This window comes from Acidobacteriota bacterium, assembly GCA_016195325.1.
Classification (GTDB): Bacteria; Acidobacteriota; Polarisedimenticolia; order JACPZX01; family JACPZX01; genus JACPZX01.
This window is the reverse complement of record JACPZX010000041.1, coordinates 1-53,730: the sequence shown is the minus strand read 5'-3', so window position 1 is coordinate 53,730 and position 53,730 is coordinate 1. Positions and strand designations below refer to the sequence as shown.

Here is a 53,730-nt window from a genome sequence, read left to right as displayed (position 1 = left end):
TAGTCGTCCGAATAGACGAGGATCTTCGTCGGCAGGCCGGAGAAGACGGCGGACGACGATGGGGACGGGGCCATTGGGCCCGATGAGGCGTTCCCGCCTCCCCCCGGAATACCGGGCAGCGTCGTGGAGCTCTCGAGGATGGGGGGTGGCGCGAACCCGCGCCCCGCTCCCGGCACCGCCACGAAACGAGTCTCGATCTCGAACGTCAGGTCGCTCCCGCCGCTGTTCTCGATCGTTACCGTCCGCGTGCTGCTCTGCCCCGTGAACAGCGACTCGCTCAGCGACGCCGGCATCACCGCCACATCCGGCGGCACGAGCCCTTCGCCCGTCATGTGCACGCTCAGCACCGGCTCGTCCGGGTCGTTGCTCTCGATCGTCAAACTCCCTTCGATCGGCTCCGCGATGCCAGGCGTGAAGGTCACCCCGACTTCAGCGCGCTCTCCCGGCGCAAGCGTCAGGCTCCCGGCGTCCGGCACGAACGCCGCATCGCTCGAGGTGATGCCTCCCACGCTCAGCACATCCGTACCCGTGTTGCTCACGGTGATCGCGAGCCGCCGACTCAACCCTACGAACATCGCCCCGAACTCCAGCCGATCGGCCGGAGTCGCGTACTTCAACCTCACCGTGTGCTGGTTCGGCGAGCAGAAATCGTCTACGTTCGGACTGTTCTGCACCGCCACGTGCACGACCCCATCCGAAATCAGCGTCGCGAGGCTCGCCGCTCCGATCGGAAACGTCCCCCGGGCCGGCACGCAGTCCGAGCCGACGGCGCCCACCGTGCCCAGGGTCAACCCCTCCGCCGTCGCCGTGGCAGACTCCGAGGCGTCGCCGTAGTCCCCTTCCGCCACCAGCTCCAGCGTTCCGCCACCGGCCGGCGGCGCCGTCACCACCAGCGCGTGCTGCGTCAACGCTCCGCTGCCCGAGTACGTCCGCACCGACTCGACGCTCACCTCCTGCCCCGACACGGCGATGTCCGGCGCCCCCGTCACGTGCAGGTGCGCGGGGACCGCCACCTCAGGCTCGTCCGGGTCGTTGCTCGCGACCACCACCTCCGCGTCGTAGTCCCCGCCGTAGAGCCGCGCCGCGTCGAACGTCACCACCACGTCCGCGCTCCCGCCCACAGGCACCACTCCCGTCCTCGGCGCGGCCGACAGCCACGCCATCGCAAGCGAATGGCTGAACGGGATCATGTTCGTCAGGATCTTGCCGCCCGCCCAACCGAGATCGAACCCGATCTCGAACGTCTGCCCGCCCGTCACCACCGTCCCGAGCCCCAGCCGGTACACCACGAGGTTCACGTCTCCCGTGCTCGTTGCCGCGATGCGCGTGGCGGCGGCCGGGATGCTCGTGAAGGAGGCGTGGCTGGCGTAGTCGCCCGTGAACGGATTCGGCACGCCGGCCATCAACGGATGGGTCGGATCCAGAACCTGATTCGTGCCGAAGAGAGCCTGACGGATCCGCATGCCCCCGGGCAACGTCACCAGCGAGGCGTCGCCGTCGGACCAACCCCACCCGGCCGCGTGAAACTCCAGCACCCCGCCGCCCCTCACGAATGCGTCGATCTGGTTCGAGGCCGAGGCGATCCGCGTGTAGTACGACGTCGGCTGATCGCTCGGGACGAGCACGATCCGGTACCTCGACAGATCCGTCGACCCCAGCGACGCGGAGGGGATCACGTCGAAGACGATTCCGTTCGCCGCCAGGATCGTCTCGTTCGCGTGGCTCCCCCACGGAAGGACGTCCTGGACGATGAGCACCGTGGCTCCCGCAACCGACGCCATCGATGATGCCTGGGCCTGGTACCCCTGCGGCGCCGTGTCGGAGCGGAGCGCACCGGCTCCCGCCGCCAGCGGAGGAGGCGCGACGTAAGCCGGAGCCACGCCGGCCACGCCTCGAAACGCCATCTCAAACGTCAGGTCGCTCCCTCCGCTGTTCCGGATCGTCACGACGTGCGTGCTCGTCTGCCCCGTGAACAGCGACTCGCTCAGCGACGCCGGCGTCACGGAGACGTCCGGCGGCACGAGCCCCTCGCCCGTCATGTGCACGCTCAGCACCGGCTCGTCCGGGTCGTTGCTCTCCAGGACCAGCTCGGTGTCGATCTCCTCCGGACGGTCCGGCTGGAACGTCACGCCCACGACCCGCTTCGCTCCCGGCGCCAGCACAAAGGATGTCGCATCGGCCGTGTACGCCGCGTCGCCCGCGGCCACCCGGCTCACCGTCAGCACGTCCGTCCCCTCGTTGCTGACCGTCAGGTTCAGCTTCCGGCTCGCCCCCACGAAGAGCGCCCCGAAGTCGAGCCGCCCCGACACCGCGATGTCCGGCGCCCCCGTCACGTGCAGGTGCGCGGGGACCACCACCTCAGGCTCGTCCGGGTCGTTGCTCTCGACCACCACCTCCGCGTCGTAGTCCCCGCCGTTGAGCCCCGCCGCGTCGAACGCCACCGTCACGTCCACGCTCCCGCCCGCGGGGACGACCCCCGTCTTCGGTGAGGCCGAGAGCCAGGTCGTGAAGTCGGAGCTCCAGATTGCGGCGTTGTGGAGGATGAGGGGGATGTCCCCCGACCAGCGGCCGGGGCTGCCGACGAAAATGTTGACCGCGACCAGGTTCTTCCCCTTCGTGGCGACGAAGGGCTGCCCGATGCTCCAACTCGCGACGAGGCTCGCACCGGGGGCGACGTTCGCGCTCCCGAGCAGATCGCCGGTCGCTTGAGTGACGCCGGCCATGATCGGGTGCGCGGCGTCGAAGGCTCCCAGCGGCGACGATCCGATCGGGCCTCCAAGTCCGATCAGCGGGTTGTAGCCGCCGCTTGAGAATCTCCCTCCGAGCTGCCACCCCGGGATGAACGAGGCCAGGGTGAGGACCACCCCCCCTCCCGCGTCCGCGTAGTCGGCGAGCACGTTGCCGGTGCCGACGGGGTCGCCGAAGGCGGAGTTGGCGACGACGATCACCGAGTGGTAGTTCGAGAGACTCGCCAGTGTCGGCGTCGCGTTCCTCCCGTCGAAGACGTCCACGGCCGCGACATCCGCGAAGCTCGCGAGCAGGGGACGGATCTCCGTCACGTCCGCGCCGCTCTGGAGCAGGAGGATCTTGAGACGGCCGGTCGCCGCAGCTCCGATCCCGCCCTGGGCGGCGGCCCCCGTACCGCTCGCCGGCGGAGACGAGGTGTCCCACGGGACGGTGCTCGCCGCCGAGGCGCTCGCCGTCGGGGATCCTCCCCCGCCGGGCGCCGGGGGGTTGGAGGGGGCGCGCGCCGACGTGTCGAAGAGCAGCTCTCCCGCACCGGAGTTCGAGATCGTGATCGTGCCGGTGACCGTCCCACCCGTGAAGAGGGATTCGGTGAGCGAGCCCGGAGCGACGGCCACGTCGGGAGGGCCGAAGGTCCGCGCGCTCGCGACGTTCGAGATCGGCGAGGCGTTGCCCCACTCATCGAGCGCCTTGACGGCGAAGTAATAGGTGGTGTCGAAATCGAGGCCGTCCACCGTCATCGCCTGGGGAGAGCCGGCGGGAGCGGGGACGGGCGCCGGTGTCGCCTGCCGTGCGACGTCGAAGCTCGAGGAGTCGATCGGTGACGTGGAGTAGCGGACGTCGTAGCGGCTGGCTGTTCCGACAAGCCCGTCGTCTCCCGTGGCCGTCCATCGAAGCTCCACGGAGTGGTTCGTCACCGTGGCCGTCGCCACGTCGGCGATCGCCGCGGGCGGCACGGAGTCCGGCGTCGCGATCGCCATGAAGGCGTTCAGGCGTCCGCCGCTCACCGTGCGCCCCGCGAGTGCGGAGATGCGGTCCGCGGAGTCCATCAGGAGGCGTTTCACCTCCACGGCTCCGATCGCGGGGGAGAGAGCTCGAATCAGCGCCGCCGCTCCGGAAACGTGCGGCGTCGCCATGGAGGTTCCGCTCAGCTGCCCATAGCTGTTCCCGGGGAACGTGCTCAGGATGTTGACGCCAGGCGCCCCGATGTCCACGCTCGTCACGCCGTAGTTCGAGAAGCTGGCGAGGCGATCCGAGGCATCCGTCGCCGCCACGGCGATGATGTTCGGCGAGTCGTAGCTGGACGGGTAATGGGGAATGAGATCGTTGTTGGTTCCGTCGTTGCCGGCGGCCGCGACGAAGACGACTTCGGCCGCGGCCGCGCCCCTGATGGCGTCGAGGAGTGCTTGCGAGAAGCCGCCGCCGCCCCAGGAGTTGCTCATGACGTCGACGCCCAGCGCGACGCCGTAGTCGATGGCGGCGATGGCGCCGGCCGTCGTGCCCGAGCCGCTGCCGTCGAGGAACTTCAGGGGCACGAGCGAGACGCGCCAGTTCACGCCCACGACGCCGACGCCGTTGTTCCCCAGGGCCCCGATCGTCCCCGAGACGTGCGTCCCGTGGCCGTTGTCGTCCATGGGATTGGCATCGCCGTTCACGAAATCCCAGCCATGGACGTCGTCGACGAACCCGTTGTGATCGTCGTCGATCCCGTTCCCCGGAATCTCTCCCGGGTTGGTCCAGATGTTGGCCGCCAGATCCGGGTGGTTGAAGTCGATACCGGTGTCGATCACGGCGACCCGCACGCTGCGGCTGCCGGTCGAGACGTCCCAGGCCTGCTCGGCGCGGATGTCGGCGCCGGGCGTCCCGCCCGTCTGCCCCGTGTTGTGGAGGCCGTACATCTGCGGGTAGAGGGGGTCATTCGGGGCGGTGCTGATGCTCAGGACGTAGTTGGGCTCGGCGTACTCGACGAATGGATGGGACCGAAGCCGGGCGAGCGCCTGGTCGGTCGTGAGCCCCTTCCCCAGCTTCCAGTGCTCCGCGCCGCTGCGGAACCGCCCGCGGGTCACACCGCCCACTTGATTGCGAACGTGATCGCGGTCCGCCGCCTTCACGTTCCTGTGGAACTTCACGAGGATCTCGTCCGGCGCGTAGCCCGGACCGGCCCCCTGGCCGCCCCCCGCCGCAAGCACGGAGAGGTCGGCGTCCCGCACTCCGATGCCGGAGGAGAGAGCGATCAGGAGGAAGGCGAGGAAGGCGCGACGAACGAGGTTTGAATGTCGGGCGAGAGGTCCCCGGCCCATGGATGGCTCCCCCAGGCCCCCGGCGGCGGGCGCTCTCCGTCTGGAGTCGGCGATCTCAAACGTTGGCGTGCGCTTGTCGATGATCGGTCGCGGGCTCGATATTGCGTGGAGATTACCGCGAGTTGGGAGAGACAGCAAGAGAAATTACCGGGAGACATCTCCTTCTCCGACGCGGGAGAGGGTCGGCGCCGCGAGCGGCGCATTCGCCGGGCCCCCCTCGGCCCTCGCAACGGGCCTGCGTGCGAGCTTGCTCTTCAGCGCGTGGGCCGTCTTCGCCATGCTGTAGCGGCTCATGAGGTAGTTCGAGACGAGGTGGTGCACGAGCCCCGTGCGGCTCGAGGCGGGGGCCGCGTCGTAGCGCCGCACGATCCCGCGGAGGGAGTACGACTCCTTGAGGAACGTCAGGTAGCCGTCCTGCAGCTCGTCCTCTGTCATCCGCTTCGGGCGGATCAGCACGTGGCCTCCGTCAAATAGGGGCCAGTTGTAGTCCATCGAGACGTCGGAGTCCTCGGGGCACGCGGTGCACGGAAGAAGATCGCCCGCGGCGACCGCGTCGTCGAAGGTGCCCGTCCCCGGGTAGGGCTGGATGATGTTGGCGGTGATGTAGTCGACGCCGTGGCGCCTCACGAACTCGAGCGTGCGATCGAAGACGGTGGCGTCGTCCTCGTCGAGGCCGAAGACGAACGCCCCCATCACCTTGATCCCCGCGTCGTGCACGCGCCTCAGCCGCTCGGTCATGGACGCGGCCTCGTTCGACCACTTGTCGAGGGCCCCGAGGCTCCCCTGGTTGATCGATTCGATCCCGAGGAAGAGCTCCCGGCATCCCGCGTCGTAGGCCATCTTGAGCAGATGCGGCTTGTCGGCCATGTCGATCGTGAGCTGCGCCGACCACGTGCGCCCGAGGGGCCGGATCGCCTCGAAGAGGTGCTCGAGGGCGCCGGCGGCGTTGTAGAGGTTGTCGTCCCAGAAGAAGAAGCGCTTCGTGGACCCCGGGCCGAGGTTGCGCACGAGGGTCTCACCCCGGGAACCGCGAAGACCCGGCAGCCGCGTGGCCAGCTTCAGGAAAGCGTTGAAGGCCCCCGGCGGCGCCTCTGAGATCGTGTCGCGCGTGAAGCGTCCGTTCTGCCGGTTCAGCTCGTCGACCACGTCCTCGGCGTCGCGATTGCGAACGAGGGGGCCGTTCACGATCTTCACGGCGCAAAAGTGGCAGTCGAGCTTGCACCCCCGCGCGAAGGTCGCCGAACCGAGAAGCTGCTGCGGCGCGGGGTCGAGCCCCTGCCAGATGTCCATGTCGATGCGCAGCGTCCCGCGATCGCGGATGCGCTGGAAGCCGGCGTTGTAGACGGGCTTCAGATCGCGACCCGCGTGCAGGTCCGCCAGGATCTCGGCGACGGCCCACTCCCCTTCACCCACCACGGTCGCGTCCACGTGCCCGTGGCGCGTCCCCTCGTCGGGGACCGCCGAGGCGTGCGAGCCCCCGAAGAGGATCGCCACCTTGCGCCCCGCCTCCTCGAAGGCCCGCCGAGCCTCGCGCGCCCGGCGGTACGCCTCGCGCGCCGAGTTGCTGTAGGCCGTGATCATCACGACGTCCATGTCGCCGCGCGAGAGATCGGCCTTGCGGCTCAGGATCGTCTCGAACGGCGTCGGCCCTTCGATCTTGTCGTGCTGCACGACGACGCGGCAATCCGCGGGGAGCAGCCCGTTCTGCCGGAGAAAGCCCACGATGTACGGAAAGCCGATGCCGGGGCTTCGGAGGAACGGCCCCGTCAGGCGCTCGAGGCGGCCGAGAAGGCCATTCCGCGCCGGCGGCGCATCGACGACGTAGGAATCACGCGGGGTGACGCAGATCAGATTTCCAATCGAAGGCATCGGGGCATCCTCCGAGGCAGGTGGCGTGGGCGGGGACGCCGCTTCGGAGAGCCCGGTGCGGAAGCGGTGCGGACGACGCGCGGGCGGCGCACGGCGCCACCATACCGCCGCGGCGCGGGAAAAGCGATTGAAGATTCGGTCGCCGCCGCCTATCCGTTCCGCTGCGCCGCGCGCGCCAGGACCCCCGCGACCCCTCGGGCGAACTCGGGCGCGGAGAAGTGCGACTCGGCCCGCGCCCGCGCCGCGCTTCCCATGGCCGCGCGGGCCTCGGGCGAGATCGAGAGCGCGCGCCTCAGCGTCGCCGCGAGGGCTCCCGCGTCGCGCGGGGGCGCGAGCCATCCTTCCGGCGTCTCTCCCCTCGCGCCGGCCGCGCCCTGGATCTCGAGCGGCCCTCCCTCGGCCGCGGCGATGACGGGAACGCCGCACGCCATGCTCTCCAGGATCACGCGTCCGAAGGGCTCGGGGCGGAGCGAGTAGTGAAGGGAGAGATCGAATTCGGGGTACGCAAGCTCCACGTTCGGCTGGAAGGGAAGCAGGAAGGCCGGGCCGGGAACGACGTCGGCTTCGACTTCGAACCGGGACAGGGCGGCGATGAGCGGACCGTCGCGGGGCGAGAGCACGCGCAGCTCGATGCCGTTCTCTCGGGCAAGGGCCGCGAAGTCGATCAGCACGCGCTCCGTCCCGCCGAGCTGAGCGGAGGCGGTGATTGCGGTGACTCTCAGCGGGGAAGCCCCCGGGCTCACAGCAGACTCCGATAGAGGTCCGCCGTCCGCCGCGCGGTTGCGGCCCACCGGAATCGTCGCGCGTGCTCCCGGCCGCGGGCGATCACCTGCTCGCGCCACGCGGGCTCCGCGGCCACGCGGCGCAGCGCGGTCACGCACAGATTCACATCCTGATCGCCGACGACGACCGCGGCCTCCCCCGCGGCCTCGACCAGGCCCCCGAGACCGGACGTGACGACCGGCAGACCGCAGGCCATCGCCTCCAGGACGGGGAAGCCAAACCCTTCGTAGTGGGACGGAAAGAGGAGGACGTCCGCCGCGCGGTAGGCCGCGCGCAGATCCGACTCGCTGGCCGCCCCGAGAGCCCTAACCCGATCCGCGATTCCCCGCGCCTCGACATCGGCCTGCTGGTCCCGCGTGAGCGCATCCCCCACCCGGAGCAGCCACGCGTCCAACCCCGCGGCCCGCAACCCGTGGACCGCCGCGATCACCCCCGGCAGATTCTTCCGCGGGGCGACGTTCCCGACGTGCAGCACCGTGAACGCGCCCGAAGGGAGACCGAGCCGGCGCCGGATCGACTCCCGCGGCTCCGCTGGCGCAGCGAAGAAATCATCGTCCACGCCGAAGGGGATGACGTGGATCCGCTCGTCGTGGCCCAGCCATTCGGCGAGCCCTCCCCGGAGCCACTCGGTGGCCACGATCCAGGCGTCCGCGCCGCGCAATCCCGACAGCACCCGGCCCAGCAAGCGATCGCGAATGCGCTCGCGCATCCCGGTGTCGCCGCGCTCGACCGTCATCACGGGAAAGAGGTCGTGCACGGTGACGACCCGCGGCCCGCGCTTCACCGAGTGCACGATGTGCGCGTAGGAATGGTCGAGCACGTGCACCAGATCCGCGCGCTCCGCTCCGACCTTTCGTGGGTAGGTGAGATACCGGGCGCCGTAGCGCCCGACCTGACCGAGGGCCGGCAGCGCGCCGCGCGGGAATTGGGGGGGGCCGGACCGGCCGGCGCCGTCCTCGGGAGGGAACCCCGGGATCGCCGTCGAGAGCGCGATCTCGAGGTCCGGCGCCTCGCGCGTCAGATGTTCCGCCACCCGCGCCGCGTAGCGATCCATCGAGGGCCACCGCTCGGCGGCAAGGTCGGGGACGAGGAGGATTCTGCGCACTGGCGGCGGATTCTATCACCCCTCCCGCGCCGGGCGATTCATCCGCGGGCCGCCTGGCGCCTCCTCCCGGTCGGGAGGCGGGAGGGCGCTCGATTCGCTCCAGTTTCGCTCCCGGGGGCCCTACATATATATAGGCGCCGCCCCGGCGCGGTCATCTCTTGAGACGGTAGCCGGCCTTCCGGGCGGTGAGGATGTGCCGCGGGTTGGCCGGATCCTCCTCCAGCTTGCGCCGCAGCTCGGCGACGTGGGTGTCGACCGTGCGCGACACGACGTCGGCGGAGTATCCCCACACCTCGTGCAGGAGATCCAGGCGCGAGACGACGGCCTCGTCGTGGCGCAGCAGGGCGAGGAGGAGATCGAGCTCCTTCGGCGCGAGATCGACGGCCTTGCCCGAGCGCGTGACGGTGCGGTGCGAGGGGTTGACCTCGACGTCGCCGAAGCGTCGCACGCCGTCGTCGCCGCCGGCTCCGGCCCGCCGCAGCAGCGCCTCGACCCGCGCGAGGAGCTCGAGGAGGCCGAAGGGCTTCGTCACGTAGTCGTCGGCGCCCAGGCGGAGCCCTCGCACCTTGTCCGCCTCCTCGCCCCGGGCCGTCAGGATCAGGATCGGCGTCGTGTCCCGCGCCTCGCGCATCGAGCGCAGCAGGCGGAAGCCGTCCATGCCGGGGAGCATCAGGTCGAGGATGACGAGATCGGGGCGCCACGTCCGCGCCCGCTCCCGGCCCGATCGGCCGTCCCTCTCGACGGCGATCTCGTACCCTTCCACCTCGAGGTTGTTCCGGAGGCCGAAGGCGAGGTCGTCGTTGTCCTCGATGACGAGGATGCGCTTCATGCGGGCAGCTCGACGACGAAACGCGCGCCGCCACCGCTCGCCGGCTCGACCCACGCGCGCCCGCCGTGGAGGGCCACGAGATCGCGGACGACTGTCAGGCCGATCCCCGTTCCCGCCACCGCGCGATCGCGATCGCGCGCGAGCCGCTCGAAGCGATTCCAGATCCTTCCGCGATCCGCCTCGGGCACGCCCGGCCCCTCGTCCTCCACCCACACCCGCACGCCCGCGCCCCCCCTCTCGGCGCCCACCACGACCCGCTGGCCTGTGGGTCCGTACTTCACCGCGTTGTCGAGGAGGTTGATGAGGACCTGGCGCATCGCGTCGTCGTCGAGGCTCGCCACGGCGGCGTCGTCGAGGCGCGTCTCGACCTGCACGCCCCGCCCGCGCGCGAGCGGCAGGAACGACGACACGATCTCCCGCACCAGCGGGGCGACGGCGCGCGGGCGCGGCGCGAGGTGGATGTCCCCGCGCTCGCCGCGCGAGAAGCGGAGGACGTTCTCGACGAGGTCGCCGAGGCGCCGCGCCTCCTGATCGATGATCTCGAGCGAGCGCCGGCGCTCGGCGTCGGTCCGAGCGCGATCGAGGAGAAGCGTCTCGGCGAACATCCGGATCTGCGTCAGCGGCGTCCGGAGCTCGTGCGAGACGCGCGCGATGAACTCCGCCCGCGCGGCCGCGAGCGCCCGCTCGCGCGCCATCAGGAATATGGCGGCGACGACGAGCCCCGCCGCCACTCCCTGGAGCGCGAGGAGGAGGGGCACCTGTGATTCGGGGAGCCCGCCGATGACGAGGCGCGGCGCGGCCGCCGGATCGATCGAGACGACGGCGACGGCGCCTTCGAGGACGCCGCCGTAGGCGTCGCCGAAAGGAACCCTGGCTCGAAGGATTCCACCCCTCCCCTGGCCCGACCGGAAGAGATCACCTCCCTCCCCGTCGACCACGCCGACGTCGAGGAGATCGTTCGTCAGATGACCGTCCCCGAGCGAGGCCGGCAGCAGCGGGCCGCGCGTCACGGCGCGATCGATGAAGCCGCGCAGCGCTCCTTGTTCGAGCTCGAACCCCACGAGCGCCGGTCCCGCCGAGGCGATGACGAACGCGCGGGGGCGGCCGCCGATCTTCGCGCGCGCCGCGGTGAACGACCGCGCGAGATCGGGCTTCGCGGCGGCGACGGCGGGAAGGCTCGCGCGGATCCACGCGAGGGTCTCCGCATCGAGAGGCGCGCCGCTCACCGCGAGCGCATTCCGCGCCGCATCGAGGACGAAGAGCGAGGGGGCGAGCGTGAGCGCGCGGCGCAGCGCCTCGTCGTCGGGGGCGGCGAGGGCGGACGGCTCGGGGAGAGCACCTCCCGCCGGCGCGGCGGCGACGCGGCGGAGGGCGGTGATGATCGGATAGCAGCCGTTGTAGCCGATTTCGTTCGCGGCCCGCCGCACCAGCTCGTGCGCCGCGAGCGAGGCGTAGTCAGTGAGGACCCCTTCCGCGACGCGGCGGTGGGAACGCGAGGCCCCGTAGGCGAGGCGCGCGAGGACGGCGACGAGGAGGAGGCCCAGGACGAGAAAGGAGGTGATGAAGACGGAACCCCATCCCGATTCGAGCCGCCGCCGGAAGATCGTCATGGGACGGGGATTGTAGCAGCGGCCGGCGCGGCGGCCGGCCGTTCCTGACCGTTTCCTGACAAACCCCGCACCCGACGGCGACCCGGCGGGCCTCCCCCGTGGCTACGCTCCGGCATTCACTCTCACAGGAGGCATGCGATGCGAATCATGGGACGCAGGCTGGAGGCACGAGCGCTGGTTCTCGTGGCGGCGGCGCTTCTCGGTGCCGGCTCCGCGAGCGCGCAGATCCCGGACAAGTTCAAGAACCTGCAGGTGCTGCCGAGGGACATCTCGAAAGCGGATCTCATCGAGTCGATGAAGCAGCTCACCAACGCCCTGGGCGTCCGGTGCACTTACTGCCACGTCGGCGAGGAGAAGGCCGGCGCGCCGCCGTTCCAGGATTTCAAGTTCGACTCCGACGACAGGGCGCCGAAGGTGACGGCCCGCGCCATGATGAAGATGACGGCGGACGTGAACTCGAAGTACCTCGCGGAGATCAAGACCGGACGCGACAGGAAGGTGCAGGTCACGTGCATGACGTGCCACCACGCCGTCGCGATCCCGCAGACGATCGGGGACATCGTGCTGGACCTCGTCGCCGAGAAAGGCGTCGCCACCGCCGAGGCGAAGTATCGCGAGCTGCGCAAGCAATACGAGGGGAGGGCCGCCTACGACTTCGGCGAGTTCGCGCTCCACGACGTCATCCGGGTTCTCGCCAACAAGGGGCAGGTCGACGACGCGATCGTCCTCGAGAAGATGAACGTCGAGCTCCACCCCGACTCGTCGCGCGCCTTCTTCACCCTCGGCGAGCTGTACGCCGGCAAGGACGACAAGGCCGCGGCGGCCGACGCGTACCGGAAGGCGCTCGCGATCAGCCCCGACATGGAGCAGGCGAAGAAGCGCCTCGCGGAGGTGACGAACGCGGGGAGCTGATCAGTCCGGCAGCCATCCGGTCCCCAGGACCGGCCGGCCGGCGAGGGCCACGTAGAATCCGAACCCGGCGAGAGCGGCGACCCAGAGCACGGAGAGGATCGTCCCCGACGCGTACCACGCGGAGAGATCGGTGGTTTGGAGCGTTCCCGCAAGTGTGGTGTAGACCGCGAAGAGGACCGTCGTGGAGAGCAACCCGAGCCGCGTCAGCGAGAGCAGCAGGGTGCCTACGAATACCAGCGTGCCGATGGCATCGAACCAGTACTCTGCGGCGGGCAGGGTCAGGAGAGTGAAGGCGGCGAGAACGACCGCGCCCGCGATCCACGTCCGCCTGAGCACGATCGAGAGAAGCAGGAGCAGAATCAGCAGCAGCATCGGCGGCACGATCGAGTGGACCTGGCGGTCCAGGAACTCGCCGAAGAGGAAGCGTGTTCCCGCGAGTGCGTGCAGGCGAATCGAGGCCGGCCGGCTCGGCGCCAGGCCGAGCCACGCGGGAAACTGTAGGCCGACCTGATCCCAAAGCCGCAGCCCGATGCCGATCAGGCAGCCGAAGAGGACGTCCCTTCCGACGAGCGGATCGCGGAAGCGTCCGGCCAGGCCCCTCGTCCACGAGACGATCGCGTCGGGCCAGCGCCTCCGGACGAACGGCTCCAGCGCGAGGTAGAGGGTGAAAATCATCAGCCCCTCGAAGAGCGTCTGCGCAAGCGTCGAGAGGAGGGCGCCGACCAGGTCCCCGAACTCACCGGCATGCTTGGCGTAGAGCAGCCAGGCGAGCATGTGCAGCGGGACGAAGACCCCCGCGATCCGGACGGCGCCGCGGAGATCGCTCCGCCCGAGCCGGACGTTCCGGCGCGCGAGCAGGAATCCTCCGGTGAGGACGCTCAGGAGGAGCAACCCCCCAGCGAACTGGGCGACGCGCTTGCCCGTCGTCGTCTCGTCCAGGGCCGATTCCGCCGGCTTCTCCCACGGGCCGATCACGCGGAAGAAGACGGGAACGCCCCGGTACGATGCCGCCTCCACGCGAACACCGAGCTCGGGTCTCTTCGCCGCGACCGATTCCCACGCGAGGCGCGCGTCGGTGTGGAACGGCGGGTTCCAGCCAGGCGGAACGCGGCGAAGATCCGCGATACCCAGTCCCGCCGCCGCGAACAACGGGCTGAAGTCCGCGTCGCCCGGTGGCGCGCCGCCGGGCTCGGCGCGCTCCGGCGGAACGATCTCCATCCGTATGAGACGCCCCGACGTGTCGGTCCAGACGGTCGCGATCCCGGGCGAGCCCGGCGGAGGATCCTCCAGGGACATTCGATTCGAGATGGGGTTCAGCGGCAGGAGAGGCTTCGGACCCTGACGGTAATAAAAGATGATGGGTGCGAGCGCCCCCTGTCCGAGCGCCTTCCAGCGATTCGGGTCCGTCGACTTCTCCAGGTGGTCCAGATACGTCTTGTTCTCGCTCAGTCCCCAGATGAAATCACCCGCGGGCTCCGGATGGCCCGTCCGGCCGAGCAGGGCTCGCGCCTCGGCGGCGAGAACCTGGGGCTCCTTGGGAAGAGACGTATAGCTCGTGATTCCCCCCGCGCCTCCGAAGAGGACGATGAGGGCGAGGCCGGCGATCGCGCCGACGATCGAGATCAGCCCCGCTCGGGCGCTGAGCCCTCCGGTCACGACGGAGGCCGCGACCATCTCGGGGGACGGCGTCTCCCCCGCCGCGAGCGCCGCGGCGAGGGGATCGCCCCCCGGAAGCGCGGCCGCGACCGCCAGCGCCGAAGAGGGTCGCTCGGCCGGATGCCGCGCGAGGCATGCGAGGATGACCCGCTCGACGGAGCGATCGAGTCCATGGACGAAGCTCGAGGGCGAGGTGACGCCCGATTCCTGCTGTCGCATCAGCTCGGGCAGCGACTCGGCGCGGAAGGCGGGCTTCCCGGTGAAGAGCTCGAACAGCACGAGCCCGAGCGCGTAGATGTCGCTCGCGACCGAGACTTCCTTTCCGGCAACCTGCTCGGGCGCCATGTACCCGGGCGTGCCGGACCGCAGATCGGCGCCGATGACCTCGCCGGCCAGAGCCGCCAGACCGAAATCGGTGATCCGCACCCGTCCCTCGCCGTCCAGCATGACGTTGGCCGGCTTCAGGTCGCGGTGCAGCACTCCCTTGTCGTGGGCCGCGGCCAGCCCCGCACACATCTGACGCGCGATCTGGAGCGCCTTGTCCTCAGGGAGGCGCCCGATGCGTCGGAGGAGCGAGCGCAGATCCTCTCCGTCGACGTACTCCATCGAGATGAAGTGCTGCCCGTCGGCCTCGGCGATGTCGTAGACGCGGCAGACGTTCGGGTGGGAGACCTGCCGCGCGATCTTCACCTCGTGGTGGAAGCGCGCGAGCATGGAGGAGCCCCGCTCGAGATCAGCGGGGAGAAACTTGAGCGCGACCGGTTGGCCCAGCTTCATGTCGTCGGCGCGGAAGACCTCGCCCATGCCGCCGCGTCCCAGACGGCCGACGATCCGGTACCGATCGAGGAGCATCGTCCCGGGCGGAAACCGTCCGTCGGAGGTCGGCGAGCCGGACGACGCGGACGACTTCCTGTGGATCAGGGTCGGCCCGCTCGAGGCGGTGGGATCGCCGCCGAGGGGCGCCCCGCACTCCGGACAGAACGGGCTCGATGAGGACAGCTCGGCCGCGCACGCGGGGCATCGGCTCATCGAGATCGGGGGTCCTCCGTGATCGGGGGTCGCAGAACCTGCCGCGCGCCGCCGCGGGAGCGTTCATGATAACGCACATCCCCGCGCGGACGGCCTCCGTCCTTCGATGCCGAGACTGTTCGAGCGCCTCACGTTCAACCGCGGACCGGCCACACATGCTTCGTGTCGTACTTTGGGAAATTGTCCATGAAACCCTCGTCGAAGCGCGCGTACCACGCACTGCCCTCGCCGCCGGCAGCGCTCGTGGACGACCAGTAGCCGGCGGGGATATCCACTCCGGCGAACGGATGGCCCGCGGGGAGTGACGGGTTGTACTGGCTGTAGTCGAAGAGGCTCTGCAGCTCCTTGATGTTCGGCAATCGCCAGGTTCCGGCGACCGAGCCGTCCGTCAGGCCACAGGCCCCGCTCGCCAGCGTATTCGAGCTGGTCAGGGCGGTGGCCCAGGTCTCCTGGCCGAAGCAATCCGCGTTCTTCAGCCAGACCAATCCGGTCAGATTGTCCTTCACCGTGCCGTTCCCATTGTCCGTGAACCGAGGAGAGGCTGAGGCACCGATCTGAAACGCGCCGTCCTGACCCGTGCCGGCACAGCTGACGGGGTTTCCGAATGTGTCCCAGCATCCGGTCTGGCCGGTCCGGGCGACACTGGCTCGAGCGCCCAGCCTGTCGTAGATCTGCTGGAGCGTGACCATGGTCGGAGCCGGTGGTCCCGGGGGATCCAGGGTGCCGGCGAGGGCCGCCCCGAACACGACGAGGCCGGTCGCCATGGAGAACAAACGGTTCGTGGTCGTTGGTTTCATAATCCGCACTCCTCTCTCTCTGCTGCCCTGTCAGGGGCAGCCATTCCCCGACGCGTTGATTCCAGCATCGCGAGATCCGACCTGGGATCCGTCGTTGTAGGTTCCGGCTCCTCCACAGCTCGCGCCGCGCACGAGGTACCAGGTGCCGTCGCCGAGAGCGGGCGTCCCGCTAAGGGTGACGGACGTCCCGGTCGTGTGGGCGACGCAGGCCTGGGTCGCCGCCTGGAAATTGCCGTGCGCGCTCCGCAGCGCGGAGAGGCGGCCCTGGACGATGTCGTACGAGGTCGCTCCGGGCAGCGCGGCCCACGAGAAGGATGCGGCGCCGCCGGCGGCGCTGGTCGCGGTCACTCCGGGCGCTCCCAACGGGGCGGCCCGGCGCCAGCCGGTCGTCACCCGGTACGCCACCGGACTGGACGACGAGAAGGTGATCCACCCCGCGTTCTCAGACCAGGCTCGCCCGCTGAAGTTCCCGTTCACGGGATCGATCGTCACCCCCGCCCCCGCAGGCGCGAAGTTGATCCAGCCGGCGTTCTCCGACCACGCGTACCCCGCGAGCGTTCCGCACCCGTCGTTCGTCACGCCGTAGCTTCCCGCGGCGCACGAGCGGTTCGCGCACGACAGGCTGATCCAACCCGCGTTCTCCGACCATGCCCAGCCGGTCAGGCCCGAGTCCGAGACCTGAACTCCCGGCCCCCCGGCCCCCCCAGGGCGGGCGTTGATCCAGCCCAGATTCTCGGACCAGGCGAATTTCGATCCGGCGTTGCCGGGGTCGATGTTCTCGGCGAAGGCGGCGCCTCCTCCGAGGAGGATCGCGGCGGCCAGTGCCAGGAGCCGTGTCTTCGGGCATTTCATGGGTCCCCCCGCATCGTTGGGTCCGAGACCAGCTCCGGTTCGGGCCTCTACATGGGAGGATCGGATTCGCGGAGGGAAAAGCGACACGCGGGATCAGGAAGGAGACGACTCGTACCTCGCGACCAGCGTCGCCGCCACGAGATCGCCGGTGACGTTGAGGGCGGTGGCGAAGGTGTCGGGGATGACGTCGAGCGCGATGAGAATGCCGATCCCCTCGATCGGCAGGCCGATGGCGGAAAAGAGCGGCGCGAGGATGATGAAGCCGCCCCGCGGGACCCCCGGCGCCGCCGCGGCGAGGAAGACGCAGGCGAAGCCGACCAGCGAGAGCTCGCGCGGGCCGAGCGGAATCCCGTAGAACCAGCCGACGAACATCGCGCCCACCGTCCACGTCACCGGCCCCGCGTACTTGAACGTCGAGACCGCGAGCGGCAGCACGAACCCCGAGATCCGCTTCGACAGCCCGAGGCCCCGCTCCGCGCTCTCGACGAGAGCCGGCAGCGAGGCGACCGAAGAGCTCGACGTGAAGGCGATGAGCTGCGCCGGGAGGGCCGCGCGCGCGAAGCGCCGCACCGGGATCCCCGAGACGAGGGCGACGACGGGATACGTCAGGAGGATCGCGAGGACGCTGAGGAAAGAGTACGCGATGATGTAGAAGCCGATCGCCCCCGCCAGACCGGCTCCCGCGCGGGCGGCGAGGGGGAGCATCAGCGCGAAGATGCCGATCGGCGCCGCGAGGATCACCCAGCGCACCAGGGTCAGCATCACCTCGCTCACCGACCGGGAGAGCGCGACGATCGTCGCGCGCGATGTCGCGGAGCTGCGGGTCGCGGCGAGCGCGAAGAGTAGAGTGAAGAGAACGAGCGGCAGCATCGCGCCCGAGGCGGCCGCCGCGATCGGGTTCGCGGGAACGAGCGACACGAGCCACTCTCCGGGAGACTGCGCCGGACCGCCCGTGACGAGCTTCGCCGCCTCCGCGGCTCCGGCCGGAAGGGGGGGCAGCTTCGGTCCGCGCTCCGGCATGAAGCCGAAGACCGCGACGGTCAGCGGGATCGCGACGAGCGCGTGCGCGGCGAGCATCGCGACGAAGACTGCGAGAGTCCGGCTCCCGAGCCGCCCGATCGCCGCCACGTCCGTCGCCGACGCGACGCCGGTCACGAGGAGCGACACGACGAGCGGGATCACCGTCATCCGAATGGCGTTGACCCAGAGGGCGCCGATCGGCGAGACGGCGTCGGCCGCGCGGAGGAGCGGCTCGGATCCGCTGACGGCGATCGCCGTCCCGCCCGCGACCGCGGCGCCGAGGGCGGCGAGGACGCGCGTGCTCTCCTTCATCGCGTCACCGCCTACATCATCAGATCGCCGCCGTTGATGTCGAACGACGCGCCGGTGATGTAGCCGGCCGCCTCCGAGGCGACGAAGCAGACCAGATCCGCGACTTCGAGGGAGGTGCCGAGCCTCGGCACCGGGTACGACCCCGCGAGGCGCGCAAGCACTTCGGCGCTCGCCGTCTCGCGCGTCAGCTCGGTGTCGATCATGCCGGGGCAGATGGCGTTCACGGTGACGCCGAACTTCCCCAGCTCCTTCGCGGCGGCCCGCGTGAGGCCGAGGAGGCCGGTCTTCGACGCGGTGTAGTGCGCGCCCCCCAGGGTGCTCACCATCCGGCCCGCCGACGACGAGATGTTGACGACGCGCCCGTACTTCTGCGCCTTCATCGCGGGGAGCGCGGCGCGCATGAGGAGGAACGGCGCCGTCATGTTGGTCTCGAGGGCGGCTCGCCACTCGTCGAGGCCGAGCTGCTCGAACCGTGTCGATCGCGCGTGGGCGGCGTTGTTGACGAGGATGTCCACGCGCCCGAACCGTTCGAGCGTCGCGCGGACGATTCTTTCGGGGACGCCCTCGGCGGTGATGTCCCCCGGCACCGCGAGGGCGCGCGCGCCGATCGCGCTCGCGACCTCGGCGGCGCGGGCCTCATCGCGCGCGTTGACGGCGACGGAGGCGCCGCGCTCGTGCAGGCGGGCCGCCGCCGCGCGGCCGAGGCCGCGCGACGCGCCGGTGACGATCGCGACGCGGCCCGTGAAGTCCATTCCGCATCTTAGGCGCGGCCCATCCCATTCCGTCAACCACTTTTCCTGTCGTCTTCTCCGCACCGATTCCGATCTCCATGGGTAGAGACCGGAATCGCCGCCCCGCGACGTCGGGGCGGTCGAGAGACTTTCAAGGGAGGATGGACCCATGAGACAGGAGAGGATGCTCTTCGTCGCGGTGATGATGCTCGTCGCCGGCATGGCGGTGCCGGTGCGGGCCGCCGACGGCGATCTCGACCCGTCGTTCAGCTTCGACGGCAAGGTGACCACCGACTTCAGCGGGTTCGGCGACGCCGTGACCGCCGTCGTCATCGACGCCCACGGAAGGATCGTGGCGGCGGGAGTCTCGTCCGACGGCGTGCAAAGAGACTTCGCCGTCGCGCGCTACAACGAGGACGGCACCCTGGACACCAGCTTCGGCACGAACGGCCTGGTGACCGTCCAGTTCGACGGGAAAAACGCGAGCGCCAATGCCGTCGCCGTCGACGGTCAGGGACGGATTGTCGTGGCGGGAGTTTCCTACATCGGCACGCACCAGGACATTGCGGTGGCCCGCCTCAATGATGACGGCACCCTGGACACCGTCTTCAACGGGACAGGGACGGTGACCACCGCATTCGGCATCTCGTCGTTTGCGAGCGGGGTCGCGATCGACGCCGGGGGGAAGATCATCGTCGCGGGAGGGAGCGCGAACATCCCTGCGGCCAGAATGGCGCTGGTCCGGTACAACGAGGACGGCACGCTGGACGACACGTTCGACGGAGACAGCCAGGGGGACGGCAAAGTGACGTTCGACTTCGCCGGGATTAGCGCCTTTGGGTTTGCCGTCGCCCTCGACTCCGGTGGAAGAATCGTCGTGGCGGGAACTTCGAACGGCCTGATCGCGGTCGCGCGGTGCCACGCCGATGGAACGCTCGATCACGACTTCAACGGAACCGGGAGAGTCACCACGGACGTCGGGGGGCATGGGGATACGGCGCATGCCATCGCCCTCGACGCCGACGGTCGGATCGTGGTGGGTGGACGATCGGCCTTCGTCTCCGGTGTGAGCGGCTCCCACTTCACCCTCGTCCGCTACAATGGCGATGGATCGCTCGACACGGGATTCAACACGACGGGAACGGTGGTCACCGATGTCTCGCCGCAGTCCGAAATCCTCGCCGTCGCCGTCGACGCCGCCGGCAAGATCGTCGCAGCGGGAATCGCCGCGGACGCTCTGAACAGCCAGACGCACCCGATGATCGCGGTGGCCCGCTACCTCCACGACGGCACGCTCGACGGCAGCTTCGGGGGAGGCATCGTGATCACCGACTTCGACGACGCCCTGAGCCTGGCGCAGGCCGTCGCCATTGACGCCCACGCCGGAATCGTCGTGGCGGGAAGCTCCACGGTCGACTTCGGTCTCATCAGGCTCCTGAGCAGCTCGGTGCCACCCTGCGCGCTCGTCTGCCCAGGCTCCTTCACCATGCCCACCGATCCCGGACAGTGCGGCGCCGCCGTCACGTATCCGGCTCCGACGGAGAGCGGAGCCTGCGGGACGGTCACCTGTGACCACCTCTCGGGATCGCTCTTTCCCGTCGGAGACACGGACGTCTCCTGCTCCGACGGTGCGGCGAGCTGCACGTTCAAGGTCACCGTCCACGACGTCGAGCCGCCGAGGATCACGTGTCCCGCGAGCGTCGTCGCTCCCGGGACGTCGTCCGCCGGGGTTCCTGTCACGTACCCCTCCCCGGCCGCCACCGACAACTGCCCCGGCGCCACCACCTCGTGCGCACCGCCGTCGGGCTCGATCTTCCCGGTGGGGACGACACCGGTGGCCTGCGCCGCGACGGACGCCTCCGGCAACGCCGACTCGTGCGGCTTCGGGGTCACGGTCGAGCGGGCGGATCTCGCGATCAGCGAGTCGACGACCGTCACGAAGGTCTCGCCCGGACAGAGCCTCGTCTACACGCTCCAGCTCGTGAACAACGGCCCCGGCCCGGCCGGTGACGTCGTCATCAACGACGCGGTCCCCGCGAACTGCACCTTCGTGAGCGCGACGGGTGCCGGGCTGTTGCCGCCCCCGGTGGGGGCCGGCGGTACCGTCTCCTGGTGGGTCGGCCCGCTCGCGAGCGGATCGACGGTCAAAGTCACCGTCACCGTGAAGGTCTCGAGCAAGGGGAAGAATTCGGTCTCCAACACCGCCGGCGTGATATCGCCGACGTTCGATCCCAATCCGGCCAACAACAACGCGACGCTCACGACCCGCATCCCCTCCCAGGGGAAGTAGCGGGAGACGCCGGCGGAAGCTCGCTCGAGCCGAACCCCGGGCGCGCCGGCCGCCCGGAGTTCGGCATGGACAGGAAAGCGGTGTCGGGCGTACTCTTCCCATCACACTTCCACGCGGACCTCGGGGCGGGCTTCCGCCCACGATGCCGATGACACTGCTGAGCCCTGATCGCTGGCGACGGCTCGAGGCGAGCCTGGACGAGGTCCTCGACCTCCCGGTCGAGAAGCGCGCCGGGTTCCTCGTCATCCTGAGGGCCCGCGATCCCTCGTTCGCCGCAGACCTCGCGACTCTTCTCGACGAGCACCGCGCCGCGGACGCGGAAGGGTTCCTCATGGCCGGCCCGGACCTTCGCGTCGGGACGGCGATCGCCGGCGACGTGATCGGCCCGTACAGGCTCGTCTCCCCGCTCGGTGAAGGCGGGATGGGAGAGGTCTGGCTCGCGGAGCAGCGGGAGCCCGTGAGGCGCGACGTCGCGATCAAGATCATCAAGCAGGGAATGGACACCGCGCTGGTCGTGGCCCGGTTCGAGGCCGAGCGCCAGGCTCTCGCGCTCATGGATCACTCGGCCGTCGCGAAAGTGTTCGACGCCGGCTCGACCCCCCTCGGCCGTCCCTATTTCGTCATGGAGTACGTCCGTGGCGTCGCGATCACAGAGCACTGCGACCGGAACCGGCTCACCACGCGGGAGCGGCTGGAGCTCTTCATGCGCGTGTGCGACGGCGTGCAGCACGCGCACCAGAAGGCGCTCATCCACCGCGATCTCAAGCCCTCGAACGTCCTGGTCGCGATGGAGGACGGAAGGCCGGTCCCGAAGATCATCGACTTCGGCGTCGCGAAGGCGACCTCGGAGGGGCCGGCGGATCGCCCGCCGCAGACGATCGCCGGCACGCTGATCGGCACGCCGGAGTACATGAGCCCCGAGCAGGCGGACCCGGCGTGCCGGGATCTCGACACGCGCACCGACGTCTACTCCCTCGGAGTGATGCTCTACGAGCTCCTCGTCGGCGTGCGCCCGTTCGACGCGGGCGCCACGCGCGAGGGGGGGCACGACGAGATCCGCAGGAGGATCCGCGAGGAGGAGCCGAAGAGGCCGAGCGCGCGCCTGAGCGGCGCAGGCGGCGCCCTCGCGACCGAATCGGCGACGCGACGCGGGGTGGACGCCGTGACGCTGCGGCGCCAGCTCAGGGGGGAGCTCGACTGGATCGTGATGAAGGCGCTCGAGAAGGACCGCGAGCGCCGGTACGGCTCGGCCGCGGATCTCGCGGCGGACATCAGGAGGCATCTCGGGAGCCTCCCCGTCGTGGCCGGCCCCGCGAGCGCGGGTTACCGCGCGCGGAAGTTCGTGGGGCGGCACAGCGTGGGTGTGGCGTTCGCCGCGCTCGGAGTGCTGGCGCTCGCGGGCTTCGCGGGCGCGATGGCGCTCCAGTCCGCCAGGATCGCCCGCGAGCGGGATCGCGCGAACCGGGAGGCGAAAACGGCGACGCGGGCACTCAGCGTGCTGACCGACCTCTTCGAGGTGTCGAACCCGAGCGCGGCCCGGGGGAACACGATCACGGCGCGGGAGATCCTCGATCGCGGCGCCGAGAAGATCGACAGGGAACTGGCCGACGAGCCGCTGGTCCGCGCGCAGCTCACGCTGACGCTCACCGAGGTGTATCGAAGTCTCGGTCTCTACGACTCGGCCAGGCCCCTCGCGGAGAAGACAGTGGCGCTGCGGCGCGAGCAACTCGGCGCCGGGAGCCCCGAGGCCCTGGAGGCGGTCGATGTCCTGGGAGGAGTTCAGCAGGATCAGGGGAAGCTCGCGGAGGCGGAGATCTCCTTCCGCGAGGCTTTCGAGGGACGGCGGAGCATCCTCGGGAAGGACGACCCCGCCTTCCTCACGTCGCTCAACAACCTGGGCCTCCTCCTGCAGCTCGAGGGGAAGCTCCCCGAGGCGGAGAGATATCTTCGTGAGGCGCTCGACGTCCGGCGCCGGACGCTCGGCCCGGACGATCCCGACCTGCTCATGGGGTTGAACAACTTCGGCCTCCTCCTCCAGAACGAGGACAAGCCCTCGGAAGCCGAGCCGTACTTCCACGAGGTTCTCGACAAGTGCCGGCGCACCATCGGCAGCGACCATCCACACACGCTCACGGCGATGAGCAACCTGGGCCTCGATCTGATGACCGAGGGAAAACTCGCGAAGGCGGAACCGTTGTTCCGGGAGGCCCTGGAGACGCGGCGCCGAGTCTTCGGCGGCGACCACCCTCAGACGTTGCTGTCCGTGCACATGATGGGGTACGTCCTCCGGATCGAGGGAAGGCTCGCCGAAGCCGAGCCCTACACCCGCGAATCGGTGGACGGTTTCCGGCGCGCCGTAGGGCCGGAGCATCCGCGCACGCTCATGGCGCTCACCGGGATGGCGCTGTTGCGGGAGGCCCAGGGAAGATTCGGGGAGGCGGAGGTGACTCTGCGCGGCGTCCTCGAAACGCGGCGCCGGACGCTCGGCGAGGATCACCCCGACACGCTCGACTCCTTGCAGAATCTGGCCGCAGTCCTCCACGACGAGGGGAAACAGGTCGAGGCGGAGTCGATTCTCGTCGACGCCGTCGAACGCTCCCGGCGCAAGATGGGGTCGGAGAACGCGAGCACTCTCGGGGCCATGGCCGCGCTCGGCGACGTCCGCACGAGCCGGGGGAGCCTCGACGAGGCCGAGCGTCTTCTCGCAGAGGTCCTGGCGGCCGCACGCCGGGCGCTTCCGCCCGGCCATCGTCTCATCGGGCGGACTCTCCTCTATGCCGGCCGATGCCAGACGGCGCGCGGCCGCTATCCCGAGGCCGAGGCGTCCCTCATCGAGGCGCGCCGAACTCTCGAACGCGCGGAGCCCTTCCAGCTCCCGAGGATCGAGGAGGCCCTCGCGGATCTGCGCGCCCGCGAGGGGCGGTAGAAGAGAGCCATCAGGTGGGGGGATCCCCCCGCAGGCTGCGGTGGAGGTAGATCCGCGCCTTCTCCCACTGCCGCTGGACCGTGCGCTCGGCCACCCCGCGCATCGCGGCGATCTCGGCGAACGAAAAGCCGCAGAAGAATTTCAGGTCGACGACCTGCGCCAGCCCCGCGTCGAGGCGGGCGAGCTCGTCCAGCGCGTCGCTCATCTGCGTCAGCCCGGGGACGTCGATCGTCGCGTCGCCGGGCTCCGTGTCGATCGCGGTGATGTGGATCTGGCCGCCGCGCTTCACGGCGCGCCGCGATCGGACGTGCTCGAGGATCAGCCCGCGCATCACCCGCGCCGCGTATCCCATGAACCGCGCCCGATCGGGAAACGACGCGCCCGCGCGCGCGGCGATGTCGATGTACGCCTGGTGGAGAAGGGTCGTGGCGCCGAGGCTCACCGGCCCGCCGTGCCGGCCGAGCTCGTGGCGCGCCAGGCGGTGGAGCTCACCGTAGAGGGCCGCGAAGAGCGCGTCCGCGGCTCGGGGCTCACCGCGGTCGGCCGCGGCGATCAGCGATGAGATCGTGGGCTCCATGCGCGGGTGACCCCTGGATCGGCGATCGACATCGAGTCGCGGCGATCGTACGCCGGAAGCCCCGCGCCGTCCAGCTTCCCGGCTCCGGGCCCGGCGGCGCCGCTCTCTTGACGCCCCGGGGTTCGCGTGGTACTTCGGGTGGCCGTGAGACGCGCTGTCCCATCACCCGCGAAGGAGGAATCCGTGAGACAAGAGAAGACCTTGCGCGGCGCCGCCGCGATGTCCGCGATCGTGCTGCTCGCCGCCGCGCCGGCACCCGCGCCCGAGAAGGGACAGACGTTCGAGACGGGGGGCGTCTCGATCTACTACGAGGTGACGGGCGGCGGCGCGGGAGCGCCGCTCGTCGTCGTGAACGGCGGGCCGGGCTTCGATCACGGGTACGTGCACTGCTCGAACGCCTGGGAGCGTCTGGCCGCGAAACGGAAGGTGATCTTCTACGACCAGCGCGGCAACGGCCGGTCGAGCGAGCTCAAGGAGGGGCAGTCGTGCCTCCTCGCGGATCAGATCGCCGACCTCGACGCGCTGCGGGCCCGGCTCGGCCTCGAGAGGATGGAGCTTCTGGGCCACTCCTGGGGCGGCTATCTCGTCATGGCCTACGCCGCGCGCCACCCCGAGCGCATCGCGCACCTCCTCATCGTCGATTCCGCGGCGCCGAAGATCCAGGACACCGTCTTTCTCTTCAAGAACATCTTCCCCGAGACGGTGGCGCGCGAGGAGGGTCTCGCCTTCGCGGTGGAGCTGGGGGACAAGCCGGCGATCGCCGCCGACATGCGCGAGTACATGTCGATGCTCTTCTACACCTCCGCCGCGCGCGACGCGATGCTCGCCCGGATGGACGACCTGAGCTACCACCAGAGCGTCAACAAGTCGATCTGGAACGATCTCCAGCGCTTCGATCTGAACCCCGAGCTGCCGAAGTTCCATTTCCCGACCCTCGTCGTCACCGGCCGCTACGACTTCAACGTCGCCCCGTCGGTGGCGTACGCCATTCACAGGGCGATCCCCGGGTCGGAGCTCGCGATCTTCGAGAGGAGCGGGCACCTCCCCTATTGCGAGGAGAGCGACGCCTTCGTCGCCCGCGTGGAGGAATTTCTCGGGGGCGGCGGATCCCCCGCGTCTCCTTGACCTGACCGGCGTCGCCGTCCAGACTGAGCGCATGGCGACGGGTGTCCGCTCGAAGAAGAAGATCAAGGCGCCTCCCCCTCCAGCCCCGAAGCTCGGCGTCCCGGGCTACCGGCACTCCGGGGGCAGGCACCACGAGACGGCGCACCTCAGGAACATCCTCGATCACCTCGGGCTCAAGGCGCCCCACACCGGCGCTCCCTATTCCGAGGAGATGCTCCTCGGAATAGGAGGCGGCATCGGCTGCGGGTACTTCCTTTTCGAGACGGGCGGCAGCACCTTTGTCTCGGTGGGGACGCGGCACCTCTGGCAGAGCACGAAGGCCGACTTCATTCAGGGGATCTGCGGCCGCCTCGGATGCCGGGTGACGACCAAGGAGGCTTCGGGACATCGCGCCGCCGAGGAGAATCTACACGAAGCGCTCCTCGGAGGCCGGCCCGCCGTCGTGTGGCTGGGGCAGGCGAGCCTCCCCTGGCACGGCCTTCCGATCGAATGGCTGAAGCTGCACGTGTATTGCATCGTCGTGTACGGCTTCGACGAGAAGGCAGGGCGTTATCTCGTGGCCGACCGATCGCGCAAGCCGTTCACCATCGATGCGAAGGAGCTCGCCGCGGCGCGCCCGGCGGTCATCTCGCTCCGGAGCCGGACGCTGTTCGTGGAGCCGCCGAACAGGGCCCCCGATCTCGCCCACGCGATCCGCGACGGGCTCCAGGCGTGCGTCCAGGGGATGATCAAGCCCGGCAGCGCGAACTTCGGTCTCTCGGCCCTCCAAAAATGGGCCGACCTCCTGACGAACGCGAAGGACGTGAAGGGGTGGCCGAGGGCGCTCCCCCCGGGCACCGCGCTCCTCGACGCGCTGATGAGCTGCTACGGCGGCATCGAGACGCAGGGAACCGGTGGAGGAGCCTTCCGATCCATGTACGCCGCCTTCCTCGATGAGGCGCGCGGCGTGCTCTCGCTTCCGGCTCTCGGTGATGTCGCGGCCGGGTTCCGCGAGTCGGCGGCGGCCTGGACCGGGCTCGCCGGCGCGTCGCTTCCCGAGTACGTCCCGCTCCTGGTGGAGGCGCGCGGCCTGATGGGGCTGAAGGCCCGTCTGTTCGAGGAAGGGGGCGACGACTCCGTCCCCGGTATCCTCGAGGTGGAAGGGAAGCTCGCGGCGCTGAGAGATCAGGCCGCGATCGCTTTCCCGCTGAGCGCGGCGCAGGCGCTCGACCTGCTGGCGGGGATGCGGAAGAAGGTGGAGCGGATTCACGAGATCGAGACCGGCGCGATCGAGGCGCTCAGGCTCGCGATCGCGTAGACGACTCCTTCGAGCGCGCGCCGACGGGCTGAATCGTCACGAGGGCCGGCGACGCCGGCGACGCCTCCCCATCCTCGGGCGGCTCCCCTTCCACGATCGACGCGGCCTCCTCGCGCAGCGAGGCTCTCTCCCCCAGCGGCAGGAAGCGCGGATCCATGAGCTGCGTGACGCGCGCGCGGGTGAGGGCGCGAAGCAGGCTTCGCTTGATCCCCGGGTGGCCGGCCTCCATCTCGGAGAGCATCGCCTTCACCTGCTTTCGCTTCAGCGTGAGGTCGGTGCAGGCGGTGCAGGCGCAGCAGATGACGGGGAAGGCGCGCTCCTTCGTGTACGCGGAGATCTGATCCTCCCACACGTACGCGAGCGGGCGGATGACGACGTTGACGCCGTCGTCAGCCTTCAGGATCGGCGGCATCGACTGGATCGACCCGTTGTAGAGCTGCGAGAGAAGGAGCGTCTCGATCAGGTCGTCGGCGTGGTGGCCCAGAGCGATCTTGGTCCACCCTTTCTCCTTCGCGAGGCCGTACAGCACGCCTCGCCTCAGGCGCGCGCAGAGCGAGCACTGCGTCGCGCCGGGGGCCTTGTGCTCGTCGATGAGATCGCTGATGCGCGTGTTCTCGATGTGGTACGGGACGCCGAGCGACTGGAAGTGCTTCTCCATCACCGGCCAGCGGAATCCCTCGTACCCCTGATCCACCGTGACCGCCACCAGCTCGAAGCGGATCGGCGCCCGCTTCTGGAGCGCGAGGAGGATGTCGAGAAGCGTGAGGGAGTCTTTCCCTCCCGAGACGGCGACGGCGACACGATCCCCCTCCTCGATCATCCCGTACTCGATGATCGCGCGGCCGACTTCCTTCCGGATCTGGACTTCGAGAGGCTTCATGGATGCGGCATTCTACACGCCGCGCCGCCCCGATTCAGGCCCCGCGTCAGAACCCCAGAGCCATCTGAACCCCGCCGGCTCCCTCTTCCGACGCGACGCCCGCGTCGTGGTCCATCGGCCGCGAGGCGAGGCCGTGGCGCCTCCTCAGGCCGGCCATCAGCTCCTTCACGCGCTCGCGGTAGTCGGGGGTGTGATAGGCGGCGCCGCCGTAGACGCGCCGGTAGCGGGGGGCGAGCTTGGGAAAGTTCTGCGCGAGGAAGGGGTAGAACTCGCTCTTGGCCGACGAGCGCAGGAAGAGGACCTGGTGCGCGACGTAGGTGGCCCCCACGCGGGCCGAGGCGGCGACGATCGACTCGAGCGACGACGCCGAGTCGGTGATGCCGGGGAGGATCGGCATGATGAAGACCCCCGTCATGATCCCTGCCGACGAGAGCGCCCGGACCGCCTCGAACCGGCGCAGGGGCCGCGGCGCGCGCGGCTCGATGAGCCTCGCGAGGCGTCGGTTCGTCGTGGTGATGGTCAGGTTGACGGTGAGGCGGTGGCGGCGGTGGATCTCGGTCAGGAGATCGAGATCGCGCGTGACGAGATCGCTCTTGGTCGTGATGGAGAGCTTGAGCCCCTCGCGCCGCGCGAAGACCTCGAGAAGGCCGCGCGTGATCCTGAAGGTGCGCTCGGCCGGCTGATACGGGTCGGTCGCCGTCCCGATCGCGATCCCTCCGGCGAGCTTTCGCCCCGGCGGCAGCTCGCGCGCCAGCGCCGCCGCGGCCGAGGTCTTGGCGAAGATCTGCGTCTCGAAACTGTGCGGGTCCGGGAGGCCGATGTACTCGTGAGTGTACCGGGCGTAGCAGTAGCGGCACGCGAACTCGCACCCCCGGTACGGGTTGATCGTCCAGTCGAAGGGCATCCGATCGCTCGAGCATCGGTTGAGGGCGCTCTGGCAGGGGATCTCCTGGTAGTCGACCCCGTTTCGGCCGCCGGCTCTCGGTGCCTCGGCGGCGGCCGCCACGAGGGTCGGGCGCCGGATCGCGCCGGGTGAGAGGATGCTGAGAAGACGATCGGTAGCCGCCATGCCCCCCCTCCGCGGAACGAGCGTGAATGATTTCACTTTACTTTCGCTCGCCTGCGGTGTCAAGAGGCGGTATCCCGCCGTCCGGCGCTACTTCTTTCTCTTCGCGACGAAGACCCCTTCGGGCTGGCTGACCACCATCTCGGTGACCCCTTCCCGCGCCTCGATCGTGAACTTCACGCTGATGACCGAGAGGTTCTTCAGGTTGAACTCGTTGAGGCGATCCGGCGCCAGCTCGTACTGCGGCTGCCCGGGCACGGTCATGGTGAGGACGCTCCCCTTCAGGGCGATCGCCACCGTCTGCCCCGCCAGGTCGTACTCGCCGACGAACTGCTTCAGGTACCCGGGGTCGGACATGCGCGCGTCGGCCAGCTTCGTGAAGACGATGTCCTTCGTCTCGGGCTCGAAGGGAGCCTGCACCGCGTCGACCTCTCCTTTCATGTTCGTCACGAAGAGGAACTTCATGTCCTCGAAGACCGGGTCCTTCGCCCCCTGGGTGCCGTTCCAGACCTCGTAGTGCCAGTGCTCGAGGGGCTGCGCGATGTCGTTGTAGGTCGCCTCCAGGTGGTCTCCGGCTCGGGAGATCCTGAGGCGGCCGTAGCCGGGGTTCTCGTACTCGCCGGCGTACTCGTCGAGCGGGTGGGCGGGCTTCGTCCCCTGCTTGCGGACGAGGTTCTTGTTCTTCTTCGCCTCCTCGCCCGCATCCTTCGCCTTCGAGAGCTTGACCAGCGTCTCCCCTGCCCAGTCGATCCGCGGCAGATCGAGGAGGCGGTCGAGGGCGTGGCGCATGATCAGCTCCGGGAGAGGCGTGCCGTCCTTGTTCGTGAGGACGACCATGCCGATCTGATCCTGGGGCAGGAACGAGACCTGCGCCGAGAAGCCGTCGATGTTGCCGCCGTGGTGGATCCGGTTGTGGCCGCGGTACGGCTGCACGAACCACCCCATTCCGTAGCTGATCTGCGGCAGCTCCGCGCGATCGGGGGGGATCGACATCGCCATGTGGGCAGTGTGCATGTCCACGAGCGTCGTCTTGTTGATGAGCGGGCGCTCCCCCGCCTTGCCGCCGCCGAGCTGGACCTTCAGCCACAGCGCCATGTCCTCCACCGTCGAGTTGATGGCTCCGGCCGGCCCGACGTTGTCGATCGTGCGGAAGGGAATCTCGTCGACCCTGTCGTCGATCTCGCGGTAGGGCTTCGCGAAGTCGTCCGTCTTCTGCGAATCGAGGACCGAGAAGTTCGTGTGCGACATGCCCGCCGGCTCGAGGATTCGCGAGCGCACCGCGGCCTCCCACGACCCGCCGGTGAGCTGCTCGGCGAGGTACCCGGCGGTCAGGAACATCAGGTTCTGGTAGTGGAACTCCTGCCTCAGGTCCCGGTACGGCTCGAGGTACGCGAGGCGCGCGACCATCTCCTTCCGGCTCATCTTCGAGTTGTACCAGACGAGATCGTGGCGCGGCAGGCCGGAGCGGTGCGTGACGAGATCGCGCGGGGTCAGGCGCTCGGTGGCGACGCGATCCGACATCCTGAAGTCGGGGATGTAGGTGGAGAGCGGCTTGTCCCACTCCATCTTCCCCTCGTCGACGAGCGTGCCGAGCACGAACGTGGTGAAGGCCTTCGTCGAGGAGCCGATCGCGAAGAGCGTCCCGGTCGTGACCGGCAGGTTGTTCTTCACGTCGCGGAGCCCGAAACCCTTCGAGAGCACGGGCTTCCCGTCGACCAGGACCACCATCGCAAGGCCCGGGACCTTGAAGTCCTTCATCTCCTTCTCGACGAAGGCGTCGAACCCCTCGAGCGCCGTCTTCGCCTGCGCCGCGCGGTCGTCGCCGCGCGAGATGGAGAAGGGAATCGTCTGGCCGCCCTGCGTGAAGTCGCCGGAGATCGTCGCGCCGTCGTCCGCGAGCTTCCCCTTGAAGCGCGGCTCTCCCGGAATCCCCGGGAGATCGAACGTGACGTCGCTCCCGTTCACCCGGATGTTCGCGAGGGGGAGATCCTGCGCCCCCTGCACCGGGATCGTGATGTCGCCGGTGAAGCCGCCGTCGTCCCCTCTCCTGAAGTCGATGTTGACGGCAAGCGGGGGACCCGGGGTCTTGATGGCCCCGTTCCAGTGGCCGGCGATCGTGACCGCCGCCTCGGCGTCGGGGGTCGCGGCGAGGAGCGGGCGCGAGGCGGCCGGCGCGGCGACGAGGAGAGCGGCGAGCGTGGCGGCGAGAAGGGTCGTGGCGCGGCGCGGCGTTGGTCTCATGGTGCGGATCCCCCAGGGAAAGTCCCGAGCTCGGGCTCGTCTACTCGTATCTCAGAGATTCGATCGGGTCGAGGCGGGCGGCGCGGTACGCCGGGTAGATGCCGAAGAAGAGGCCGACGGCGACCGACATGATGAAGCCGGCGAAGACGGCCCAGAGCGGAGTCGTGGCGGGCAGGGGGCTGAACTTGCCGGCGAGAAATGAGACCAGGAGACCCGTCAGGATCCCCGCGATCCCGCCGAGCCCCGTCAGCGTCATCGCCTCGGTCAGGAACTGGAGTGTGATGTCGCTCCTGCGCGCGCCGATCGCCTTCCGAAGGCCGATCTCGCGCGTCCTCTCCTTCACCGAGACGAGCATGATGTTCATGACGCCGACCCCTCCGACGAGGAGGCCGATCGACGAGATGAAGGTGAGGACCAGGGCGATGCCGCCCGTGACCTGGCGGAAGGTGCTGATGAAGGAGTCGGGGGTCACGATGGCGAAGTCGTCGGGCTGATCGGGGCGGATGTGGCGCCGGCGCCTCAGCACCTCGCGCCCTTCCTCGATGATCTTCGACACCAGCTCGGGCTTCGTCGGCACGGTGGCGATGAACAGGCCGAAGTCCTTCTGGATGTTGGGCCAGATGCTGTCGAAGGTGGGAAGGGGGATGAAGAGGCGATTGTCGCCCGGGCCGAAGAAGAGGCCGCCGCGGCGCTCGAGCGTGCCGATGACCGTGAAGGGGCGCCCCTGGATCGAGACCTTCTTCCCGAGCGGGTCGCTGTGGGGGAAGAGCGACTCGACCACTTCCTTGCCCAGCACGACGACGTAGGCCGAGTGCTCGTACTCGGCGTCGTTGAAGAAGCGCCCCTCCTCGATGAAGTAGTTGTTCGCGGCGGGGTACTCGGGGTTGGTGCCGCCGATGAGCGGGCTGCTCGCCTCCTGGTCGCGGTACCTCACGACGCCTCCGGTGAAGATGTACCGCTCCGCCGCCACCGCCGCCATCGACGGGCAGGAGCGCTTGATGTCGATGGCGTCCTCGAGCGTCAGGTTCTTGCGGAGCCGGATCTCCTCGGGAGCCTGTCCGGGATCGCCGAAGCGCGGCTCCATCTTCTGGAACTGCACGAGCGTCGTGCCGAACGAGCTGAAGCCGCCGACGATGATCTGATTGAACCCCTCGATCACGGACACCATCGAGATGACGGTGGCGACGCCGACGATGATCCCGAGGATGGTGAGGAGCGACCGCAGCTTGTGCTCGCGCACCGCGCGCAGCGCGAACGCGATGTTCTCCTGCAAGGAGCGCGTGCGGCGGATGGCCATCGCGTCACTCGCTCCGCAGCGCTTCGGTCGGCTGCAGGCGCGCCGCCTTCATCGACGGGAAGACCCCCGACACGATCCCGACGAGCGTGGCGAGCGCGATCGAGGCGACGACGAGCGCGGGGGGGATCGACACCGGCATCGGGGAGAGGGCCTCGACGGCCCGCGCCACGAGGGCCCCCACGGCGACGCCGATCACGCCTCCCGCCGACGCCATCAGGACCGCCTCCATCAGGAACTGGATCTGAATCGTGCTCCGCTTCGCGCCCAGCGCCCGGCGCACCCCGATCTCCTGCGTCCGCTCCGCGACCGACACGAGCATGATGTTCATGATGACGATGCCGCCGACCGCGAGCGAGATGCCGCTGATGAAGGTCATCAACGCGAAGGCTCCCGCGCTGATCCCCTTCCAGAGCTGATCGAGCGCGTCCGCCGTCACGAATCCGAACGGGTCCGGCTCCCCGTACGCCGTGTGCCGCCGGGTTCGCATGATCAGGCGCACCTGTTCCTGCGCCGCCTCGGTGCGCTCCTTGCTGCGCGCTTTCACGACGATCTCGACGCTGCGGTGCGCGCCGAAATTGTTCTGCCAGGTGGTGAGCGGCACGTAGACGACCTTGTCCTGGTTCTGGCCGAGGACGCTTCCCTTCTTCTCGAGGAGGCCGATGATCTTGTACGGGTAGCCGTCGACCTTGACCGTGCGGCCGACGGGATCGACGTCGGGGAAGAGCTCGTCCTTGATGTCGTGGCCGACGACCGCCACCGGGCGTGAGTGCTCGACCTCGATGTCGGTGAAGAAGCGACCCGCCTCGAGGTCGAGGGTCTGCACCTCGTTGATGTTCGCCGTCGATCCGTGAATCGCCGTGTCGGGCAGCCGGAGGTCCTCGGCGTGGACTCCCTTGTTCGCCGTCAGATCGCCGCCGACGTAGACGCACTCCGTGCAGAGCTTCTGGATCGCGTCCATGTCGTCGAGCGACATGTCCTTGCGCTTCAGCGCCTCGATGAAGGCGTCGCGGCCGGTGATGATCCCGAACTTGCTGACGACGAACGAGTCGGCGCCGAGCGTCAGGACTTTCTCCTTGATGTACGCGTTCATCCCCGAGATGATCGAGACCACCGTCACGACGGTCGTGACGCCGATGATGACGCCCAGGAGCGTCAGCGCGGTCCGGAGCGGATGGGCTCTCAGCGACCTCAGCGCGACCATCAGCGTCTCGTAGTGGATCATGACTTCTTCTTCGCCTCGGGCTTCTCGACGATGACCCGGTCGCCGTCCTTGAGCGTGCGGAGGATGCGGAAGGGCCCGGTCACGATCTCCTGGCCTTCCTTCGCCCCGGTGACCGCCTCGATGTCGAGGTCGCCGGTGAGCCCCGTCTTGACGGCCGAGAACTTCGCGAGCCCGCCGTCCAGGACGAAGATCCCCTCCTGATCGCGCGAGCGCGACTCGACCGCGGTCGCGCGCATCTTCTTCGCGCTCCCCGCCTTGTCCGCCTCTTCCGTCACGGGCGGGGGCTCCGGGTTGTCGCGGTCCCGAAGAACCAGCGCCTGGAGCGGCACCGCGACGACGCCGTCCCGATGGCCGGTGGCGATGTCGGCGGTCACCGAGAGGCCGGGCTTGAGGCCGCCGGGGGGGTTCTCGATCCGGATCTTCACCTCGAAGTCGATCCCCGCCGTCGAGCCCCCGGTGGCGTTGACGGGGCTGCTGCCGACCTCCGTGACCACGCCGTCGAACGTCTTCCCTGGATACGCGTCGATGAGGAGCGTCGCCTTCTGGCCGACGATCACCTGGGGGATGTCCGTCTCGTCCACGTCCATCACGGCCTCGATCACGCTCAGGTCGGAGATCGTCATGAGGACGGTGCCCGGGTTGTTCATCGTGCCGATGATCGCGACCTCGCCCTCCTCGACGTTGAGGCGCGTGATGAGCCCGCCGATCGGCGCCATGATCGTCGTCTTGCTCAGCGTGTCCCGCGCCCCGGCGAAGGTCGCGCGCGCCTGCTCGATGCGGTTCTCCACCGACTGGAGGTTCGCCTGCGCCGCGTCGTACGCGGCCTTCGCGCGCTGGAAGTCCAGCTCGGCGATGACGCCGCCGCGGTACGACGTCGACGCGCGCTCGTACTCGAGCCGGTCGCGCTCGAGGTTCGCCTTCGCCGCGTCACGATCCGACAGGAGCGCCGCCAGCGCCGCCTTCGTCGAGTCGGCGTTCGCCTGCAGCGTCACTCGGTCGATCTGCATCAGGAAGTCGCCCTTCTTCAGCGAGTCTCCCTCCCGCACCGCGAGGTTGATGATCTGGCCGGCGATGGGCGCGGAGAGCTCGACCTTCTTCCTCGCCTGGACCTTGCCGTTGCACGTGACGCGGGAGACGAGATCCTTCTTCACCACCTTGCCGGTCGTCACCCTGGGCAGGTCCCGGTCCTTGTTGCCGAGGCGCGCGGCCGCGACACCCCCCACGAGAAGGACGACTCCCACGCCCAGGATCCACTTGGTTCGCCGTTTCATCGAGATGACTCCCCCTTGCCCACGGAACACACAAGCGCTGGTTCGGCCTGTCGCGGCGTTCGGGAACTACGCGCGGCCGAATCCGGAGTTTCGAGCGATGTGGTATGCGAACGGTATGATGCCACAAAGAGGCGGATGCCGCGTGGTGTTGCGCATGGACCGCGACCCCCTTACGATACACCTGTTTACCGCTAACAAGATGCCCAATCCGCCGACGATCCCCGGAGCCCCACGAGCCGCCCGCGCGGGCGCGGCGCTCGCCCTCGCCCTGCTCGCCGCCGCCGGGCTGCTCCCGGCCTGCGCCCCCGGCCTGACGGACGAGGCGAAGGACGTCTCGGGGGCCCGCGCGCGGGAGGGGGGCCCCACCTCCCGGTTCACCTTCACGGGGGAGCTCCGGGCCGTGCGGAGCGACGAGCTCCGCACGCCGACGACGCCGAGCTGGCCGATCCAGATCAAGTGGATGGCCCCCGAGGGGACCGAGGTGGCCGAGGGGGACACCGTCCTCTCCTTCGACAACTCCGCCATCCTCTCGAGGCTCGAGGAGCAGAAGCTGGCCTATAGCGACGTCGTCACGCGGACGCGATCGCGCGAAGCGCAGATCGACGCCGACCGCGCCGAGAAGTCCTTCGCCGTCGAGCGCGCGCGGGTCGAGCTCGAGAAAGCGGAGGCCGAGGCGGCGATCCCCGAGTCGATGCGCCCCCGCCGTGACTACGACCTCAAGCAGCTCGCCCGCGACAAGGCGCGATCGGCGCTCGACGCCGCGCGCCGCAACCTCGAGGCCTTCGAGGCCGCCGCCCGCGACGAGATCGAGGTGCTCGCCGTCGAGAAGTCGAAGGCGCGACGGGCCCTCGATCGCGCCACCGAGAGCCTGGACCAGCTCACGCTCAAGGCGACGCGCGCCGGAGTGCTCGTCTACGGCGAGCACCCGTGGGAGGGGCGGAAGTTCCAGCCGGGAGACGACACGTGGCCCCGGATGACCGTGCTCCGGATCCCCGACCTCGACCGCATGGAGGTCGTCGCGTGGGTGAGCGACGTCGACGACGGCGTCGTGCGCCCAGGGCAGCCGGTCACGTGCCTCCTCGACACGTATCCGGACCGCTCGATCACCGGCAGGGTGCGCGACGTGGGCGCGCTGGCCGACGCCCGATCGCGGGACAACAACGTGAGGGCCTTCCAGGTGCTGATCGATCTCGATCGCAGCGACGCCGTCCGCATGCGCCCCGGCATGTCGGTCCGCGTCGAGCTGGATCGGGGGGCGCCGTGACGCCGGGGCGCCGAAAGCTCGCCGCCCGTGCGGCGCTGATCGTCGTCCTCCTCGGCGCCGGATGGGGGCTTCGCGCCCGAGCCCCACTCGCCCAGGGGCCGACCGCGACCGTGCACCGTGAGGATCTCCCCATCACCGTGGAGGCCGTCGGCGAGCTCGACGCGGTCCGATCGAGCCTCATCGGCCCGCCGGCGATCCCGAACTCGTGGGACTTCAAGATCTCGTTCATGGCTCCCGAGAGCCGCCAGGTGAAGCAGGGGGAGCCGATCCTCGCCTTCGACACGACGGCGATGCAGTCGGAGCACGAGAAGCGCAAGGTCGAGTACGAGGTGGCCCTCAAGGACATCGAGAAACGGCGGGCCGAGCTCGACCTGAGCGTCGCCGACCTCGAGCAGCAGCTCGACGAGGCCCGGTCGCGCCTCAGGAAGAACACGCTCAAGGCGGACCGCCCCGACGATCTCGTCGGGATGGTCGAGCTGAAGCTCGCGCGCCTCGACCGCGAGCTGGCGGAGAAGGAAGTCGCCTCGCTCGGCATCCGCGTCGAAAGGGCCCGGGCGTCCGGGGAGGCCGACCTCGAGGGGCTCGAGCGCAAGCGCGACTACGCCGCGACGCGGACGCGCGAGATCGAGGGCTCGATCGCGAAGATGAAGATCGCCGCGCCGCAGGACGGCATCGTCATCTACCAGACCGACTGGCAGGGGGACAAGAAGAAGGTCGGCGACAGCATCTGGAGGAACCTCAAGGTGCTGAAGCTCCCGGATCTCTCCGAGATGATGGGGAAGGCCGACGTCGACGAGCCGGACGCCGGCAACCTGAAGGTCGGGGACCCGGTCTCGATCCACCTCGACGCCCTTCCCGACGCGACCCTCACCGGAAAGCTGACGAGCATCGGCCGCGTGGTGCAGCAGGCGAGCCGGGGAAGCACGCTGAAGGTCTACAAGATCGAGTTCTCCCTCGACCGCACCGATCCGTCGCGCATGCGCCCGGGGATGCGGCTCCGCGCCGACGTCGAGGTCGATCGAGCACCCCGCGCGCTCGTCGTCCCGCAGGAGGCGATCGTCCTCACGGCGGGAGGCCCGGCCCTCTTCGTGCGCCGCGGCGGCAGGTTCGAGGAGTCCCCGGTGCGCCTCGGCCGGCGGGACGGCGGCCTCGTCGAGGTCCTCGACGGCGCCGCCGAAGGGGACGTCGTCTCGGTCGGCGCGAGGGGGCGAGGGTGAGCCGGAAGGTCCTGTGGGCCTCGGTGGCGATCGTCACGATCGCCGGCGCCGGCGCCGCCCTAGGCCCCTTCGTGCCGTGGGGGGCCGGAGCGGGGGACACCGGCGTGGCGATGCACGAGGTCCGGCAGGGACGGTTCACGCGCCGCGCCGCCGCGGAGGGGTTCCTCAAGGCGGTGACGGCGACGCCGATCGCGGTGCCGGTCCGCGACACCCCCAACGGGCTCAAGATCCTCTGGATCGCCGACGACGGCGCCCGGGTGCACGCGGGGGAGCCGGTCCTCCAGTTCGATCCGACCGAGCTTGAGCGGACCGTCCTCGACAGCCGCGACGATCAGACCAGCTCGGAGAAGAGCGCCGACAAGGCGCGCGTCGAGGCCGACGCCTCCCGCCTGAACCTCGCCGACGAGGCGCGCGTTGCCTCCCGCGAGGAGGACCACGCGCGGACGTTTGCCAGCGAGGACGAGTCGATCTTCTCGCGCAACGACATCATCGAATCGCGGATCGACATGGACCTCGCGGCGCAGAAGGCGGGGCGGGCCGGGTGGAAGATCGGCAGGACCGGCGAGCGGTCGAACATCGAGATCGGGATTCACGAGATCAAGCGGGCCGCGGCCGAGCAGGAGCTGAAGCGCGCCCGCGCGGCCCTGGCCGCCCTCACGGTAACGGCCCCCCACGACGGCCTCCTCACCCTCGAGCGCAACTGGCGCGGGGAGACGGTGCGCGTCGGCGACAGCGTGTGGCCCGGCCAGAAGATCGGTGAGCTCCCCGAGCTCGGCGCGATGGAGGCGAAGGTCTGGGTGCTCGAGGCCGACGCCGCGGGCCTCGAGGTGGGGCGCGCCGCCGAGGTCGTCGTCGCCGCCCGCCCCGACACGGTGATCCCCGCGAAGGTCTCGCGCGTGGACGCCGTCGCGAAATCGATCCGCCAGGGAGTGCCGGTCCAGTACTTCGAGACGATCCTGTCCCTCTCCCCTCCCCCCGGCGTCGCGCTCAAGCCGGGGCTGAGGGTGAGGGCGACGATTCTCCTCGAGGACGTCGCCGACGTGATCACCGTCCCCCGCCAGGCGATCTTCGAGCGCGACGGCAAGCCCGTCGTCTACCGCTCCGCTCCCTCGGGGCTCGAGCCGGTGGCGATCGCCGTCGGACGGTACGGCCTCGGGAGCGCCCTCGTGACGTCGGGAATCGCTCCGGGCGACCGGATCGCCCTCCGCGATCCTGAGCGCGGCCCCGAAGAGCTCCTCTCCGGATCGAAGGGCGGCTCCCGCTGAGCTTCGAGGAGGCCTTCGGCGCCGCGATCGAGAACCTCCGCGCGCACAAGCTCCGCTCCTCTCTCACGATGCTCGGGATGATCTTCGGCGTCGCCGCGGTCATCGGGATGCTCTCGATCGGCGCCGGCGCGCAGGAGCAGGCGCTCGCGGCGATCGAGGAGATGGGGATTCGCAACGTCATCGTCCGCGCCGAGGAGTTCAAGGACGACGAGCTGAAGGAGATGCGGAAGAAGTCCCTCGGCCTGTCGCGGCGCGACGCGACCGCATTCCTCGAGGCGGTCCCGGCCGTCACGTCGATCGCCCCGGTCGCGCGCGTCGAGGCGCGGAAGGTCTTCGCGCCGGGGGGTAAATCCGAGCCGCGCGTCCTCGGCGTGGCGAGCGGGCACGCGGGGGCGTCGGGGCTCGCGCTCGCCGAGGGGCGCTTCTTCACCGAGGCCGAGGAGAAGGCGGCGGCGCAGGTCTGCGTCATCGGGCCGAAGGTGAGGAAGGATCTCTTCGGCTACGGCCCGGCCATCGGCCGCAATCTCAAGGTCGGCGACGTCTGGCTCACCGTCATCGGCACGCTGAAGACCCGCTTCGAAGGGGAGGAAAAGCTCCAGGGTGTGAAGATCGTCAGCCCCGCGAACGACGTCTACATCCCCGTCTCGGCGGCCCTCTACAAGTTCCCGCGCCCCCCGCTCCGCCAGGAGCTCGACGAGATCGTCGTGACCCTCGCGCGCGGCGCCGACCCCCAGGAGTCGGCGGCCGTCGTCAACGCCCTCCTCCAGAGGCTCCACGGCGGCGTGGGCGACTACTCGCTCGTCGTCCCCGACGCCCTCCTCGCGCAGAGCCGCCGGACGCAGCGCCTCTTCGACGTCGTCATGGGGTGCATCGCCGGCATCTCGCTCCTCGTCGGCGGCATCGGCATCATGAACATCATGCTCGCGACGGTCCTCGAGAGGACGAGAGAGATCGGCGTGAGGCGCGCCATCGGCGCGACCCGCCTCGACATCCGCAACCAGTTCATCGTCGAGGCGTTCACGCTCAGCGTCGTCGGCGGCCTCTCCGGCGTGATCGTGGGCGTCGGCATCGCGAAGCTCGTCGCCGCCTACGCCGGCTGGCAGACAATCGTGACGCTCGCCTCGGTGCTCCTCTCGACCGGTGTCTCCCTGAGCGTCGGGCTCGTCTTCGGGATCTACCCGGCGCTCCGGGCGGCGAAGCTCGACCCGATCGAGGCGCTCAGGTACGAGTGAGGCGATTCAGCTACTCAGGGTTCTTGATTGGTTGGCCGGCACTGTGCAAGAGTAAACTCGTTCATGCCTCCGAATTTCGACAACAGTCGAGGATGAACAAGTCGCATGGCGGCTGCCAGGGGTGGACAGGAGGCGGGTGATGGAGACGCTCAAGCCGGGGAACCCGGTCTGGATCCCGTGTGAGGTGAAACCGGGCCCATTCTCGAACGAGAGAATGGTCCGCGTAACCGCTTCTAGAGAGCCATGGGTGGGCTTCGTCGATATTCGCTACCTCAAGGAGCCGATCGCTGACGGAAGGACTTCGATTCTCGGCGTCGTCGTGAGTGTGAGTCGAGAGAGCTTGGAAGCTCGATTGCCTGGCCACTCCGTCGGATCGTCCAGGCTCTTTCAAGGAACCCCGAGCATGGTGACTCTTGCTCCTGTCTCGGCCTGACATACTGAAGGCTCTTCGCGAGCCACGCCCCGCGAAGCGGCTCACCATCACACCGACCGTCCCCCATTCCCGAATTGCTCAGGTGTCGATCGATCTCCTCCTTGACCGACACTTCACGCGCTTCAAGCCAAAGTCCAGTTTCGCGGCGATCGGCTCGATCTGTATGGATCGGTCTATCTGGGATTCACCCGCCATCGATCTCTGGGACAGGATCGAAGCGGACTCCTATGTGCTGGAGCCGAATCGCTTCGTCCTGGCGCAGACGCTGGAGGAGGTGACGATTCCGGACAATCTTGCTGGGTTGATCGAGGGCCGCAGCGGGTGTGCACGACTCGGCGTGAGCATCCACCTGACGGCGCCCAAGATTGATCCGGGATTCAGCGGACACATCACTCTTGAGATCACCAACCACGGCGAGTTGCCCATCACGCTTCGAGCGGGACAGGACGAGATCGCGCAGCTGATGCTCCTGCGGCTCACGCGACCGATGAAGAAGAGCGACCTGTACGGAATGCGCACCTCCGACATCTTTCAGCACCAATCCGCCCCGATTCCTCCGAGAAACAGACCCCGAAAGTCACGCTGACGCACCACATCGCGCAGTCGTTCTCTACAGGTTGCGGGCCACGCGCGACGCCAGGTTCTCGGCCAGGCTTCCGGATCGAGACCCTTTCGACGGCCGGCGGGCTTGATCCCACCCCCCCGTGACCGTACGATTCCGGCTCCAACCATCCCCACGAAAGGGAGAAGATGCCCGCCGTCGCCACCGGTGAAGCCGCCACCGTCTTCGTGAGAGAGCTCTTCCACGTGCTCTGGGAGCGCTACCGCGGTCGGGTCTCCTACGTCCGCGACTACGAGAGGATGGTGAGGGAGAATGGCGCCACCTTCTTCAACGATCACATCGCCTTCCGGACGCTCGGCACCACCGTCGGCACGAACCAGATCGGCATGATCAGCCTCGCCGTCCTCTTCAGGCCCCTGGGCTTCCGCCCCGTCGGGGCGTACGACTTCAAGGAGAAGCGGCTCAGGGCGGTGCACCTTCAGCACCCCGATCCGACCTTCCCGAAGCTCTTCGTCTCGGAGCTGGAGGTCGAGAAGCTCAGCCGCGACGCGCAGGCGATCCTCGCCCGTTATATGCTCCGCCATCGCGACACCCTCGGCGAGGAGGAGCTGAGCCAGCTCCGGGATCTCAAGAGCCTCGCGCCGCGCGACCGGAACGTGCTCCTCACGAAGATGCAGGGCTTCTTCGAGACGCTGCCGTGGGGGATCCCGGATCGCGCCGACGTCGAGGAGCTGGGGAAGCACAGCCAGTACGGCGCGTGGGTGCTGATGCACGGGTACGAGGTGAACCACTTCACGGCGTCGGTGAACAGCCACGGCGTCGAGGCGATCGGCGACATCGAGAGGACGGTGCGCGAAATGCGCGCGCGGGGCATCCCCATGAAGCAGGAGATCGAGGGGGAGGCCGGGACGAAGCTCAGGCAGTCGGCGACCGAGTCGGTGGTCATCCCGGTCACCGTCCGCGGCCCCGACGGCCGCATGCAGGAGATGAACTGGACGTACGCTTACTTCGAGATCGCGGAGCGCAACCCATGGACGAACCCCGAGACCGGCGAGCGCGAGTTGTTCCAGGGATTCCTCGGAGAGCAGGCGAACCAGCTCTTCGAGATGACCGCCATGAAGGCGCTGGCATGAACACCCGCCGCCTCGTCGCCGCTTGCGCGGTGCTTCTTGCGTCCCTCCTCGGTCCCTCCACGGTCCGCGCTCAATTCGTTCCCGCGGGGTACGAGTTCGTCGTGAACACGTACACGACGTACTACCAGTCGCTCCCGTCGGTGGGGCGCGCCCCCTCGGGTGCATTCGTCGTCGTCTGGCAGAGCGAGCTGCAGGACGGGAGCAACTACGGCATCTTCGGCCAGAGGTACGACAGCGCGGGCGCGCCGGCCGGTGCCGAGTTCGAAGTGAACACCTACACGACGAACGGGCAATACCGGCCGTCGGTCGCCATGGACCCTTCGGGGGGCTTCGTCGTCGTCTGGGAGAGCTTCGGGCAGGACGGCGACTACACGGGGATTTTCGGCCGGCGGTTCGACAGCACCGGCGCTCCGGCCGGGGGCGAGTTCGCGGTCAACACCTACACCACCGACTATCAGCAGCACCCCTCCGTCGCCACGGACGCGTCCGGAAACTTCGTCGTGGTGTGGCAGAGTCGTGGACAGGACGGAGACGGCGACGGCGTGATCGGCCGGCGGTTCGACAGCGGCGGCACCCCCGCCGGCGCCGAGTTCCAGATCAACACGACCACGACCGGCAACCAGCGAACCCCCCAGATGTCGATGAACGCCTCGGGGAGCTTCGTCGTGGCGTGGTCATCGAGCGACGTCATCACGGGCGCCAACGCGGAGATCGTCGCGCGGCGCTACGACAGCGCAGGGGCGCCCGCCTCCGGCGAGTTCCAGGTCAACACGTACCCGCCGGCCTACCAGCGCTCTCCCTCCGTCACGATCAACGACGCGGGGAATTTCGTCGTGGCCTGGATGAGCGAGGGTCAGGACGGCTACGGGAACGGAATCTTCGGCAGGCTCTTCGACGGCACGGGCTCGGCGCTCACCCCGGAGTTCCAGGTGAACGACGTCACCACCGGGCAGCAGTACCTCCCCTCGGCCGCAATCGCGTCGAACGGGGAGTTCGTCATCGTCTGGGAGAGCTACGGCCAGGACGGGTCGGGCTTCGCCGTCGAGGCGCGGCAGTTCCTCGACACAGGCGCCCCGGTCGGCTTGGACTTCACCGTGAACACCTTCACGGCGTACTCGCAGAGCCTCCCCTCCATCGCGACGGACGGCAACGGTTTCGTCACGGCGTGGGAGAGCTACGGCGTCGACGGGCAACACACCGGCGTCGCCGCGCGCCTCTTCACCGTCACGCACTGCACCGGGGCGGACACCGACGGCGACACCCTCTGCGACACGATCGACAACTGCGTGACGGTTCCCAACGCCGGCCAGGCGAACCGCGATGGCGACGCGTTGGGCGACGCGTGCGACAACTGCCCCCTCGTCACCAATCCGACGCAGGACGACATGGACGGCGACGGCGTCGGGGACGCGTGCGACGTCTGCCCTGGCACCTACAACCCGACGCAGGACGACACCGACGGAGACGGCATCGGCGACGTCTGCGACATCTGTCCGGCCGCCGCCGACCCCCAGCAGCTCGACTCCGACGGCGACGGCCTCGGGAACGCGTGCGAGAACTGTCCCGCGGTCTACAACCCGACGCAGGACGACAACGATGCGGACGGTCTCGGCGACGTGTGCGACAACTGCCCCAACACCTTCAACCCCAACCAGAAGAACAGCGACGGCGTGGGCGAGGGGGACGCCTGTGATCTCACCGTCACCTTCCCGCTCGTCGCGAGCGACATCCACTGCAACGGGCTCCCCCCCATCATCAAGTGGACCCCGGAGGTCTACAACCGGTTCAGGGTCCTCGTGTCGTGGGATCCGGCGTTCGCATCGGGGACGGTGGTCACGAGCGGCAGCACCCTCCTCAAGACGCCGCAGTACCCGCTCCCGCCCAGGAAGTGGGCGAAGCTCTGCACGAACGCGGCGCCCGATCTCTACTTCAAGGTCTTCGGGAAGAAGACCAAGTCGACGCTCACCGAATTCACCGAGGTCGTGGCGATTCCAGCGCCCTGAGCCGGTGGCCGCGCGCGGCCGCGGCCTCGCCTCGCGCGTCGAGGAGCGCCGCCATCGCGAGGTGCCACGGCAGCGACCCCGCCTCGGCGCCGCCCGACGCGGCCGCGGCCTGCGCTCCGATCTCCGTCTCGATCGCGGCCACTCTCTTCTCCTCCTGCGCGACCTCGGCGATCTTCGCCTCCGCCGTCGGCTTGCTCGCGCTCGCGAGATGCCGCGGGTTGATGGCGTGGCACCTCTCGAACGCGGAGCGCGACTCGTCGAGCAGGCCGTTCCTCCGGTAGATCAGCCCCAGGTTGAAGAAGAGGACGTCGTTGTCGGGTGACGCAGCGGTCGCCCGCCGGAACTCCTCGCGCGCCCGCAGCCAGTCGCGCCCCTCGAAGGTGATGCCGAGCATGTAGTGGAACTGGCCGATGAGGTTCTGCGTGAGGTACTCGCGGGGCACGCGCGGGTCGGCCTCGCCGGCGAGGCGATCGGCGGGCAGGAGCAGCGGCGGATCGGGGCGCCCCTCGCGCCACGCTCGGAACGTCAGCCCCACCGGGACGAGGGCGAGCCCCTTCAGGCTCCAGTTCGGGTGGTGCGTCAGGAAGACGGGATCGGTGTCGGGGTCGAACTTGAGCGGCGGGAGATCGGCGCTCCCCACCCCCTGCAGGATCAGATCGACGTCGGGCCTCACCCCTTCCACGAAGTGCAGGTAGATCATCGTGAAGAGGATGTTGTCGTCGGTCGCGATGAGGTGAGCCCCCGGGGGCATCGAGCCGAGGACGGTCCTCGAGAAGTCGTCCGAGATCCGGTAGCGGCTTCGATCGAACTCCCGGTACCCCGTCACCGCGAGGGCGAGCGGCACGACCAGGAGCGCGGGGCCGATCCGCCGCGGGAAGCGGCTCCTGAGCGCGCACGCCCCCGCCCCCGCGAGAAGGGCGGCGAGGGTGTACGACGGGATGTAGTACCGGTGCCAGATGAAGATGTCGGCGCGCGACCCGTGCAGCGCCATCATCCCCACGTTCGCCGCCATCACCGCGAGGAAGAGGAGGCCGATCCCCCGCCTCTTCGGGCTCACGAGGACGACGGCGCCCGCGACGGCGAGGAAGGCGCCGGCCCATCCCAGCTCCGGGCCGAACGATTTCACGTAGTCCCACCCGATGACCAGGAGATCCGACGGCCCCTCGATCCACCGGCGATCCCAGAAGTCGCTCCGGAAGACGACCCTCAGAAAATTCGGCAGCGTCTCCGGATTCCCCCAGTCGAGCGCGGGGTCGGCGCGCGAGCGGATCGGCAGGTAGAGGTACGGGAGGACCCCCGCCGCGAAGGCGGCCGGCCCGATCGCGGCGCCGGCGATCTTTCGCCTCCACGGCTCGAGGATGACGACGGCCGCGCCGAAGCAGAGGCCGTAGACGGCCATGAACAGGTGCACCGACGCGCCGAGCCCCGCGAGGAGGAACGCCACCGCGAGGGCGGCGCGCGAGCGCGAGGACCACCACCGCACGACGGCCAGCGTCGTCGCCGCGAGGAAGAGGGCGTTGAGGGCGTAGACGCGCTGGATGTTCGCCTCACCCCAGAAGCTCGGCGAGAAGCCGAGGAGGAGCGAGGCGAAGGCCGCGTCGAGCCGCGCGAGATCGAGGCGGCGCGCGACGAGGTAGACGGTCGCGCAGGCGCCGGCCGCGGCCGCGGCGCTGAAGAGGCTCATGCGGAAGGCGATCGAGCCGAACGGGGCGATGAGGGTCCAGAGCTTCCCGAGGAGGACGTAGAGCGGGTAGCCGGAGGGATGCGGGATGCCGAGGAGGTAGACCGCCGTCACCAGCTCGCCGCTGTCGCCGACGTAGATCGTCCGGCACGCGCCGAAGGCGTAGACGGCGAAGAGCACGGCGCCGACCGCCGCCGCGGCGAGGCGGTCGCTGCGGGACGGGCCCGCCTCGCGCTCCGGTATCGAGTCCGTCACGCTACTTCGGAGGGGCCGCCTGGATGCGGCGGAGGTTTTCCTGGAAGAGGACGTTGTCGGGCTCGATCGCGAGACCCTTCTTCAGCGCGTCGACCGCCCCCTGCTTGTCGCCCATCAGGTACGCGACGTTCGATCGGTACTGGTAGACGAGCGCGTAGCGGGGCGCCGCCGTCTCCGCCCTGTCGAGGTCGCGCATCGCCTCCTTGTAGTCCCCCCGGCGCGCCTCCTGGCTCGCCTTCTCGGCGAACGCGAAGGCCTGCTTCTCCGCGTCGGTGCGGGGGGCCGAGATGTTGTCGGTCCCCTTCAGCTTTTTGAGGGCGTCGCGCGCGGGCTGGTACTGGGGGTTGTAGCGGAGCGCCGTCTCGTAGTCGCGGATGGCCGCCGCCGTGTCCCCGCGCCGCTGGTGGATGACGGCGCGGTTGTGGTACGCCTCGGGGTTGAGGGGCTGAAGCCGGATCGCGGCGTCGAGCTCGGCGACCGCCTCGTCGTAGCGGCCGAGCGCGCCGAGCGATCCCGCGAGGCTCGCCCGGAGCGACCCGTCGTTCGGATCCGAGTCGACGAGCTTCCTGTACGCGGCGGCCGCCTCCGCGAACTTCCCGGAGGAAAAGAGGACGGCGGCGAGGTTTCGATCGCCCGACGGCGACGCCGTCTGGAGATATCCGAGGCTCCGGAGCTGCTCGAGGATCTCGGAGTCGACCTTCGAGTCGCCGGCGGTCTCCTTCCCCTCGCGCTTGCCCGTCTCGTAGGTCGCGACGCGCGCGGGGGCGGTCAGATCCTTGAACGGGCTCGAGAGGACCTGCCCCGGCATGTCCTGCCCCGCCGGGATGCCGAGGAGCGTGAGGATCGTCGGCGTCATGTCGAGGATCGACGCGCCGTCCACGCGCACCGCCGGGCGCACCCGGTTGCCGTAGGCGTAGAAGATGCCGTGGAGGGCATGGAACTGCTCGCTCACGCGCCGCATGTCGCGCGTGCGGCTCGGATCGTCGGGGAGCTCGCCGAGGCGGAAGCCGTGATCCGACACGACGAGGAGCGTCGTCCCGCGATCCATCGCCCCCATGAAGTCGCCGAGAATCCCGTCGGCGTAGATGTACATCCGCTCGACGGCCTCGCCGAACTTCTTCTGCTGCTCGCTCAGCTCCCCCGCGAGGTCCTTCGCGCGGAAGAGGTGGCCGAAGAGGTGCGCGGTCGAGTCGGTCGCCTCGATGTACACCATCAGCAGATCGGGCTGCTGCTTCCTCCACAGATCGAGGCCGATCTTCCGGTACGAGTCGGCGGTCGCCAGCGCCCACTTGAAGTGGCCGACCGGGTCCTGGAAGTTGAACGGCCGCGAGAACTCCTCGTCGGAGACGGTGATGAACTTCGAGACCTCCTCCTTCGTCACATCGGAAGGGCGGCGCGCGAGGGCCGCGGCCTCCTTCTCGAGCTCGGGGGGGTAGGTGTTTCCCGTCGTGTTCGACGAGGGCTTCCGGAACGAGTCCTCGAAGAGGAAGTGGTAGCAGAGGTGATCGCTGACGATGCTGCCGTTGACCGTCTCGGCCGGCCACGTCGCCCAGTAGCCGACGACGCCGACCTTCTTCCCGGCGTCCGAGGCGATGTTCCAGATCGCCTGGGCCTTCCGCATCTGGCTCGTCACCGGGAGCTGCTCCCCCGTCGTATGGTTCACGGCGACGAAGTGGCCGATGCGGTGCTGATCCGGCGTCTTCCCGGTGGCGATCGTCGTCCAGACGACCGGGCTCAGGAGCGGCTGCGCGCTCTTGAGCTTCCCGTAGGCGCCGCCCTGACGGAGCTTCGCGAAGTTCGGGAGCTTCCCCTCGGAGATCAGGAGATCGATCACGTCGGGGTCGGCGCCATCGAAGCCGAGGAGGAGGACGCGCTCGCGCGCGGGGCCGCCGCAGGCGGCGAGAGTCAGCACGACGAACACGAGGGCGATGATCCGGGGGGCCGCTGAGCGCATTCCGCTAGTATATGGGCGATGCCCGCCTACTGGATCGTCGCCCTCTTCGGCTTCGCGTACTGGTCGACGCGGACGTTCGGCCTCCTGCGCCACTGGGCGCGCCGGCCGCACCTGTCCGCGCTTCCGGCGGACGCCGCGCCGCTCCCGAGCCTCTCCGTGGTCGTCCCCGCGCTCGACGAAGAGACGACGATCGAGGCCGCGATGAGGTCGCTCCTCGAGGTCGACTATCCCGGACTCGAGGTCATCGCCGTCGATGACAGGTCAACGGATCGCACGGGGATCCTTCTCGACGACTTCGCCGCGCTCGACTCCCGGCTGCGGGTCCTCCACGTGAAGGAGCTGCCCGCAGGGTGGCTCGGGAAGAACCACGCGATGCACCACGCGGCCCGGCTGGCCCGCGGCCAGTGGATCCTCTTCACCGACGCCGACATCCACTTCGAGCCGTCGGCGCTCCGCCGCGCCGTCGCCTTCGCCGAATCCTCGGGGCTCGATCACCTCGTCGTCCTCCCGGAATGCGTCGTCACGGGGTTCCGGGAGAAGCTCTTCCAGAGCTTCTTCTGGGTCCTCTTCGCCTGCAAGCTCCGGCCCTGGAAGGTTCGGGACCCGAAAAGCCGCGCGCACATCGGCGTCGGCGCCTTCAATCTGGTGCGGGCGGACTTCTACCGCCGCGCCGGTGGGCACGCGGCGATGCCGATGGAGGTCCTCGACGACGTGAAGCTGGGGAAGCTCCTCAAGCAGCGCGGCGCCCGGCAGGATTGTCTTCCCGGCGGCCCGCTCGTGCGCGTCCGGTGGGTCGAAGGGGTGGGCGGCGCCGTGCGCGGGCTGACGAAGAACCTCTTCGCCGCCCTCCACTACAGCGTCCCGAGGGCGGTGGCCGGCTCACTGGTGCTCCTTGCCGGAATCGCCTGGCCCGCGGTCGGCCTCTTCATCGGGCCGCCGGGCTCGCGGCTGCTGTGCGCCGGAACGCTCGTGTGCATGACGCTCGCGATCCGCGCGGCGACGCAGACGCCGTCGATCTCGCCGCTCTACGGCCTGGGGTTCCCGATCGCGGCGGTCGTGCTCGTCTACATCGTGATGCGGTCGACGGCCCACACCCTGCGGCAGGGGGGCGTGACGTGGAGGGGGACTCTCTACCCGCTCGAGGAGCTGAGGCGGGGGCTGGTCTAGGCTGTCGGCGCGAGGGAGATGCGCTTCCTCTCGTGATCGACGCGCACGACGCGCACCTCCATCTCGGGGTGCGAGGCGACCTCGGTTTTCCAGTGGGCGAGCGTTTCGGGCGTCGTCTGGCTGACGTGGATGAGGCCGTCGACCCCCGAGGCCACCTCGACGAAGGCCCCGAAGTCCACGACGCGAAGGAGCTTGCCTCGGATGACCGTCCCCTCCACCAGGGGGGCGACGGCCGCCTCCCACGGATCCGCCGAGAGGGCCTTCATGCTGAGGGAGATCCGGTTCTTGTCCGGCTCGACCTTCAGCACCTTGACGGTGACCTGCTGCCCGATCGACAGGACGTCCTGCGCGCGGGCGACGCGCTCGTACGAGATCTCCGAGATGTGGACGAGGCCGCGGACGCCCCCCAGATCCACGAAGGCGCCGAAGTCGGTGACCGACGCGATGGTGCCCGTCATGATGGCGCCGGGAACCGCGATCTTCCACGTGGACTCGGCCGCCTCGGCCGCGGCCGCCTCGAGAAGGCGGCGGCGCGACACGACGATGTTCTTGCCGCGCTCGCGGTACTCGATGATCCTGAAATCGAAGGTCTTCCCGACGAACGACTGCGGATCGTCGGCGCGCCGCACGTCGATCTGCGAGTGCGGGCAGAAGGCGCGCTGCCCCGAGATGGTGATCTCGAAGCCCCCCTTCACGACCCCGCTCACCTTCCCCTCGACGGGGATCCCGGTGCGTGCGGCCGCCTCGAGGGCCTGGCGGGCCTGGGCCCCCTGGAGGAGGCGTCTCGAGAGGCGGATGCCGTCGGCGTTCGAGGCGGTGACCGTCGCTTCGACGAGGTCGCCGACCTTCACGTTCATCACGCCGGCCTCGTCGAGGAGCTCGGGGGTGGCGATGCTGGCCTCGCTCTTGGCCCCGACGTCGAGGAAGGTCTCCTTGTCGCCGATCTGGACCACGCGGCCGCGGACTATCTGCCCGACCTCGTAGGACTTGCGGGCTTCCTCCTTCGCGAAGAGATCCGCGAAGCTCTCGGACTCGGGGGGGGTGACGTTCTCGTGCTCGCTCATCGGGGCCAGCGCTCCTGCGAGGCGCATCCGCACCTCGCGTTGTCCATCGTTGAACCATGCCGGCATGCGGAAGTCAAGCGGCGGGGCGCACGGGTGGTGGCCGACATAGTGCCGTGGGAGACGGCACTGCGCGCGTGAAGTAATCGCGCTCGGCCTCGGTTCGCTCGCCCACCCGCTCCGGCGGCGCCAGCATTTGTTGATTCAAAGGGGGCGCCGAACGCCTTCACGGGTACCCTTCGGCCGCAAGACGCAGCGGCCGAATCTCGCAGACTGCCGCTCGCCGGCTCGCGGCGCTCGTGGACTCGTCTCACACGCTCCCCCGGCACTATGTCGGCCACCACCCCCGCGGCCTCTTGGTGGGGGAACGCGAAGTGCGTCAAAACAGCCGTTCGACCAGGGCGGTGATCGCGGCGGGGGCGAGGCCCAGGTAGAAGACGCCGAGGACCGACCCGGCGAGGGCCAGCGTGGCGGGGAGGGGAGAGCGGAGCGGCTGCGGCTCCGTCGCGGGCTCCCGGAAGTACATGTAGACGATGACGCGCAGGTAGTACGCCGCCGACACCACCGAGTTGAGGACGCCCAGGATGGCCAGCGCGTAGAGGTTCGAGTCGATCGCGGCCTTGAAGATGAGGAACTTGCCGACGAACCCCGACGTCAGCGGCATGCCGGTGAGGGCGAACATGAAGACGGCCATCGCCGCGGCGGCCCACGGCTCGCGCTTCCCGAGGCCGGCGTACGCCTGCAGCAGCTCGCCGACCTCGTCCCCCTCGCGCGTGTGCTCCACGAGGTGCACGACCACGAACGCGCCGACGTTGATGAAGAGGTACGAGGCGAGGTAGAAGACCACCCCCGACACCCCCGCCTCCGTCCGGCAGACCACCGCGACGAGCAGGTACCCGGCGTGCGCGATGCTCGAGTAGGCGAGCATCCTCTTGATGTTGTTCTGCGCCAGCGCGACGACGTTCCCGAGGGTCATCGTGAGGACGGCGACGATCGAGAGCATCCCGGCCCACGGCACGGACGGCGCCCCGCCCCAGAAGGCCGTCGTCAGGATGCGCAGCAGCGTGGCGAAGGCGGCGGCCTTCGTCCCCGCGATCATGAATCCGGTGACGAAGGTCGGCGCCCCCTGGTAGACGTCGGGGAGCCAGAAGTGGAACGGCACGGCGGCGATCTTGAAGAGAAACCCGATCAGCGTGAGCGCGACGCCGACGAGAAGCATCGCGTGGTGCCCCGGTGCCGCGGCGGAGCCGGCCATCGCCCGGAGATCGAGCGTCCCGGTGGCGCCGTAGAGGAGCGCCATGCCGTAGAGCGTGAAGCCCGTGGAGAAGGCGCCCATCAGGAAGTACTTCATCGAGGCCTCGAGCGATCGCTCCCTCGTCCGCGTGAAGGCCGACATGATGTAGAGCGGGAGCGAGAGGATCTCGAGGCCCAGGAAGAGGACGAGGAGGTTGGCGCTCCCCGCCATCATCGTCATCCCCGCGAGGGCGAAGAGGACGAGGGCGTAGTACTCGCCGTGATCGACCCCCTCGCGCCGCAGCGCCGACATCGCGAGGAGGATCGCGAGCGCCCCCGTAGCGAGGAAGATCATGTCGAAGGCCAGCGCCAGGCGATCGGCGGCGACCATCCCGCCGAAGGCGACGCGCGGCTCGAACCAGAGCGTGCGAACCGAGACGCCGGCGAGTGCGATCGCGACGAGAGCGGCCCACCCCGAGGCCTCGCGCACGGGCTTCGGCGCCACGGCGAGGAGGACCGTGACGAGGCCGCCCGCGCAGAGCCACAGGAAGGGCGCGAGGGCCCCCCAGTCGACCGCCGGCATCGTCATCGGCACGCCATCACCTCAACGGAAGAAGACCCAGAGAACCGCCGCCGCGCCGAGCAGGAAGAAGAGGGCGTAGTTGCGGACGAGCCCCGTCTGGAAGAGCTTGAGGAATCCCGCCGAAGCCTCGACGAAATCGCCGCTCCGGTTCACGACGCCGTCGACCACGTGCTTGTCGAAGAGATCGAAGACGCGGCACGTCGCGTAGTAGGCGCGAAGGACGGTGGCGTCGTACAGCTCGTCGACGTACCACTTCCCCCGGAGCAGCCGGTACAAAGGCGCCGCCCGGTCCACCACCTCGTCCGCTCTCTCACCCTTCCCGCGATAGTAGAAGTACATCCCCGCCGCGATGCCGATGAGACCCATCGTCACCGACACTCCCGCCAGCGCCCACTCGAGTCCGCCCCACGCAGCTCCTGCCGCCCCTTCCGCCACGGCCGAGTGCTCGCCGGCTGCGGCCGACTCCGCGACGTGCCCGAACGAGGGCGCGAGCCACCTCGCAAGGAAGTGGTGCCCCGGGATCCCCAGCAGCCCCCCGGCTACCGACAGCACCGCCAGCGTCACGAGCACGTACTTCATCGCCCACGGCACTTCATGGATGGGTGCTTCCGTGTGATGGTCCACACGGCTCTCTCCCCAGAACGTCAGCCCCATCAGCCGCGTCATGTACAGCGCCGTCAGCGCCGCTCCGGCAAGCCCCATCACCCACAGCACTTTGTTGTGCTCGTACGCCGCCCCCAGGATCTCGTCCTTGCTGAAAAACCCCGAGAACACCGGCATCCCGCAGATCGCAAGCCACCCCATCAAAAAGCTCCCGTACGTCCACGGCAGCTTCTTCGAGAGCCCCCCCATCTTCCTCATGTCCTGCTCGTGGTGCAGCGCATGGATCACCGCCCCCGACCCCAGGAACATCAGCGCCTTGAAGAACGCGTGCGTCGTCACGTGGAAGATCGCCCCCGTGAACGACCCCATCCCCGCCCCAAGGAACATGTACCCGAGCTGCGACACCGTGCTGTACGCCAGCACCTTCTTGATGTCGTCCTGCGCCAGCCCTATCGTCGCCGCGAACAGCGCCGTGACGCCCCCCACCGTCGCCACCACCAGCATCGCCGTCTCTGACGCCGAGAACAGCACCGAGCACCGGCACACCATGTACACCCCGGCCGTCACCATCGTCGCCGCGTGAATCAGCGCCGACACCGGCGTGGGGCCCGCCATCGCGTCCGGAAGCCACACGTACAAAGGCACCTGCGCGCTCTTCCCGCACGCCCCCACGAAGAGGAGTATCGCCGAGGCCGTCAACAGCCCCACGCTCACCCCCGCGTGGCCGCTCTTGATCGCCTCCATCACCCCCGAGATCTCCATCGTCCCGAACGCGTTCCACAGCGTCAGCACCCCGAGGATGAACCCCGCATCCCCGATACGGTTCGTGATGAACGCCTTCCTCCCAGCCTGCGCGTTCGACTCCCCGTCGTACCAGAACCCGATCAGCAGGTACGAGCACAGCCCCACTCCCTCCCACCCCACGAACATCACCGGGAAGGCTCCGCCCAGCACCAGCGTCAGCATCGACGCCATGAACAGGTTCAAGTACGCGAAGAACCGCCAGTACGCGGGGTCCTCCGCCATGTACGCCGTCGAGTACAGATGGATGAGAAAGCCCACCCCCGTGACGACCAGCAGCATCACCGCCGACAGGTGGTCGAGCGTCAGAAGCCACGGCACCGAGAGCGACTTCGCCCCTCCCCCGTCGCTTCCTCCAGGGAACCACTCCGCCACGGTGAGATCGGCACGGCCCGCCTCGAGGTTCACCCTCAGCCCTGACGATTCGAGCCCCTGGTACCCGGGAAGGCCGTTCGCCAGCTCGTACACCGCCGCCGCCGAACACAGAAACGCGATCGCCACCGTCCCCACGCCCACCAGCGACACGAACTTCTTCCCCAGC

At 69.2% G+C, this 53,730-nt stretch carries 37 protein-coding genes; 14 read left to right on the top strand and 23 right to left on the bottom strand.

What is annotated here, in order from left to right:
- The 6 genes from HY049_08990 to HY049_08965 all read right to left on the bottom strand — a co-directional run.
- Positions 1–5,045: S8 family serine peptidase (locus HY049_08990; GenBank protein MBI3449035.1), on the bottom strand; the 5,045-nt coding region annotated here is incomplete at its 3' end.
- A 144-nt stretch (positions 5,046–5,189) separates the two neighbouring features.
- Positions 5,190–6,914, bottom strand: coding sequence for a cobalamin B12-binding domain-containing protein (locus tag HY049_08985; GenBank protein ID MBI3449034.1), 1,725 nt, complete (start codon positions 6,912–6,914; stop codon positions 5,190–5,192).
- Positions 6,915–7,063: 149 nt separating this feature from the next.
- Positions 7,064–7,657, bottom strand: a complete 594-nt coding sequence (locus HY049_08980) for a glycosyltransferase (protein MBI3449033.1) — start codon at positions 7,655–7,657, stop codon at positions 7,064–7,066.
- Entirely contained in the window at positions 7,654–8,802 is a 1,149-nt protein-coding gene (locus HY049_08975) for a glycosyltransferase family 4 protein (GenBank protein ID MBI3449032.1), read from the bottom strand. The genes HY049_08980 and HY049_08975 overlap by 4 nt, the downstream gene beginning before the upstream one ends.
- A 151-nt stretch (positions 8,803–8,953) precedes the next feature.
- A complete protein-coding gene (locus tag HY049_08970) occupies positions 8,954–9,631 on the bottom strand; it encodes a response regulator transcription factor (GenBank protein ID MBI3449031.1) in 678 nt (225 codons plus the stop codon).
- Positions 9,628–11,241, bottom strand: a complete 1,614-nt coding sequence (locus tag HY049_08965; protein MBI3449030.1) for a HAMP domain-containing histidine kinase — start codon at positions 11,239–11,241, stop codon at positions 9,628–9,630. Before HY049_08965 ends, HY049_08970 begins: the two co-directional genes overlap by 4 nt.
- 138 nt (positions 11,242–11,379) lie before the next feature.
- Here HY049_08965 and HY049_08960 point away from each other — a divergent pair, with 138 nt between their 5' ends.
- Positions 11,380–12,153 carry a c-type cytochrome gene (locus HY049_08960; GenBank protein MBI3449029.1) on the top strand — a complete coding sequence of 258 codons (774 nt, stop codon included), beginning with the start codon at positions 11,380–11,382 and terminating at the stop codon, positions 12,151–12,153.
- Here HY049_08960 and HY049_08955 read toward each other — a convergent pair whose 3' ends face one another.
- The 5 genes from HY049_08955 to HY049_08935 form a co-directional block, all read right to left on the bottom strand.
- On the bottom strand, positions 12,154–14,838 hold the full coding sequence (locus HY049_08955; protein MBI3449028.1) for a protein kinase: 2,685 nt from the start codon (positions 14,836–14,838) through the stop codon (positions 12,154–12,156).
- Between the two features lie 134 nt (positions 14,839–14,972).
- Positions 14,973–15,635: a DUF1566 domain-containing protein gene (locus HY049_08950; GenBank protein MBI3449027.1), complete on the bottom strand. Its 663-nt coding sequence runs from the start codon at positions 15,633–15,635 to the stop codon at positions 14,973–14,975.
- 30 nt (positions 15,636–15,665) lie between these two features.
- Complete coding sequence (locus tag HY049_08945) at positions 15,666–16,487, bottom strand: hypothetical protein (protein ID MBI3449026.1); 822 nt, start codon at positions 16,485–16,487, stop codon at positions 15,666–15,668.
- A 93-nt stretch (positions 16,488–16,580) separates the two neighbouring features.
- Complete coding sequence (locus HY049_08940; GenBank protein ID MBI3449025.1) at positions 16,581–17,819, bottom strand: dicarboxylate/amino acid:cation symporter; 1,239 nt, start codon at positions 17,817–17,819, stop codon at positions 16,581–16,583.
- An 11-nt stretch (positions 17,820–17,830) separates the two neighbouring features.
- The gene (locus HY049_08935; protein MBI3449024.1) at positions 17,831–18,571 is read right to left on the bottom strand and encodes an SDR family oxidoreductase; all 741 of its coding nucleotides are present in this window, start codon (positions 18,569–18,571) and stop codon (positions 17,831–17,833) included.
- 148 nt (positions 18,572–18,719) lie between these two features.
- Between HY049_08935 and HY049_08930 the strand changes: the two genes are divergently transcribed.
- Together HY049_08930 and HY049_08925 are read left to right on the top strand one after the other, a co-directional pair.
- Complete coding sequence (locus HY049_08930; GenBank protein MBI3449023.1) at positions 18,720–20,840, top strand: HYR domain-containing protein; 2,121 nt, start codon at positions 18,720–18,722, stop codon at positions 20,838–20,840.
- 148 nt (positions 20,841–20,988) lie between these two features.
- Positions 20,989–23,766, top strand: a complete 2,778-nt coding sequence (locus HY049_08925) for a tetratricopeptide repeat protein (protein ID MBI3449022.1) — start codon at positions 20,989–20,991, stop codon at positions 23,764–23,766.
- A gap of 10 nt (positions 23,767–23,776) precedes the next feature.
- Here HY049_08925 and HY049_08920 read toward each other — a convergent pair whose 3' ends face one another.
- Entirely contained in the window at positions 23,777–24,343 is a 567-nt protein-coding gene (locus HY049_08920) for a sigma-70 family RNA polymerase sigma factor (GenBank protein ID MBI3449021.1), read from the bottom strand.
- A gap of 183 nt (positions 24,344–24,526) precedes the next feature.
- On the opposite strand from HY049_08920, the gene HY049_08915 reads away from it, so the two are divergent.
- Together HY049_08915 and HY049_08910 are read left to right on the top strand one after the other, a co-directional pair.
- Entirely contained in the window at positions 24,527–25,468 is a 942-nt protein-coding gene (locus HY049_08915; GenBank protein MBI3449020.1) for an alpha/beta hydrolase, read from the top strand.
- A gap of 31 nt (positions 25,469–25,499) precedes the next feature.
- Positions 25,500–26,765, top strand: coding sequence for a DUF4872 domain-containing protein (locus HY049_08910; protein MBI3449019.1), 1,266 nt, complete (start codon positions 25,500–25,502; stop codon positions 26,763–26,765).
- On the opposite strand, the gene ttcA is transcribed toward HY049_08910, so the two are convergent.
- From ttcA to HY049_08880, 6 genes are all read right to left on the bottom strand, one after another.
- Positions 26,746–27,645: a tRNA 2-thiocytidine(32) synthetase TtcA gene (ttcA, locus tag HY049_08905; GenBank protein MBI3449018.1), complete on the bottom strand. Its 900-nt coding sequence runs from the start codon at positions 27,643–27,645 to the stop codon at positions 26,746–26,748. The genes HY049_08910 and ttcA overlap by 20 nt on opposite strands.
- 46 nt (positions 27,646–27,691) lie before the next feature.
- Entirely contained in the window at positions 27,692–28,714 is a 1,023-nt protein-coding gene (locus HY049_08900) for a radical SAM protein (protein MBI3449017.1), read from the bottom strand.
- A gap of 87 nt (positions 28,715–28,801) precedes the next feature.
- Positions 28,802–30,952, bottom strand: a complete 2,151-nt coding sequence (locus HY049_08895) for a serine hydrolase (protein MBI3449016.1) — start codon at positions 30,950–30,952, stop codon at positions 28,802–28,804.
- A gap of 40 nt (positions 30,953–30,992) precedes the next feature.
- On the bottom strand, positions 30,993–32,249 hold the full coding sequence (locus tag HY049_08890; GenBank protein ID MBI3449015.1) for an ABC transporter permease: 1,257 nt from the start codon (positions 32,247–32,249) through the stop codon (positions 30,993–30,995).
- A 4-nt stretch (positions 32,250–32,253) separates the two neighbouring features.
- Positions 32,254–33,471 carry an ABC transporter permease gene (locus HY049_08885; protein ID MBI3449014.1) on the bottom strand — a complete coding sequence of 406 codons (1,218 nt, stop codon included), beginning with the start codon at positions 33,469–33,471 and terminating at the stop codon, positions 32,254–32,256.
- On the bottom strand, positions 33,468–34,742 hold the full coding sequence (locus tag HY049_08880; protein MBI3449013.1) for an efflux RND transporter periplasmic adaptor subunit: 1,275 nt from the start codon (positions 34,740–34,742) through the stop codon (positions 33,468–33,470). The genes HY049_08885 and HY049_08880 overlap by 4 nt, the downstream gene beginning before the upstream one ends.
- A gap of 199 nt (positions 34,743–34,941) precedes the next feature.
- Between HY049_08880 and HY049_08875 the strand changes: the two genes are divergently transcribed.
- From HY049_08875 to HY049_08840, 8 genes are all read left to right on the top strand, one after another.
- Positions 34,942–36,006 carry an efflux RND transporter periplasmic adaptor subunit gene (locus HY049_08875; protein ID MBI3449012.1) on the top strand — a complete coding sequence of 355 codons (1,065 nt, stop codon included), beginning with the start codon at positions 34,942–34,944 and terminating at the stop codon, positions 36,004–36,006.
- Positions 36,003–37,223: an efflux RND transporter periplasmic adaptor subunit gene (locus HY049_08870; GenBank protein ID MBI3449011.1), complete on the top strand. Its 1,221-nt coding sequence runs from the start codon at positions 36,003–36,005 to the stop codon at positions 37,221–37,223. Before HY049_08875 ends, HY049_08870 begins: the two co-directional genes overlap by 4 nt.
- Complete coding sequence (locus HY049_08865; protein ID MBI3449010.1) at positions 37,220–38,488, top strand: efflux RND transporter periplasmic adaptor subunit; 1,269 nt, start codon at positions 37,220–37,222, stop codon at positions 38,486–38,488. Before HY049_08870 ends, HY049_08865 begins: the two co-directional genes overlap by 4 nt.
- 77 nt (positions 38,489–38,565) lie before the next feature.
- Positions 38,566–39,720 (top strand): ABC transporter permease, encoded by a 1,155-nt coding sequence (locus HY049_08860; GenBank protein ID MBI3449009.1) that lies wholly within the window; start codon positions 38,566–38,568, stop codon positions 39,718–39,720.
- 139 nt (positions 39,721–39,859) lie between these two features.
- Positions 39,860–40,153 (top strand): hypothetical protein, encoded by a 294-nt coding sequence (locus HY049_08855; GenBank protein ID MBI3449008.1) that lies wholly within the window; start codon positions 39,860–39,862, stop codon positions 40,151–40,153.
- Entirely contained in the window at positions 40,134–40,739 is a 606-nt protein-coding gene (gene dcd, locus HY049_08850) for a dCTP deaminase (GenBank protein MBI3449007.1), read from the top strand. The genes HY049_08855 and dcd overlap by 20 nt, the downstream gene beginning before the upstream one ends.
- Before the next feature lie 164 nt (positions 40,740–40,903).
- Positions 40,904–41,848, top strand: coding sequence for a DUF1338 domain-containing protein (locus tag HY049_08845; GenBank protein MBI3449006.1), 945 nt, complete (start codon positions 40,904–40,906; stop codon positions 41,846–41,848).
- A gap of 635 nt (positions 41,849–42,483) precedes the next feature.
- Positions 42,484–43,851, top strand: a complete 1,368-nt coding sequence (locus HY049_08840) for a thrombospondin type 3 repeat-containing protein (GenBank protein MBI3449005.1) — start codon at positions 42,484–42,486, stop codon at positions 43,849–43,851.
- On the opposite strand, the gene HY049_08835 is transcribed toward HY049_08840, so the two are convergent.
- Positions 43,820–45,787, bottom strand: a complete 1,968-nt coding sequence (locus HY049_08835; GenBank protein ID MBI3449004.1) for a DUF2723 domain-containing protein — start codon at positions 45,785–45,787, stop codon at positions 43,820–43,822. The genes HY049_08840 and HY049_08835 overlap by 32 nt on opposite strands.
- Position 45,788: 1 nt before the next feature.
- Complete coding sequence (locus HY049_08830; GenBank protein MBI3449003.1) at positions 45,789–47,741, bottom strand: alkaline phosphatase family protein; 1,953 nt, start codon at positions 47,739–47,741, stop codon at positions 45,789–45,791.
- Between the two features lie 18 nt (positions 47,742–47,759).
- On the opposite strand from HY049_08830, the gene HY049_08825 reads away from it, so the two are divergent.
- On the top strand, positions 47,760–48,908 hold the full coding sequence (locus tag HY049_08825; protein ID MBI3449002.1) for a glycosyltransferase: 1,149 nt from the start codon (positions 47,760–47,762) through the stop codon (positions 48,906–48,908).
- Here the strand turns inward: HY049_08825 and HY049_08820 are convergent.
- The 3 genes from HY049_08820 to nuoL all read right to left on the bottom strand — a co-directional run.
- Positions 48,905–49,972 (bottom strand): S1 RNA-binding domain-containing protein, encoded by a 1,068-nt coding sequence (locus tag HY049_08820; protein ID MBI3449001.1) that lies wholly within the window; start codon positions 49,970–49,972, stop codon positions 48,905–48,907. The two genes, HY049_08825 and HY049_08820, sit on opposite strands and share 4 nt — an antisense overlap.
- Positions 49,973–50,348: 376 nt before the next feature.
- Positions 50,349–51,797, bottom strand: a complete 1,449-nt coding sequence (locus tag HY049_08815; GenBank protein ID MBI3449000.1) for an NADH-quinone oxidoreductase subunit N — start codon at positions 51,795–51,797, stop codon at positions 50,349–50,351.
- Positions 51,798–51,806: 9 nt separating this feature from the next.
- On the bottom strand, positions 51,807–53,730 hold a 1,924-nt coding region (gene nuoL / locus HY049_08810), incomplete at its 5' end, for an NADH-quinone oxidoreductase subunit L (protein ID MBI3448999.1).

What these genes read in the sequence shown, in the direction of transcription:
- HY049_08900 (MBI3449017.1), bottom strand. Translation starts at nt 28,714, where the DNA reads ATGGCGGCTACCGATCGTCTTCTCAGCATCCTCTCACCCGGCGCGATC.
- HY049_08940 (MBI3449025.1), bottom strand. Translation starts at nt 17,819, where the DNA reads ATGAAGGAGAGCACGCGCGTCCTCGCCGCCCTCGGCGCCGCGGTCGCG.
- HY049_08880 (MBI3449013.1), bottom strand. Translation starts at nt 34,742, where the DNA reads ATGAAACGGCGAACCAAGTGGATCCTGGGCGTGGGAGTCGTCCTTCTC.
- HY049_08925 (MBI3449022.1), top strand. Translation starts at nt 20,989, where the DNA reads ATGACACTGCTGAGCCCTGATCGCTGGCGACGGCTCGAGGCGAGCCTG.
- HY049_08895 (MBI3449016.1), bottom strand. Translation starts at nt 30,952, where the DNA reads ATGAGACCAACGCCGCGCCGCGCCACGACCCTTCTCGCCGCCACGCTC.
- HY049_08965 (MBI3449030.1), bottom strand. Translation starts at nt 11,241, where the DNA reads ATGACGATCTTCCGGCGGCGGCTCGAATCGGGATGGGGTTCCGTCTTC.
- HY049_08855 (MBI3449008.1), top strand. Translation starts at nt 39,860, where the DNA reads ATGGAGACGCTCAAGCCGGGGAACCCGGTCTGGATCCCGTGTGAGGTG.
- HY049_08860 (MBI3449009.1), top strand. Translation starts at nt 38,566, where the DNA reads ATGATCTTCGGCGTCGCCGCGGTCATCGGGATGCTCTCGATCGGCGCC.
- HY049_08945 (MBI3449026.1), bottom strand. Translation starts at nt 16,487, where the DNA reads ATGAAATGCCCGAAGACACGGCTCCTGGCACTGGCCGCCGCGATCCTC.
- HY049_08970 (MBI3449031.1), bottom strand. Translation starts at nt 9,631, where the DNA reads ATGAAGCGCATCCTCGTCATCGAGGACAACGACGACCTCGCCTTCGGC.
- HY049_08840 (MBI3449005.1), top strand. Translation starts at nt 42,484, where the DNA reads ATGTCGATGAACGCCTCGGGGAGCTTCGTCGTGGCGTGGTCATCGAGC.
- HY049_08955 (MBI3449028.1), bottom strand. Translation starts at nt 14,838, where the DNA reads ATGAGCCGATGCCCCGCGTGCGCGGCCGAGCTGTCCTCATCGAGCCCG.
- HY049_08960 (MBI3449029.1), top strand. Translation starts at nt 11,380, where the DNA reads ATGCGAATCATGGGACGCAGGCTGGAGGCACGAGCGCTGGTTCTCGTG.
- HY049_08890 (MBI3449015.1), bottom strand. Translation starts at nt 32,249, where the DNA reads ATGGCCATCCGCCGCACGCGCTCCTTGCAGGAGAACATCGCGTTCGCG.
- HY049_08935 (MBI3449024.1), bottom strand. Translation starts at nt 18,571, where the DNA reads ATGGACTTCACGGGCCGCGTCGCGATCGTCACCGGCGCGTCGCGCGGC.
- HY049_08845 (MBI3449006.1), top strand. Translation starts at nt 40,904, where the DNA reads ATGCCCGCCGTCGCCACCGGTGAAGCCGCCACCGTCTTCGTGAGAGAG.
- HY049_08950 (MBI3449027.1), bottom strand. Translation starts at nt 15,635, where the DNA reads ATGAAACCAACGACCACGAACCGTTTGTTCTCCATGGCGACCGGCCTC.
- HY049_08885 (MBI3449014.1), bottom strand. Translation starts at nt 33,471, where the DNA reads ATGATCCACTACGAGACGCTGATGGTCGCGCTGAGGTCGCTGAGAGCC.
- HY049_08820 (MBI3449001.1), bottom strand. Translation starts at nt 49,972, where the DNA reads ATGAGCGAGCACGAGAACGTCACCCCCCCCGAGTCCGAGAGCTTCGCG.
- HY049_08830 (MBI3449003.1), bottom strand. Translation starts at nt 47,741, where the DNA reads ATGCGCTCAGCGGCCCCCCGGATCATCGCCCTCGTGTTCGTCGTGCTG.
- HY049_08920 (MBI3449021.1), bottom strand. Translation starts at nt 24,343, where the DNA reads ATGGAGCCCACGATCTCATCGCTGATCGCCGCGGCCGACCGCGGTGAG.
- HY049_08910 (MBI3449019.1), top strand. Translation starts at nt 25,500, where the DNA reads ATGGCGACGGGTGTCCGCTCGAAGAAGAAGATCAAGGCGCCTCCCCCT.
- ttcA (MBI3449018.1), bottom strand. Translation starts at nt 27,645, where the DNA reads ATGAAGCCTCTCGAAGTCCAGATCCGGAAGGAAGTCGGCCGCGCGATC.
- HY049_08985 (MBI3449034.1), bottom strand. Translation starts at nt 6,914, where the DNA reads ATGCCTTCGATTGGAAATCTGATCTGCGTCACCCCGCGTGATTCCTAC.
- HY049_08875 (MBI3449012.1), top strand. Translation starts at nt 34,942, where the DNA reads ATGCCCAATCCGCCGACGATCCCCGGAGCCCCACGAGCCGCCCGCGCG.
- HY049_08930 (MBI3449023.1), top strand. Translation starts at nt 18,720, where the DNA reads ATGAGACAGGAGAGGATGCTCTTCGTCGCGGTGATGATGCTCGTCGCC.
- HY049_08825 (MBI3449002.1), top strand. Translation starts at nt 47,760, where the DNA reads ATGCCCGCCTACTGGATCGTCGCCCTCTTCGGCTTCGCGTACTGGTCG.